This is a genomic window from Noviherbaspirillum soli (genome assembly GCF_015352955.1).
GTDB lineage: Bacteria > Pseudomonadota > Gammaproteobacteria > Burkholderiales > Burkholderiaceae_D > Noviherbaspirillum_A > Noviherbaspirillum_A soli.
On the sequence record NZ_JACYOX010000005.1, the window covers coordinates 1 to 56,732 of the forward strand.

Genomic DNA, 56,732 nt, shown 5'->3' on the forward strand with positions numbered 1-56,732 from the left:
TGAAGCCGCGCTGTCTCATCGTGGCAATGGTAATTCGGTCCTCAGGCTGAAGCTGCTGATAAGTGGTCGGTTTCTGCATGTGCACACTTTACAAGAAATGGTGTTGCACTTCATATTTGAGGCCGCCGCTTGATACCTTTCCGGCCTGGCCTTGCGGGTTCTCAGCGAGCGGAAAAAATGCCAATTCAATGGCAGCAAGAGCTTTATTCTGGATGTTTTCTATCTCCTGCGGAGTCAGGATCAATTTTTCCAGAAAGAATTCGCCCCAGGTACGTTCACGCAGGTATAAGACCTCTTCATTTTTCCTACTGCGCACCTCGCTCAACCTTAACGGCGCCTTAGCCTTGTTAATAAGTCTTTGTGCGTTACGCAAAAAATCTTGGCATTGGGAGCTACTGACACCGCTGATCTTGAGTTTCATCTTTTCCTTTCTTACACAAAATAATTGGCACCGGCGATGTTGACCAAAGCCAACTTTCGGCACATCTTCGTACGCTTGAATAAAGGCAAAGTTCCTTAGGCAATAAAAAACGGTGAAAGCGCCTACGCGCTTCCACCGTTTCATTTGACCGCCTTGCTAACTTACTTCTTCTTCGGCACGTACAGATCCGTAATCACCCCCAGTCCCATCTCCGCCGCGAACATCGGCGTCTCCGACAGCGTCGGATGCGCATGCACTGTCAGCGCCAGGTCTTCCAGGTCCGCGCCCATCTCCATCGCCAGCACAGTCTCGGCCAGCAGTTCACCCGCATTCACGCCGACGATGCCAGCGCCAATAATGCGCCTGGTTTCCGGGTCCCACAGCAGCTTGGTCATGCCGTCGTCGCGGCCCATGGCCAGCGCGCGGCCGGAGGCGGCCCAGGGGAAATTGGCCTTCTCATAGGGGATGCCCTGCGACTTGGCGTCGTTCTCGGTCAGGCCCATCCATGCCACTTCGGGGTCGGTGTAGGCCACCGACGGGATGGTCATCGGGTCGAACTCGACCTTGTGGCCGCCGATCACTTCCGCCGCCACCTTGGCCTCGTTGGTGGCCTTATGGGCCAGCATCGGGTCGCCGCAAATGTCGCCGATCGCATAGATGTGGCCGACGTTGGTGCGCTGCTGGCGGTCCACCGGGATGAAGCCGCGCTCGTTGACGATCACGCCCGCCTTCTCGGCGCCGATGTCGCGGCCGTTCGGGCGGCGGCCCACTGCCATCAGCACCATGTCGTAGAGCTGCGACTCTGCCGGCGCGCTGTCGCCCTCGAAGGTGGCCAGCAGGCCGTCCTCGCGCGCTTCCAGCCTGGTGACCTTGGTCTTCAGGTAGATGCCCTCGTAGCGCTTCTCGATGCGCTTCTGCAGCGGCTTGACGATGTCGCGGTCGGCGGCCGGGATCAGGCCGTCGGCGAATTCCACCACGGTGATTTTCGTGCCCAGCGCGTCATAGACGCAGGCCATTTCCAGGCCGATGATGCCGCCGCCGATCACCAGCATGCGCTTCGGGATCTGGCGCAGTTCCAGCGCGCCGGTGGAGTCGATCACGCGCGGATCGTCATACGGGAAGCCGGGAATGCGCGCCACCGACGAGCCGGCCGCGATGATCGCATTCTTGAAGGCGATGGTCTTGCTGCCCTCGGCGGTGTCCACGGTCAGGGTGTTGGCCGACGAGAACGCCGCCTTGCCATGCACCACCTGCACCTTGCGCGCGCGCGCGAGACCCGACAGGCCGCCGGTCAGTTTCTTGACCACGCTGTCCTTCCAGCCGCGCAGGCCGTCGAGATCGATCTCGGGCGCGGACATCTTCACGCCGAAGTGCGACATCTCCTCGGCTTCGGTGATCACCTTGGCTGCATGCAGCAGCGCCTTGGATGGGATGCAGCCCACGTTCAGGCAGACGCCGCCCAGCGAGGCATAGCGCTCCACCAGCACCACTTTCTGGCCCAGGTCGGCGGCGCGGAAGGCGGCGGTGTAGCCGCCAGGGCCGGCGCCCAGCACCAGGGTTTCGCATTCGATGTCGGCCTGGCCGCTGAAGCTGGCGGCAGTCGGCGCCTGCACCGGCGCGGCGGCGGGGGCAGCAGAAGCTGCGGGGGCTGCGGCCGGAGCCGGAGCCGCGGCGGCGCCCTGCCCTTCCAGCACCAGCAATGGCGAACCCTTGGACACCTTGTCGCCCAGCTTGACCTTCAGCTCCTTGACCACGCCGGCATGGCTGGACGGAATCTCCATGCTGGCCTTGTCGGACTCCACCGTGATCAGCGACTGGTCGACGCTGACGCTGTCGCCCGGCTTGACCAGCACCTCGATCACTTCCACTTCCTTGAAGTCGCCGATGTCGGGCACCTCGACATTGATGATGCCGCCGGCAGCGGCCGGGGCGGCTGCAGCCGGTGCAGGTGCGGGTGCAGCGGCAGGCGCCGGCGCAGCAGCAGGCGCCGGCGCAGCAGCGGGCGCGGCTGCGGCAGGCGCCGCCTGCTGCGCTTCGCCTTCCGTTTCCAGCATCAGCAGCAGCGAGCCTTCGGCCACCTTGTCGCCGAGCTTGACCTTCATTTCCCTGACCACGCCGGCCTGGCTGGACGGAATCTCCATGCTTGCCTTGTCCGACTCCACCGTGATCAGCGACTGGTCCACCGCAATCCGGTCGCCCGGCTTGACCAGCACCTCGATCACTTCCACTTCCTTGAAATCCCCGATGTCGGGAACCTTGATTTCAACCAGGCTCATCACATAGCTCCATGTTCTGCCCGGGCCGCCCATCTGGCGCGCGCCGGGGAATTGTTATTGCTCCCTGCAGGGACAAAGCGGGAGGATGGGTGTTTCATTGCATCGCGATACTGTGGATCTGCATGGGTCCGGCCGAATTCTTGTCGAACTCGATGCCGGCCGCCACGCCCACCTCGGCGATCCGGCGCGCCGAGTCCAGGCTGTCGTAGACCGCATGCATCGCGCCCAGCGCAAAGTTGCGGCCGCTGCCTATGCCCCAGAAACGGTCGAAGGCAAATACCTCGCGGTACGAATAGACGCCGAAGATGCCATGGGGATTGGCGATCAGCGAGATCAGCTGCGACGACTCGTACGGATCGTCCTCGTCTTCCCGGGTGTTGAGGAAATACTTTTCCTTCAGGATGTTGTGCACCCGGGTATAGGTCTCGAAGACCTCGTCCTTGCTGCCCAGCCGGCAGTCGTCGCCCATCTCGGTCAGCACCTTGCGCATGACCGGAAAATGGGCGGTGGTGCCGGCCAGCGTGACCCAGGACGCGCCAACCTGGAAGATCTTGCTGTTGGCCTCGTAATTGCCGGGCAACCGGGTGTCGCCGAACGTCACCAGCGAATCGGCGGCGATCGCAACCTCTCCATTCTTTCTGACGACGACACAGGTAGTCATGGCGGATCTCCAAACGACGGGCGGCCGCGCAGGCTCCTCGGGCCGCCCTGCCCATTACAGCAGCGTCTTGCGCATGTCGCCCAGCACTTCGGACAGGTAGACCGTGAAGCGGGCCGCCATCGCGCCATCGATCACGCGGTGGTCATAGGACAGCGAGGTCGGCATCATCAGGCGCGGCACGAACTGCTTGCCGTCCCAGACCGGCTTGAACTCGGACTTGGACAAGCCCAGGATCGCCACTTCCGGCGCATTGATGATGGGCGTGAACGCCGTGCCGCCGATGCCGCCCAGCGACGAGATGGTGAAGCTTGCGCCCTGCATGTCGGCTGGTTTCAGCTTGCCATCGCGGGCCTGGGCCGACAGTTCGCCCATTTCCTGGGCGATCTGGGCAACGCCCTTCTTGTCGGCGTCCTTCACCACCGGCACCACCAGGCCGTTGGGCGTGTCGGCGGCGAAGCCGATGTGGTAGTACTGCTTCAGGATCAGGTTCTCGCCCTTGGCATCCAGCGAGGAATTGAAGACCGGGAATTTCTTCAGCGCGGCCACCGATGCCTTGATCACGAAGGCCAGCATGGTCAGCTTCACGCCCGACTTGGCCATCGCGGCATTGGCCGACTTGCGGAATTCCTCCAGCTCGGTGATGTCGGCCTGGTCATACTGGGTCACGTGCGGAATCATCACCCAGTTGCGGTGCAGGTTCGGTCCGCTGATCTTCTTGATGCGCGACAGCGGCTGCAGTTCGGTCGCGCCGAACTTGGAGAAATCCAGCGACGGCCATGGCAGCAGGTCCAGGCCCACGCCGCTGCCCTTGGCAGCCGAGGCAGGCGCCGCGGCTGCGGCAGCGCCGCCGGCGATCACGCCCTTCACATAGCCCTGCACGTCCTGCTGGGTGATGCGGCCTTTCGGGCCGCTGCCCTTGACCTGGGTCAGGTCGACGCCCAGTTCGCGGGCGAACTTGCGGATCGAAGGCGACGCGTGCGGCTTGATGCCGTTGGCCGAGGCCACCGGCGCGGCCGGTGCGGCAGCGGGTGCCGGCGCAGGCGCGGCGGCGGGCGCAGGCGCTGCCGCCGGTGCCGGTGCTGCCGGCGCGGCTGCTGCGGGCGCGGGCGCCGGTGCGGCTGCTGCAGGCGCCGGAGCAGCCGGCGCTGCCGCCGCGCCCTCGGTTTCCAGCATCAGCACCAGCGTGCCTTCGGCCACCTTGTCGCCCAGCTTGACCTTCAGTTCCTTGACCACGCCGGCCTGGCTGGACGGGATCTCCATGCTGGCCTTGTCCGACTCGACCGTGATCAGCGACTGGTCCACCGCCACCGTGTCGCCCGGCTTGACCAGCACCTCAATGACTTCGACTTCCTTGAAATCGCCGATATCCGGGACTTTGACTTCCACCATGCTCATTGTTCTAGCTCCGTTTTATGTCCGCCGCATTCCAAAAAAAGTCCGGGAAAGGAAGCGCCGCGGCATGGCTGCCGTGATGCTTGCGGTTCCCGGACCCGTTTGGGCATGACAGGGGATTCGTTAGTCTTGTTTACACTGTGACCGGATTCGGCTTGTTCGGATTGATGCCGTACTTCTCGATGGCCTGGGTGACGACACCCGAAGACAATACGCCTTCATCAGCCAGCGACTTCAGCGCGGCAACCACGACAAAGTAGCGGTTGACCTCGAAGAATTCACGCAGCTTGGCGCGGGAGTCCGAGCGGCCGAAGCCGTCGGTGCCCAGCACCTTGTAGCTGCGGCCTTTCGGCACGTAGGCGCGGACCTGCTCGGCGAACACCTTCATGTAGTCGGTCGACACCACGATCGGGCCGGACGTCGGCGCCAGGCACTGCGCCACGTGCGACAGGCGCGCCGGCTCGGACGGATGCAGCATGTTCCAGCGCTCGACATCGGCGCCATCGCGGGCCAGCAGGTTGAACGACGGCGCAGACCAGACGTCGGACTCGATGCCCCAGTCATTGCGCAGCAGTTCGCTGGCGGCGATGACTTCGCGCAGGATGGTGCCGGAGCCCATCAGCTGCACGCGGTGCTTCGATTCCCTGCCGCCTTCCTGCAGCAGGTACAGACCCTTCAGGATGCCCTGTTCCTGGCCCGGCTTGATGCCCGGATGCGCGTAGTTCTCGTTCATCAGGGTGATGTAATAGAACACGTCTTCCTGGTTTTCCACCATGCGGCGCAGGCCGTCATGCATGATCACCGCGACTTCATGGGCGAAGGTCGGGTCGTAGGACATGCAGTTCGGGATGGTCGACGCCAGCACCTGGCTGTGGCCGTCCTCGTGCTGCAGGCCTTCGCCGTTCAACGTGGTGCGGCCGGCGGTGCCGCCCAGCAGGAAGCCACGGGCGCGCATGTCGCCGGCGGCCCATGCCAGGTCGCCGATGCGCTGCAGGCCAAACATCGAGTAGAAGGTGTAGAACGGGATCATCACCGTGTTGTTGGTGGAGTACGACGTCGCCGCCGCGATCCACGAACTCATCGCGCCCGCCTCGTTGATGCCTTCCTGCAGGATCTGGCCGGCCTTGTCCTCGCGGTAGTAGCTGACCTGGTCCTTGTCGACCGGCTCGTACAGCTGGCCGCGCTGGTTGAAGATGCCGATCTGGCGGAACAGGCCTTCCATGCCGAAGGTGCGCGCCTCGTCCACCAGGATGGGCACCACGCGCTTGCCGAGGTTGGCGTCGCGCAGCAGCACGGTCAGCACCCGCACATAGGCCTGGGTGGTGGAGATCTCGCGGCCTTCCGCGGTCGGATCGAGCACGGCCTTGAAGGCTTCCAGCGGCGGCACCGGCAGGGTCTCGTCGGCCTTCACGCGGCGCTGCGGCAGGTAACCGCCCAGGGCCTTGCGGCGCTCGTGCAGGTAGACCATTTCCGGCGCGTCGTCGGCCGGCTTGAAGAACGGCACCTCGGCCAGCTTGTCGTCCGGGATGGGGATGTTGAAGCGGTCGCGCATCTCGCGGATCGCCTGGTCGTCGAGCTTCTTGGTCTGGTGCGCGGTGTTGCGCGCCTCGCCCGACTTGCCCATGCCAAAGCCCTTAACGGTCTTGACCAGCAGCACGGTCGGCGTGCCCTTGTTCTCGACGGCGGCCTTGAAGCCGGCATAGATCTTGTGCGGGTCATGGCCGCCGCGGGTCAGGCGCCAGATGTCGTCGTCGCTCATGTTGGCGACCATCTCCAAGAGCTTCGGATGCTTGCCGAAGAAATGCTTGCGCACGTAGGCGCCGTCCTTGGCCTTGTAGTTCTGGTACTCGCCGTCGACGGTTTCCATCATCACCTTCTGCAGGATGCCGTCCTTGTCGCGCCGCAGCAGGTCGTCCCAGCCCGGACCCCAGATCACCTTGATCACGTTCCAGCCGGCGCCGCGGAAGTCGGCTTCCAGTTCCTGGATGATCTTGCCGTTGCCGCGCACCGGACCGTCCAGGCGCTGCAGGTTGCAGTTGACCACCATGATCAGGTTGTCCAGCATCTCGCGGCCGGCCATGCCGATGGCGCCCATCGATTCCGGCTCGTCCATCTCGCCGTCGCCGCAGAAGACCCAGACCTTGCGGTTCTCGGTGTTGGCCAGGCCGCGGGCATGCAGGTACTTCAGGAAACGCGCCTGGTAGATGGCCATCAGCGGGCCCAGGCCCATGGACACGGTCGGGAACTGCCAGTAGTCCGGCATCAGCTTCGGATGCGGATAGGAAGACAGGCCGCCGCCGTCGACTTCGCGGCGGAAGTTCAGCAGCTGCTCATCCGACAGCCGGCCTTCCAGGTAGGAACGGGCATAGATGCCGGGCGAGGAATGGCCCTGCAGGTACAGCAGGTCGCCGCCATGGTCCGCGGTCGGCGCATGCCAGAAATGGTTGAAGCCGATGCCCAGCATGTTGGCCAGCGAGGCGAAGCTGGAGATGTGGCCGCCGAGGTCGCCGTCGGCGCGGTTGGCCTTGACCACCATGGCCATGGCGTTCCAGCGCATCCAGGAACGCAGCCGCTCTTCATACTCGAGATTGCCGGGGCAGTGCACCGTCAGGTGCGCGGGGATGGTGTTGACGTAGGCAGTGTTGCTGGAAAACGGGATGTGGGCGCCGCGCCTGCGCGCCAGGTCGACCATGCGCTCCATCAGGTAGTGGGCGCGCTCCGGGCCTTCGTTTTCGATAACGGCTTCGAGCGCGTCGAGCCATTCCTTGGTTTCCATTACATCGGGATCGTTGGCGGCTTGCGCCATTACCTGGTCGAGCTGGGCAGACATCGTGCGTCTCCTATCTTTGCCGGATTGGTTTAGACATCGCGGGCGTGGGTTTGTTACAGGCGTGACTTATGGGAAGAACAACCCGCGCATTTTATCAGCGAAATTTAAAATTTCAAACTACGATATACGTTTTCATAATGTGGAATTTAGTGTGCAGCGCAACATCGGCTGCGCCGTGTTCCCGGAGCGGCAAGCGCCCAAGCCCCCTTATAATCCGGTTTTCCAACCGCAACCTCCCTTCATCATGTCTGCACAAATCATCAATGGCACCCTGCTCTCCCAACAACTGCGCACCGACGTCGCGCGCCGCGCCGCCGCGCTGAGCGCGCAAGGACGCCAGCCGGGCCTGGCCGTGGTGCTGGTGGGCGACAATCCCGCCTCCCAGGTATATGTGCGCAACAAGGTGAAAGCATGCGAGGACAATGGCCTCCATTCCGTGCTGGAGAAATACGACGCCACGCTGTCGGAGGCGCAGCTGCTGGAACGCATCGCCGCGCTGAATGCCGACCCGAAGATCAACGGCATCCTGGTGCAACTGCCGCTGCCGGCCCATATCGACTCGCACAAGGTGCTGGAAGCGATCGCACCGGAAAAGGACGTCGACGGCTTTCATATCAGCAATGCCGGCCTGCTGATGACGGGCCAGCCGCTGTTTCGTCCCTGCACGCCCTACGGCGTGATGAAGATGCTGGAATCGATCGAGTACCCGGTGCGCGGCGCCCATGCGGTGGTGGTCGGCGCCTCCAACATCGTCGGCAAGCCGCAGGCCATGCTGCTCTTGCAGGCGGGCGCCACGGTCACCATCTGCAACTCCAAGACCCGCGACCTGGGCCACCATACCCGCCAGGCCGACATCCTGGTGGTGGCCACCGGCAAGCGCAACATCGTCACCGCCGACATGATCAAACCGGGCGCGGTCGTCATCGACGTTGGCATGAACCGGGACGACAACGGTAAATTGTGCGGAGACGTCGATTTTGAAAACGCCAAGGAAGTCGCCGGCTGGATCACGCCCGTGCCGGGCGGGGTCGGCCCGATGACCATCACCATGCTGCTGGTAAACACCATAGAAGCCGCCGAGAGAACCTGAACCCATGAATGCACAGACCAATCCCCTGCTCGACTTTTCCGACCTGCCGCGCTTCGACACTTTCGCGCCCGGGTTCGTCACCCCCGCCATCGACAGCCTGCTGAGTGAATGCCGCGAGGTGGTGGCGCGGCTGGAAGCCTCCACCGACCCGGCCAGCTGGACCAGTTTCGTGGAGCCGCTGGAACAGGCAACCGAGAAGCTGGGCCGGGCATGGGGCGTGGTCGGGCATCTGAACGCGGTGGTGGACACGCCGGAACTGCGCGCGGTATACAACGAGAATCAGCCCAGGGTCACCGAGTTCTGGACCGCGCTGGCGCAGAATCCGGCGCTGTTCGAGAAATACAAGGCATTGAAGAACAGTGCCGACTTCGCCACGCTGACGCCGGCGCGCAAGAAGATCATCGAGAATGCGCTGCGCGACTTCCATCTCGGCGGCGCCGACCTGCCGGACGACAAGAAGGCGCGCTTTGCAACAATCCAGGAACGCCAGGCGGAACTGGCCACCAAATTCTCGGAAAACGTGCTCGACGCGACCAATGCCTACGAATTGATCGTCGAGGATGAGGCACGCCTGTCCGGCCTGCCCGACGACGTACGCCAGGCCGCCCGCGCCTCCGCTGAAAAGGCCGGCAAGCCGGGCTACCGCTTCACCCTGCATTTCCCCTCCTATTTCCCGGTGCTGCAGTATGCAAACGACCGCGCGCTGCGCGAGACCATCTACCGCGACAACGCCACCAAGGCATCCGAACTGGGCGCCAAGCCGGAGTGGGACAACACCGCCCTCATCAGCGAGATGCTGCAGCTGCGGCAGGAGGAAGCCCAGCTGCTGGGCTACAGCAACTATGCCGAAGTGTCGCTGGTGCCCAAGATGGCCGAGACGCCGCAGCAGGTGATCGGCTTTCTGGAAGACCTGGCGCAGCGCGCCCGCCCCTTCGCCGAAAAGGACCTGGAGGAAGTGCGCGCCTTCGCCAGGGCGGAACTGGGCATAGACCAGCTCGAAGCCTGGGACCTGGCCTATGCCTCGGAAAAGCTGCGTCAGAAGCGGTATGCGTTTTCGGAGCAGGAGGTCAAGCAGTACTTCCCGGAGCACAAGGTGGTGGACGGCCTGTTCCGCCTGATCGAAAAGCTGTTTTCGGTGAAGATCGCGCCGGACAGCGCGCCGGTCTGGCACAAGGATGTGAGCTTCTTCCGCATCGAACGCGACGGCCGCCTGCTGGGCCAGTTCTACCTCGACCTGTATGCCCGCACCTACAAGCGCGGCGGCGCCTGGATGAACGACGCCCGCGGCCGCCGTCTCGCCGGCGAAGCGGTGCAGACGCCGGTTGCCTACCTGACCTGCAACTTCACCGAGCCGGCAGTGGTCGACGGCAAGGCGCGGCCGGCGCTGTTCACCCACGATGAAGTCAACACTCTGTTCCATGAATTCGGCCATGGCCTGCATCACATGCTGACCCAGGTCGACGAGCTGGGGGTGTCCGGCATTTCCGGCGTGGAGTGGGATGCGGTCGAGCTGCCCTCCCAGTTCATGGAAAACTTCTGCTGGGAATGGGACGTGCTGCAGAACATGAGCGCCCATATCGACACCGGAGCACCGCTGCCACGCGCGTTGTTCGACAAGATGACCGCGGCCAAGAACTTCCAGTCCGGCCTGCAGATGCTGCGCCAGGTCGAGTTCTCGCTGTTCGACATGCACCTGCACTACGACTACGACCCACGCGGCCAGCGCAGCGTGCAGGACGTGCTGGACGACGTGCGCCGCCGCTTCGCGGTGATGATCCCGCCATCCTTCAATCGCTTCCAGAATTCCTTCGGCCATATCTTCGCCGGCGGTTACGCGGCCGGCTACTACAGCTACAAATGGGCCGAGGTGCTGTCCGCCGATGCCTACAGCGCCTTCGAGGAAGCCAGCGGCAGCGGCGACGAGGAACATCTGGCCGAAGCCGGCCGCCGCTTCCTGGCGGAGATCCTGTCGGTTGGCGGCTCGCGCCCGGCGCTGGAATCGTTCAAGGCCTTCCGCGGCCGCGAACCCGAAATCGATGCGCTGCTGCGGCACAGCGGCATGACGGCCTGATGCCAAGGCTGGGAGCCAGGAAAATCACGATGACCAGGAACATCTCACTGCTGCCGATCGCCCTGCTGGCCTGCGCCACGCTGGCCCAGGCCGAGCTTTACAAGTCGGTCGGTCCGGACGGACGCGTCACCTACAGCGACACGCCCACCGCCAAGGCCCAGCCGGTCGATACCCGCAAGGCGCCGGCCGCTTCCGTCAGCGGCACCGCTCTGCCCTATGAACTGGCGCTGGTGGCCAAGGCGCACCCGGTGACGCTGTACACCTCAGACAAGTGCCCGCCCTGCTTCTCCGCGCGCAACCTGCTGGCCAGGCGCGGCATTCCCCATGTCGAGAAAACCGTCAGCAGCAATGAGGACATTGCGGCTCTTGCCGCCGTTGCCGGCGAGGCGCGCCTGCCATTGCTGACCATAGGCGCAGTCAAGGAACAGGGCTTCGAGGAAGGTGTCTGGAACCGGGCATTGTCGGCGGCAGGGTATCCGCAAACCAGCCAGTTGCCGGCCAGCTGGCGCAATCCGCCGCCCCAGGCCGCGGCGCCGGCCCAGGCCGAACCGGCGCCGCCTCCCTCGGCGCCGGTTGCCCAGCGTCGTGAGCCGGCCGGTCTTCCAGCCGAAGCGCCGCCGCCGGCCGGCAAGGCGCCGCCGGGATTCCGGTTTTGAGCCAGGCAACGGCAATGACCCGGATCGACTTTCACAGCAATGTGCCGGACAAGGTCGCCTATGCCTGCCGGCTGGTGCGCAAGGCGCGGTCGCAGAACCTGCGGGTGGTGATGCTGGCCGCCGATGCCGACCAGCTGCGCCAGCTCGATGAAAGCCTGTGGACCTTTTCCGACCTCGACTTCCTGCCGCATGTGACCGCCGACAGCGCGCTGGCGGCGCAGACGCCGATCCTGCTGATGGAAGCCGGCGCCGAGACGGACGACCTGCCGCATCACCAGGTCCTGGTGAATCTGTCGCAGCAGCCGCCGGCCCACTTCGCCCGCTTCGAGCGCATGTTCGAGATCGTTTCCGCGGACGAGGCCGACCGCTTGGCTGGCCGCGAACGCTATCGCCATTACCAGCAGCGCGGCTATCCCTTAACCCATTACGACGCCGATAAAGCATGAGCACACCCCCGCGCGACGCCGGCATCCCGATGCTGACCGAGGTGATCAACGATGCGGACATGGAGCTGACCGACCCGCCTGAACTGGTCGAGCCTCTTTCCGAGGCGGAGCAGCAGGCGGCCGGCCTGCTCGATCAGGAGGCGGCGCAGGCGGCTGCACCGCATGGCCTGCCGGCGGAAGAGCCGGCACCGGCGTCGCCGGCCGCTGCCGCGCCGGAGCCGAAGCCCGACCTGGCCTTGCCGCAAGCGCAAGCGCAACCGCAACCGCAACCGCAACCGCAATTTGCGCCGGCGTATCCGCTTCCGCTCAAGCCTGCCGCCGCGGCAGCGCCTGCAGCGGCCGCCCCGCGGGCTGTTCCCTCATCCTTCCCGCCGGCCGCCGAGCCGACGAGGCCTGAGACCCAGCCGGCGGCCATGAATGACGAGGAATGGCAGCGCATGGAACGCCGGGTGCGGGAACGCATCCTGGGGCAGCTGCTGTCGCGCACAGACGCCATGCTGGAGGAACGAATTCGCTCCAGCCTGACCGGCGTGGTCGAGCAGGCCGTGGAAGGCCTGGCGGCCAGCCTGCGGCTGAGTCTGCACAAGACGCTGGAAGATGTTGTGTCGCGCGCGGTGGCGCAGGAAATTACCCGTCTGCAATCTTCTAAAAAATAAAATTTCCTGGCGAATTTTTGTTTTTATAAACAAAAATCCCAGAACAACGCGGGAATCACAAAAATTTCCGTCTTGTTTTGTTCGCTCAAAAAAACTGGAATTTCTTACAATTCCGGCTATCGGATTGCATCGCATCGGGGAGAGCGAAATGAAGGTCATGGTTTTGGGTTCGGGCATTATCGGGACGGCATCGGCGTGGTTTCTGCGCCAGGCCGGTCATGACGTCACCGTGATCGAGCGCCAGCCCGGCGCCGCGCAGGAGACCAGCTTCGCCAACGGCTGCCAGATCTCGGTATCGCATGCCGAACCCTGGGCCAATCCAGCCGCGCCGATGAAAGTGCTGAAATGGCTGGGCCGGGAAGATGCGCCGCTGCTGTTCCGCCTGCGTCCCGAATGGCTGCAATGGCGCTGGGGCCTGCAATTCCTGCGCGAATGCACGGCCGCCCGCACCGACCACAACATCCGCCAGATCGTCGCCCTCTGCGAATACAGCCGCCAGACGCTGCAGGCAGTACGCGCCGAGACCGGCATCGAGTATGACCACCTGACCCGCGGCATCCTGCATTTCTACACCGAGCAGCGCGACTTCGACGAGTCGCTGCGCGCCGCCAAGCTGATGCGCGACCTCGGCTGCCCGCGCCAGTCGATCGATGCCGACGAGGTGGTGCGCATCGAGCCCGCGCTGGCCGCCTCGCGCGACCGCATCGTCGGCGGCGACTACACCGCCACCGATGAATCGGGCGACGTGTACAAGTTCACCACCGGCCTGGCTGACCGCGCCGAGCAGGCGGGGGTGGCATTCCGCTTCAACACCACGGTGACGCGGCTGCTGACCGAAGGCGCCGGCGCTTCGGCCCGCATCACCGGCGTGGAAGTGATCGACGAGCATGGCGTGCACCGCACCCTGCGCGCCGACGCCTATGTGATGGCGATGGGCAGCTTCAGCGAGCAGCTGTTGAAGCCGCTGGGCATCGACCTGATGATCTATCCGGGCAAGGGCTACTCGGCCACCTACAAGGTGACCAATCCCGACGCCGCGCCCACGGTTTCGTTGACCGACGACGGCTACAAACTGGTGGTGTCGCGCCTGGGCGACCGCCTGCGGGTGGCCGGCACCTGCGAACTCAACGGCTACACCCGCGAACTCAACACCACCCGCTGCGAAGCCATCACCCGCCGCACCCGCGAGCTGTTTCCGGACGCCTGCGACTACGACAACCCGGCCTACTGGACCGGCCTGCGTCCGCTGACGCCGTCCAACGTGCCTTACGTGGGCAAGAGCCGCTATGGCAACCTGTTCCTCAACACCGGCCATGGCACGCTGGGCTGGACCATGGGCTGCGGCTCCGGACGGGCCATCGCCGAGATCGTGTCGGGCCGCCAGCCCGAGGTGGACTTCGCCTTCACCGGCATGGAACGCCCGCGCGGCGCCGCCTTCCCCGGCAAGCAGGTGGCAAGCGCGTGACGCATTGACTTCCGCATCAGGGGCGCCGACAGGGCGCCCTTTTTTATTTCTGGCGTTCCGCCCTCACCTGCAGTTCCGCCGCCTTCTCATCGAATGCAATCCGGGTGACGAACTTGGCGCGCTTCATCGGGAAGCGCGACTGGAAATGCCGCACATTGCCCGACCCCGAAATGGCGCGGCGCACGAACTGGTAATACGCATCCATGTCCAGCACATGCACCACCAGGAAATAGTCGTAATCCCCGGACACGAAATAGCATTGCAGCACCTCGGCCTCGCGGTTCATGCGGGCCTCGAACTCCTTCATCTGTTCGTCCGACTGGTTGTTCAGCGACACTTCCAGGAAAGCCATCATGCCGTAGCCGAGGGCGAACGGGTCCACCAGCGCGACATCGGCGCTGATGATGCCGGCCTCGCGCAGTTCCCGCATCCGGCGCAGGCAGGTCGGCTGCGACACATGCACCTTGTCGGCCAGTTCCCTGGTCGGAATCTGGTTGTCCTTCTGCAGCAGGTTGAGGATCTTGCGGTCGACCTTGTCTAGCGGGCGAAATATGGGCATGGCGATGTGTGGTTGGGCTGACGGATGCAGGCGCTGCCGCGGTGACGGAAGAAAGAGGCGCGTGCAAGTCTAATGCCTGCGCGCCGGTTGCAGCAACCGTGCGCGACTGCAGTCGTCCTGCCGGCATCTTCCCGCAGATGCAAGGACACACGGCTACGCGACCCCACCGGCGCTTCCGCTTGCGCATCGTTATCGAACAAGGCGCGACCGAAGGTGACGAACCGGGGGCATTGCCACGCAACTGAACGCCAAGGCGAGGTCAGGCCATGCCGGCAGACGATTCATTGCAGCCCGGCGCCAGGCTGCAGCGCAGTGGCAAGGACGGTCATCTCAATCCCCAGGAGCCAATCCATGCTGTTCATCCCGAAAAAAGGTCCGGTCGTGGCCGCGATCGCACTCCTCTGCAGCGCTGCCATTGCGCAGGAAACCGTGGTCCGCCTGGGCCACGTGGCGCCCATGTCCGGCGAGCAGGCCCATTACGGCAGGGACAATGCCAACGGCGCCCTCCTCGCTGTCGAGGACCTCAATGCCAGGGGCATCACCATAGGCGGCAAGAAGGTCAGGTTTGAACTGCTCAATGAAGACGATGCCGCCGATCCCAGGCAGGCCACGGCGGTGGCCTACAAGCTGGTCGACGCCCGGGTCAATGGCGTGATCGGCCACCTCAACTCCGGCACCTCCATCCCCGCTTCCCGCATCTATCACGACGCCGGCGTCCCGCAGATAACGGGTTCGGCCACCAATCCGAAATACACCCCCCAGGGGTATGACACCGCATTCCGTCTCATGGCCAATGATGGCCAGCTCGGCAGCAGGCTGGGCAGATATGCAATCGACACGCTGCACGCGAAGAGCATCGCGGTCATTGACGACCGCACCGCCTACGGCCAGGGCGTGGCCAGCGAGTTCATCAGGAGTGCCAGGGCAGCCCTGCCCGGCGTGCGGATCAGCCAGGAGTACACCTCCGACAAGGCCACCGACTTCACCGCCCTTCTCACCACCATCAAGGGCAAGCACCCGGACATCATCTTCTTTGGCGGCACCGACAACGTCGGCGGCCCCATGCTGCGCCAGATGAAGCAGCTGCGCATCAACGCCAGATTCATGGGCAGCGACGCCATCTGCACCGCCGGCCTGCCCGAACTGGCGGGCGACGCGCTGATCGACAACCAGGTCGTCTGCCTGGAAGCCGGCGTCAGCGACACCAGTGAAAAGCGCATGGCGCAGTTCACCGAACGCTACAGGCAGCGCTTCCATATGGACGTGCGGCAGTATGCGCCCTATGTCTACGACGCCGTGATGACCATGGCGGCCGCGATGCAAAAAGCCGATTCAGCCGAGCCGGCCAAGTACCTGCCTGAACTGGCCGGGATCAGCTACGACGGCATCACTGGCCCGATCGCCTTTGATGCCAACGGCGACATCAGGGACCGGGCGCTGGTCCTGTTCACCTACAAGGGCGGCAGGAAGGAAAAGATCGCCGTCCTCAGGTGAGGCCCGCTGCGGCACATGCACCTCGTCCAGCCAGTTTCCCGGTTCACGGTCCACGTATCCCGTTTCCGTGCTGACTGGAGCGCTTTTAGCCCGGCTGGCTCAACGGGCCGGGATGGCAAGGACAGCGCAGCGCCGGACCTGGATACAGCGGCAATCATCATTGAATAGCTCACAAACCAAGGGAAAAAATCGATGCAATCCATTTCAAGAATGTTTACCGTCGCAGCCGCTATTGCCCTGCTCGCCGGTTCAACATTTGCACAGGAGGCGGTCATCCGGCTTGGCCATGCAGGGCCGCTGTCCGGGGGAGAGGCGCACCTCGGCCGGGACACTGCCAACGGCGCCATCCTGGCTGTGGAAGACCTCAATGCCCGTGGCATCGTCATCGGCGGCAGGAAGGCCCGGTTCGTACTGTTGAATGAAGACGACGCCGCCGATCCAAGGCAGGGCACCGCGGTGGCGCAGAAGCTGGCCGACGCCAGGGTCAACGGCGTGATCGGCCATATGGACTCCGGCACCACCATCCCCGCCTCGCGCATCTATCACGACGCCGGCATCCCGCAGATCTCGCCCTCGGCCACCAATCCCAAGTACACCCGCCAGGGTTACAAGACCGCTTTCGTCATGGTCGCCAACGATGCGCATCTTGGCGGCACGCTGGGCAGGTATGCGGTCGAGACCATGAAGGCCAGGAACATTGCCGTCATCGACGACCGTACGGCCTACGGCCAGGGCCTGGCCAGCGAGTTCGTCAAGGCCGCCAGGGTGGCGCTGCCGGGCGTGCAGATCACCCAGCAGTACACCACCGACAAGGCCACCGACTTCCAGGCCATCCTGACTGCCATCAAGGGCAAGAAGCCGGACATCGTCTTCTTCGGCGGTTCGGACAATGTCGGCGGCCCGATGCTGCGGCAGATGAAGCAGCTGGGCATCGATGCCAGGTTCATGGGCGGCGACGGCATCTGCACCACCGAGCTGCCCAGGCTGGCCGGCGATGGCCTCAGCGACAACCAGATGGTCTGCGCAGCAAATGGCGGCATCACCGACGACAGGGAAAAGGACATGGCCCGGTTCATCGAACGCTACAGGAAGCGCTTCAGCATGGATGTTCTGGCCTATGCGCCCTTTGCCTACGATGCGGTGATGACCATGGCGGCAGCAATGCAAAAGGCCGATTCGGCCGAGCCGGCGAAGTACCTGCCCGAACTGGCCAGCATCCGCCACGAGGGCGTGACTGGTCCGATCGCCTTCGACGCCAGGGGCGATATCAAGGACGGCATGGTGACCCTGTTCACTTTCAGGGGCGGCAGGAAGGAAAGGATCGCCGTCGTCAAATAGCCGTTCTGCAGACGAACAAAACGCCGGCTCGCAGCCGGCGTTTTCGCACGTGGCAAGCCATTCTTGCCGGAAAGGCATCCGTTTCGCTGCAGCATCTTCGGCAACCTCCCATGACTTCGTTTCCGGCGCGGCCCGGCCGACAATTCAATCATTCAGAAAATCAGCAGAAACCTGCATAATGACGCGGCACCAGGATCCCGCCGGAGACACTCACGACCGCCGAACTCCGGCATTGCGGCAACCATTGAAGACTTCAATCCTCAGGAGGAAATGTATGCAGTTCATTCCAAAAATGCTTCCCGTCGCAGCCGCCATCGCCCTGCTCTCCGGCTCAGCGCTTGCACAGGAAACCGTGGTTCGCCTGGGCCATGTGGCGCCCATGTCGGGCGGACAGGCGCACTATGGCCGCGACAATGCGAACGGCGCCATCCTGGCTGTCGAGGATCTGAATGCGAAGGGCGTGACCATCGGCGGCAAGAAGGTCAAGTTTGAACTGGTCAATGAAGACGACGCCGCCGATCCCAAGCAGGGCACCGCGGTGGCGCAGAAGCTGGTCGATGCCAAGGTCAATGGCGTAATCGGCCACCTGAACTCCGGCACCACCATACCCGCTTCGCGCATCTATCACGATGCCGGCATCCCACAGATCTCGCCCTCCGCCACCAACCCGCAGTACACCAAGCAGGGATACAAGACGGCCTTCCGCGTTGTGGCCAACGACGGCCAGCTTGGCGGCACGCTGGGCAAGTACGCGATCGAAACGCTGAAGGCCAAGAACATTGCGGTCATCGACGACCGTACCGCTTACGGCCAGGGCGTGGCCAGCGAGTTCGTCAAGGGCGCCAAGGCAGCCCTGCCCGGCGTGCAGATCACCCAGCAATACACCACCGACAAGGCCACCGACTTCAATGCCATCCTGACAGCCATCAAGGGCAAGAACCCGGACATCGTCTTCTTCGGCGGCATGGACAACGTCGGCGGCCCGATGCTGCGTCAGATGAAGCAGTTGGGCATCAACGCCAAGTTCATGGGCGGCGACGGCATCTGCACCACCGAGCTGCCCAAGCTGGCCGGCGATGGCCTCAGCGACAACCAGGTGGTCTGCGCCGAAGCCGGCGGCGTTACCGGCCCCAAGGAAAAGGACATGGCGCAGTTCATCGAACGCTACAAGAAGCGCTTCAACATCGATGTGCAGCTGTATGCACCATATGTGTACGATGCGGTGATGACCATGGCGACGGCGATGCAGAAGGCCAATTCGGCCGAGCCGGCGAAGTATTTGCCTGAACTGGCCAAGATCAGCTACGACGGCGTCACCGGTCCGATCACCTTCGACAGCAAGGGCGACATCAAGGAAGGCACGCTGACCCTGTTCACCTTCAAGGGCGGCAAGAAGGAGAAGATCGCCGTCGTCAAGTAAGGAGCATGCGGCAACGCTTCCCCGAATGAAAAACGCCGGCTGCAAGCCGGCGTTTTTCATGATTCCCCGACGCTTACTTCTGCGCCAGGATCCACTTCACCAGGGTATGCGCCTCAGCCTCGGTCACCTGGGTGTTGGCCGGCATCGGCACCGGACCCCAGACGCCGCCGCCGCCCTTCAGGACCTTCTGAACCAGCTTGTCCTCAGCATCCTTCTGGCCGGCATATTTGGCGGCCACGTCCTTGAAGGCCGGACCAACCACCTTGTTAGCCACCGCATGGCAGGCCATGCAATTCTTTGCTTTCGCCAGGTCGGCATTTGCCATGGCGGCATTCGATGCCAGTGCGCTGGCGGCAAGGCCGATGAACAACAGAGCTTTCATTCGATTCTCCTGGGTTTCCAAATGGGTTATTGTTGCGGGGCTACATTATCACACGGCCAATACCGACTTGTTGACCGTTACAGGGTTTAACAATATCCTGCCGCAAAGGAGTTTCCATGCTGTTGATCGTTCTCATTGCAGCCCTCGGCCTGCTGCGGTTTTTTGAAATCGGCCCGCTTGCCGATTTGTCATGGTGGTGGATCGTTGCCCTGTTCGTCGTCGCCTTTCTCTGGTTTGAATACCTCGAAAAGATGCTGGGCCTGGACAAGCGCCGCGCCCATGACCAGTCGGATGAAGCCAGGCGCAAGCGGGTCGATTCCACCTTCAGGAAAAAATGAGGTTCCTGAGGATAGACGTCCATTGGCTTTCCGGCATCTCCGCAGGCTGTCGCAGTTGTCGCTGAAGTCCGTACTAGGCTTTAAAAGCCGTAAGGTGCAATACCCCGAAGGGGCATTGCACCAAATCGTCAGCCCGAAAGTGCAATCAGATTGCATCATCCGGCATCGGACGACGGCAGGCTTGCCCTGCTTCCCGATTTCATTGTGCACAAGCCTGGTTGCTGCTTCGCAGCGACCTGTGACGGGTGCTGGCTTAACGCGATTGCACTACCGTCGCGACGGTTTGGTGCAATGCCCCGAAGGGGTATTGCACCCTACGACTGACGCCCACAAAAAAACCGCTTCCCGCGCCTGAGGCCAGACGCATGGAAAGCGGTTGTCGTTGATGCCGGAAACACACCCGGCAACGCGGCAATCAGCCCGTGATGGCGCCCTTGCTCGCCGGCGCGGCCAGTGCTGAAAATTTCGCCAGCACGCCACGGGTATAGCGCGGCGCAGGCTGTTTCCACTCGGCGCGGCGACGGGCAATCTCTTCTTCCGGCACGTTGAGCTGTATCAGCAGCGCATGCGCGTCGATGGTCACCGAATCGCCTTCCTGCACCAGCGCAATGGTGCCGCCCACGAAGGCTTCCGGCGCCACATGGCCAACCACCATGCCCCAGGTGCCGCCCGAGAAGCGGCCGTCGGTGATCAGGCCGACCGACTCGCCCAGGCCCTTGCCGATCAGCGCCGACGTCGGCGCCAGCATCTCCGGCATGCCCGGCCCGCCCTTCGGACCGAGATAGCGCAGGATCAGCACGTCGCCCGCCTTGATCCTGTCGCCCAGGATCGCATCCATCGCCGAAGGCTCGTCGTCGAATACCCGAGCCGGGCCGGTGATGACCGGATTCTTCAGGCCGGTGATCTTGGCCACGGCGCCTTCAATGGCCAGATTGCCTTTCAGGATGGCCAGATGGCCTTCGTCGTACAGCGCGCGGTCGATGGTGCGGATCACGTCCTGGTCGGCGCGCGGCACGTCGGGCACGTCAGCCAGTTCCTCGGCCAGCGTGCGGCCGGTAATGGTCATGCAGTCGCCATGCAGCAGGCCGGCCTTCAGCAGCACCTTCATCACCTGCGGGATGCCGCCGGCCTTGTGCAGGTCGGTCGCAACGTATTTGCCCGACGGCTTCAGGTCGCAGATCACCGGCACCTTCTTGCGCATGCGCTCGAAGTCGTCCAGCGACCATTCGACGCCGGCCACATCGGCAATGGCCAGGTAATGCAGCACCGCATTGGTGGAGCCGCCGGTCGCCATGATCACGGCAACCGCGTTCTCGATCGCCTTCTTGGTCACGATGTCGCGCGGCTTCAGGTCGCGCTTGACCGCCTCGACCAGCACCCGCGCCGACTCGGCGGCCGAGCCGACCTTCTCGTCGTCCGGATTGGCCATGGTGGAGGAATACATCAGCGCCATGCCAAGCGCCTCGAACGAGGACGACATGGTGTTGGCGGTGTACATGCCGCCGCAGGAACCGGAGGACGGGCAGGCATTGCGCTCGATGCCGTCGAAGTCTTCCTGCGACATGCGGCCGGCGGTGAACTCGCCCACGGCCTCGAAGGCGGAGACGATGGTCAGGTCCTTGCCCTTCCAGTTGCCCGGCTTGATGGTGCCGCCATACACATAGATGCTGGGCACATTGGTGCGCAGCATGCCTATCATGCCGCCCGGCATGTTCTTGTCGCAGCCGCCGATGACCACGCAGCCATCCATCCACTGGCCGTTGACCACGGTTTCAATGCAGTCGGCAATGACTTCGCGCGAGATCAGCGAATACTTCATGCCTTCGGTGCCCATCGACATGCCGTCCGAGATGGTCGGCGTGCCGAATACCTGGGGGTTGGCGCCTGAATCCTTGACTGCCTTGATCGCAATGTCAGCCAGCTTCTGCAGCCCGGAATTGCAGGGGGTGATGGTGGAGTGGCCATTCGCAATGCCGATCATGGGCTTGTCGAAGTCAGCCTTTTCATAGCCCATCGCGTAGTACATCGAGCGGTTGGGACTGCGGGCGACGCCCTGGGTAACGTTTTTTGAGCGGCGATTGAATGCCATAGTGCCTCCGGAAAGTGAGCCGCTACCTTGCCTTGCCTGGGGTGCGCTGTCAAATATATCATTCAGCCTTAATCAATCTTTTTTTCATATCGATGAACCTGGAGCTTCGCCAGTTGCGTCATTTCCTTGCGGTCGCCGAGGAAATGCATTTCGGTCGCGCGGCGCAACGCCTGCACATGACGCAGCCGCCGCTGTCGCAGAGCATCCAGGCGCTGGAAGCGCTGCTGGGCACGCCGCTGTTTTCCCGCACCAGCCGCAGCGTGACGCTGACCCCGGCCGGCGCGGCGCTGCTGCCGCATGTGCGCCAGCTGCTGCAGGATGCGCAGGCCCTGCCCGACCTCGCCCGCCGCGCCGCCGCCGGCGAATCCGGCCGCCTGTCGCTTGCCTTCGTCTCGACCGCCGACTACAGCGTGCTGCCGCCCTTCCTGCACCGCTTCAGGACTGCCTATCCGCAAGTGCAGATCGAACTGCGCGAGGCCACCAGCGACCTGCAGCTCGATGCGCTGGAACAGGGCGCCATCGATGTCGGCCTGCTGATTCCACCGCTGCCGGACCGGATGAAGGACATGCTGTCGTACCGGCCCGTGTTCTCCGAGCCGCTGGTGCTGGCGGTGCCGCAGGATGTCGGTGCGCCCGACAGCGCGGCGCCGCTGCCGCTGCATGCCGTGGCCGACATGCCGCTGATCATTTTCCCGCGCCGCATTGCGCCGGCATTCCACGACGCCATCCTCGATTGCTACCGCGAGGCGGGGCTGCCGCCACGCATCGGCCAGGAAGCGATACAGATGCAAACCATCGTCGGTCTCGTTTCGGCCGGCATGGGCATCGCTCTTGTGCCACAATCTGTGTCCAATTTAAAACGGCCGGGCGTGGCCTACCGCCAGCTGGCTGGCAAGACGGCCGTGATCGAGACCGGACTGGCCTGGCGCCGCGACAATGCGTCGCCGGTGCTGCACGCTTTTTTAGAACTGCTCGGAAAGACTCCCTTATGCTGATACACCCGATGCCCGACCCGGTCGCCATTGCGATCGGCCCGCTTGCGATCCGCTGGTATGGCCTGATGTACCTGCTGGCCTTTGCACTGTTCATTGGCCTGGGCCGGCTGCGCATCAGGCAGCCGCATATTGCCGCGGCCGGATGGAAGGCCGAGCATCTGGACGACATGCTGTTTTACGGCGTGCTGGGCGTGGTGATCGGCGGCCGGCTCGGCGAGGTGCTGTTCTATAACCCGGCCTACTACTTCAGCCATCCGCTGGAAATCTTCGCGGTCTGGAAAGGCGGCATGTCCTTTCACGGCGGCTTTCTGGGCGTGATGGCGGCAATGGCGATCTGGGGCCGGCGTCATGGCCGGCGCCTGATGGACATCATGGACTTCATCGCGCCGCTGGTGCCGCTGGGTTATGCAGCCGGCCGCATCGGCAACTTCATCAATGCCGAACTGCCCGGCCGGGTGGCCGACGCGACGCTGCCATGGGCCATGATCTGGCCCAATGTCGACCAGCTGCCGCGCCATCCGTCGCCGATCTACCAGGCGCTGGTCGACGGCGTATTGCTGTTCATCGTGCTGTGGCTGTATGCACGCAAGCCGCGGCCACGGCTGGCGGTGTCGGGCATGTTCGCGCTGGGTTACGGCTGCGCCCGCTTCTTCACCGAGTACTTCCGCATGCCGGACTATGAAGTGCATTTCGCCGGCTTCACGATCTCCGCTGGCCAGATGCTGTCGGTCCCCATGATCGTGCTGGGCCTGATCCTGCTTGTCATTGCCTATCGCCGCCAGGGCAGCACCGCGCCCTCGCCCGTCTGACCTCGTCCCATATCTCCGCATGAACGCCAACCTTTACGACCTGTTCCATTCCCGCTTTCCCGGGAACCGCGCATCCTGCTGCATCGAAACCGGCTGCGGCCGGCAGTACAGCTGGGACGAGATGGATCGCGCAAGCGCCCGCATCGCCAATCTGCTGGCCAGCCTCGACCTGCCGGCCGATGCACGGGTGGCGGTGCAAGTGGAAAAATCGCCGGAGGCGGTGATGCTGTACCTGGCGACGCTGCGCGCCGGCCTGATCTACCTGCCCTTGAATACCGCCTACCGGGCTTCCGAGATCGAGTACTTCCTGCAGGATGCCGCGCCATCGGTGGTGGTCTGCTCACCCTGCAATCTCGATTGGGTGCAGCCCCTGGCGCGCCAGGCCGGCACCATGCATGTGTTCACCCTCGATGAACTGCGCGACGGCCGCAACAGCGGCAGCCTGCTCGACAGCGCCGCCGCCTGCGCGGACCGCTTCGACACCGTGCCACGCGATGCCGACCAGCTGGCAGCCATTCTCTACACCTCGGGCACCACGGGCCGCAGCAAGGGCGCGATGCTCAGTCACGGCAACCTCGCATCCAATGCGCTGGTGCTGCGCGACTACTGGCGCTGGCAGGCCGATGACGTGCTGCTGCATGCGCTGCCGCTGTTCCATATCCATGGCCTGTTCGTGGCCTGCAATGGCGCGCTGGTCAATGGCAGCAAGATGATCTTCCTGCCCAGGTTCGACAGCGCCGAAGTCGTGCGCCAGCTGCCGCGCGCGACCGTGTTCATGGGCGTGCCGACCTACTACACCCGCCTCCTGGACGATGCCGCTTTCGATCGCGCGGCATCGGCAAACATCCGCCTGTTCATCTCCGGCTCGGCGCCGCTGCTGCCGGCCACCTTCGATGCATTCCGCGAACGCACCGGCCACACGATCCTGGAGCGCTATGGCATGAGCGAAACCGCGATGCTGAGTTCGAATCCCTATGACGGCAAGCGCATTCCCGGCTCGGTCGGCATGCCGCTCCCCGGCGTGACGATACGCACGGTCGGCAAGGATGGAGAGATTTGCGCCGTCGACGAGATCGGCGACATCCAGGTGCGCGGCCCGAACGTCTTCAAGGGCTACTGGCGCATGCCGGAAAAGACCGCGGAAGAGTTTACCGCCGACGGTTACTTCAAGACAGGCGACGTCGGCAGGTTCGATGCGAACGGCTATCTGTGGATCGTCGGACGCAGCAAGGACCTGATCATTTCGGGTGGCTACAACGTCTATCCAAAAGAGGTCGAAGCCGTCATCGATGCGATGGATGGCGTGCTGGAATCGGCAGTGATCGGCGTGCCGCATCCGGACTTTGGCGAAGCGGTGGTGGCAGTGGTCGTGCCTGATCCTGCTTCCGGCGTCGTCCTCCATGAGGCCGGCATCATTGCCAGCCTGAAGCAGACGATTGCCAACTTCAAGGTGCCCAAGCAGGTGCATGTCATCGACGAACTGCCGCGCAACACCATGGGCAAGGTGCAGAAGAACCTGCTGCGCAGCCGCTTTGCATGAGGGCTGCGCCAAGCCTTGCCGGCCTGTCGTGATCGTCGCAGTGCCGGGCAACCCGGCGCGCGGCGGGAGATCGGCTCACCGCACGCCGTCATGGGTGAAGCCATCGCTGAGCGCCACGATGCTGCTGTCATGGCAGAACATTGATTGAGTATCCGACAGCGCGCCGGTGGGATGATTGGCGCTCATGGGACGACGAGCGCCTGCAAGCCTCTAGCCCAGCAGGGTCAGTATGTGACGCCAGTCGGATGAGGTGACCGGCGTAATGGAAAGGCGGCTGCCGCGCCGGAGCATCATCAGCTCGGCCAGTGCGGGATCAACCCGCATTTCCGCCAACGTCAGCAGCCTCGTCTTGCGCAGCACGCGCACATCCACCATCTGCCAGCGCGGCTCCTGCGGCGTGGCCTTGGGGTCGTAGTAATGGCTGGCGGGATCGAACTGGGTCGGGTCGGGATAGGCGCTGCTTGCCACTTCGGCAATGCCGACGATGCCCGGTTGCGCGCAGCCGGAATGATAGAACAGCACGCCGTCGCCAACCTTCATTGCATCGCGCATGAAGTTGCGCGCCTGGTAATTGCGCACGCCGGTCCAGGGCACGACGCCGCCCGGCGCGGCGAGTGCGTCGTCGATGCTGACTTCATTAGGTTCGGACTTCATCAACCAGTAGCGCATCGTTGCCTGTTCCTGGGCGGCGTTGAAAGAAAAGAAGAAAAAACAAGGATAAAAAAAACGGCTGCATTTTCATGCAGCCGTTTCCGGTATTAAGCCCCGCCTGTGCCGCTTTGCCGGCATCCCGAACCAAGAGGTTCAAGGTGGTCACAGTCAGTTCAACTTCGGGTTCATCGGACTAGCGACGCTCACACCCGTCAAACAATTTTCCGCAACCTATGCACATAAATGGTTCAAGGATTTTATGGCAATCGCGAACACGGCAGGAGTGGCTAAGTCTACGCGAATCGGGCCGCATGTCAAACCTTTTGGGCCGAAATCCGGAAGTGTTTATTTGGACGCAAGGGCAGCATCCAGCACGGCATGCATGGCGCCCAGTTTCTGTTTCACTTCTGCCATGCTCTGGCCCGCAAGCGGTCCCTGCGGCGCCCGCGTGGCCAGCAATTCGGCTGCCATGCCAAGCGCGGCGATCACGGCGATTCTGTCATTGCCCTTGATCCGGCCCGCGTCGCGTATGGCCGACATGCGCTGGTCGAGGTAGCGCACCGCCTGCAGCAGCGCGCCCTCCTCGCCTTCCTTGCAGGTCAGCGCAAAGGACTGGCCCATGATCATCACGTTTAACTGGCTCATGCGGCTTTCTCGCCCTCGGGCTGGTCGGGCGCTTGCGGCTGCTCGGCCTCTGGCGCGGGCAACTGCTCGAGCACGGCGACGACGCGGTCATGCGCTTCGTTCATGCGCGCGGCGAGGGCGGCGTTGCTGGCGTTGAGCGCGTCGATCTGCTGATGCAATGTGGCATTCTGCTGACGCAGCGACTGCACCAGTTGCACCAGCTGGTTGATCTTGTCGGAAAGTTGGTCGAATTCTGAAGTCATCCCGCAACTATAGTTGCGGCGCCAAAGCAACGTCAATACATTCCGTTACAGCGCATCAGACAGCGACCTCGCCTGCGGTGGGCCTGGCCAGGCTGTCGAGCCAGTAGCGCGCAAAGGCTGCCTTGGTTGCGGGGACGCGGGATGCCAGCAGGCTCGCCAGCAGGCGCTGGAAATGGCGCACGGTGCTCGGCTCGAGCGCATCGCGCGGATGCAGGGAAAGTCGCGCCAGCGGCGCGTTGCGCTGGCCGATGGCGGCCCACCAGACCGCCTGCCGCGACAGCGCCCTGCCCCAGGCATTGCGGCTGCTGTAGACCAGGCTGGGCGCTTCCAACGGCGCTGCGTGTTGCAGGAAATGAAAGTGCCGCCAGGTGGTGGTGTAGAGCAGGCCCGATGCGCGCAATGCGCGCCAGCCGCCATCGCCGAGCAGCCATGCCGGCGGCACGAAGCCCCGCAGCGGCCAGCCGCGGCAGGCGAACCATTGCATGCCCAGCGCCAGCCGGCGCGCCGCCTCCGGCTCGGTCAGCGCCGCGAATTCCCCCTCGCCTCTGGTATAGACGTGGCGCGCATAACGCTCGCGCAAGCCGCGTGGCGGCGGGCCCTGGTCGAGATGCAGATAGCCGTGCAGCGCCAGTTCGTCGCCAAGCGCCAGCCGATGCTCCAGCTTGCGGTCATACCATGGCATGTCCCGGCTGTCGCCATGGTAGGCGGGCACCACCAGCAGGGTCAGCGGGACGGTGGCCACCGCATCCACCGCGGCGAGCAGTCTTTCGCACAGCTGCCAGGTCGCCGGCGCGACATCATGGATGGAGACGCACAGATGCTTGCGGAACTCAGCGGATGGCATAACCGTTTTCGAGCGCATGCCGACCGCGCCGCTCATCCGCCACCAGCTTGCTGTAATGCTGGACCAGCTGAGGCATCACGACATCCCAGTCATACTGCCGCAGCATGCGGCTGCGGCCGCACTGCCCCATGGCGCGCAGGTCGCGCCGCGCCATGTCGGCAATGCCCTGCGTCAGCGCTTCGACGCTTCGCGGCGCGACCAGCATCCCGCAGTCACTGTCAACCAGTTCGGGCACGGCGCCGGCTGCCACTCCCAGCACCGGCACGCCGCAGGCCAATGTCTCCAGCAGCACCATGCCGAAAGTTTCCTGGTCGCCGGGATGCACCAGCATGTCGCAGGCGCCGATCAGGCTGGCCAGCACGCCCGGCTCGCTCTGGAACGGCAGCTGGGTCACCCGCTCCATCGGGGCCAGGCGCGGCCCGCTGCCGATGAGCAGCAGATGAAATGGCGCGCCGAGGCGGCGCACCGCTTCCAGCAGCAGCGGCAAATGTTTTTCGCGGGTGAAGCGCCCGGCATAGACCAGAAGGCGCGCGTTGCCCGGCAGCCCCAGATGCTCACGCAGGTTCGGCGCGGCGCGGCGCGGTGCAAACACATCCGTGTCCACGCCCAGGGGCTGGCGCATGACGCGCTGTATGCCCAGGTCGCGCAGGCGCTCCACCATGACATTGCTGGGCGCGAGCACCAGGTCGAACTGGCGGTACAGCCGCGCGACATAGCGCGTGGCGAGCCGGCGCGCCGAAGCGCCGAAGCGCTGACCCACCAGCGACGGCAGATCGGAATGATAGAAGCCCACCACCGGCACGCCCAGATGGCGGCCGGCCCGCAGGCTGCTCCATGCGCACTGATAAGGGTCGCTGCATTCGACCAGGTCCGGATGCAGCCGCTCCACCACCAGCCGCGCCTGGCGCATCGACAGGGGCAGCCGGTAGCCGTGACTGCCCGGCAGGGGGAAACCGGCGATCGGCGTCACATTGGCAGCACGCGGCTCGCGCGGCGACATCGGTGCGACGATGGTGTGGCGGATCGGCGTATGGCGCGCCAGCCAGCGCGCCTTCGCCCCCAGGTAAGTGCCGACTCCGCCCGTGATCGCGGGATAGAACATGGTGAGATCGAGCAAGTGCATGGCCAGGCCCGCGCGATGGAGGAAGTGTCCTTAAATTAAGGGCAAATCCCGGCCTGCCGCTTGAGATCAGTCAACGCCGGGAAAGCCCTGAAAGCCTGCGCGGCAGAAGGCGGCCCTTCTGCCGCGCAGGCTCTCAGCCAAGCTCCCACAGCCGGCCATCGACCGTGATCAGCGCCGAGCGCAGACGCATGGCGGGAAAGACCGCATTCAGCGCCGCCCGGTACTGCGCAAGTTGCTGCGCATACTTTTCGCGCTCGACTTCGAGGAAGGCGCGCTTGTAGTCGAGTATCCAGACCTCGTCGTCGAACAGCACCACCCGGTCCAGCCGCAGCAGGCGGCCGCCGACGATGACTTCCATTTCATTGCGTCCCTGCCGATGCATGCCGGGGTCGAAGAAGCGCTGCAAGGCAGGCTGCGACAGGATGGTTTCGGCATGCCGGCGCGCCACATCGGCCAGCGCGGCGCTGCAGCCCAGCCAGCGCGCCACCATGTCCACCGGCGGCAAGGCGAGCGGCCAGGCGCGGCATTCCGTCAGCCGTTCCAGCAGGCCGTGCAAGGCCACGCCCTCGTCGATTGCGGCGCTGGAAAACTCGGCCGGCGCTTCGGCCGGCGGCACGCCAGGCATCGCGGCAGGCGCAAACAGGTCAAGGCAGAATTCCTGTTCGCCGCCCGGCACGCCGGCAACCGTGCCGGTGCCTGGCTCGACCAGCGGCGCCGCGCCCAGGCGCTGGTACCAGCTGCCATCCACGACGCCATCCGCGCCGGCGCCGCGGCGGCCGGCCACGCCGCTGACGACCAGCAGGTCCTTGGCGCGGGTCGCCGCGACATACAGCAGATTCCAGTCTTCCTGCTCGCGGAAGCCCTGCTCCTCCTGGAACAGGTGGTCGCGGGCGGCGCCGCGCTCGTCGGCGCGGGCGAACGCGGAGAAATGGCGCGGCGTATCCGCATCCTGCGGCCAGTCGCACAGGATGCCGACGTCGTCGCGCGCCGGCTCGCTGTGATTGGCGTCGAGCATCACCACGATGCGCGCCTCCAGTCCCTTGGCGCTGTGTATGGTCATGATGCGCACCGCGTCCACCGCGGCATCGACGCTGGCCTCGTCGGGCGCCTCGTTGTCCAGGCCGTTCTGCAGCACCCGCAGCGCATCGATGAAGCGCGGCAGGCTCGGATAGCGGCCCGCATCCAGGTTCAGCGCCAGCGCGGTGAAAGCCTCGATATTGCCCAGCACCTTGCCGCGCGTCAGCGGCTGCGCCGCTTGCGCGTAGCGCGCCACCAGCTCGCCTTCATGCAGGATGCGGTCGAGCAGGTCATGCACCGGCAAGCGCGGCGCGATCTCCAGCCAGCGCGACAGCAGATGCGCGGCGCGCGTCAGTGCGTCGGATGCGCCCTCGCATGCCAGGGCCTGCAGCCGGCGCCACCAGTTGCCTTCCCCGCGCTGCGCCAAGGCGATCAAATCATTGTCCCCTGCTCCGATGATGGGGCTCTTCAGCACATGCGCCAGCGCACGGTTGTCGCCGGGCGTGATCAGGAAGCCCAGCAGCGCGATCAGGTCGGCCACTTCCAGCGATTGCAGCAGGCCGCCGCGCCGGTCGGACAGGAAGGGAATGCCGGCTTCGCGCAAGGCGCTTTCATAGGCCGCCAGGTTGGTGCGCTTCTTCACCAGCAGCATCACGTCCGACCAGCTGGTGCTGTCGATGGACTGCATGCCTTCGATGATGGCGCGCGCCACCATGCGGCCCTCTTCCAGACGGCGCGCATCCTCTTCCTCGGCGCGCGGCATGGTCAGCGGGTCGCGCAGCGCCATGCCGTCGGGCTCGGTGGCTGTTGTGGCCGGTGCGGCGGCGGGCGCCTCCACCAACGGCAGCCGCCATGCCATGCCGGCGCGGCCCGACAGCGTGGTCTGCGGCGCATAGATCGGATTGGGGCCGAGGCTTTCATTGAGCAGCGCGACGATGGCCTCGCCATTGCGCCGCGTCTGGTTGGTGCGCAGCACATCGGCGCCATTCGCCGCCAGCAGCGCGGTGGCGGCCGCAAACACGCGCGGTTCGGCGCGGCGAAAGCGGTAGATCGACTGCTTGGGGTCGCCGACGATGAAGACGCTGGGCTGCGCCGCATCGCCGCCATAGGCCGCCAGCCAGGCCCGCACGATGCTCCATTGCAGCGGGTTGGTGTCCTGGAATTCATCCAGCAGGATATGGCTGTAGCGGGCGTCGAGCCGGCTCTGCAGGTAGGCCGCATGCTCTTCATTGTTCAGGAGCCGCCAGGCCTGCCACTCCAGGTCGGAGAAATCCAGCACGCGGCGCTCGGCCTTCAATGCCTGGTAACGCTCGAGGTAGGCGGCGCCGACGGTAAACAGCGCCTCGTTCATCGCCAGCACCAGCGCCTCGCAGCTGCGTCGCTGCAGCGTCCACAGCGCTGACGACAGCGCGCCCAGCACCGCTTCGAACAATGCCACGCCATGTTCGCCAAGGTCGCTCTGGATGGCGGCCAGCAGCTTGCCGCGCTTGTGGTCATTGCCCTTGGGCCCGCCCTTGTCGTCGCAGAACTGGGCCAGCAGCTGCTCGAAGGCGGCAACCGACGGGCCGCTGCTCATCGCTTCCTCGATCAGCATGGCGCGCTCCTGGTTGCGCTTGGCGCCCTGTCCCAGCAAGGCGGCAATCTGCCAGATGCCCTGCTGCAGCGCGTCGTCTTCCCATACCGACAGGCGCGCATCGGGCTGGCCGGCGCAGCACAGCGTGTGCAGCCATTGCAGCGGCTGGCCGGCCTGGTTGGCGGCCCACCATTCGGCGCGCTTGTCGATGAAGGCATCGAGCAGGCGCTTCGTGGTCCAGTCGCCGAGCTGCTCGTACAGCGCCAGCAGCGCCTGCCGCACCGGGGCCAGTTCCGGTTCGTCGAGCGACTGCATCAGGCCGTTATAGGCCTCGGTCATCAGTTCGCCGCTGTTGTCGGCCAGCGCATAGCCATGCGGCACGCCGGAGCTCAGTGGCGCCAGTTGCAGCAGCCGCGCGAACCAGCTGTGGAAGGTGTCGATCGACAGCGACTGGGGACTGGCCAGCACCCGCTCGTAAAGGCTGCGCGCCAGCGGCATGGCCTGCGGCAGCGCATGCTCCGGCACGCCGCGCTCAAGCAGCAGCGCGCGCACCGCGGCCTCGGGCAGGAGCGCAAGGTCGCGCAGCAGCAGCATCAGGCGTTCGCGCATTTCCTGCGCCGCCTTGCGGGTAAAGGTAATGGCCAGCAGGCCGGACGGCTCGGCGCCCGCCAGCAGCAGGCGCAGCATGCGCGCCACCAGCAGCCAGGTCTTGCCGCTGCCGGCGCAGGCTTCCACCGCCACCGAGCGCGCCGGGTCGCAGGCAACCGCGATGAAGCGCGCGGCATCGACCGCATCGCCATTGACTTCATAAGCGCGGGCCGCCATCACCATGCTCCCTTGCGGCACAGGCCGCGCACGTCGCAGTACTGGCAGATGGTTTCAACGCCGTTGGCAGGCAGCGGCGCGCCGCCGGCGATGGCCTGCATGCTGGCCACGATGTGCGCCATCAGCGCTTCCTGCGACTCGGCATAGCGTGGCGCCTCGGCGTCGCCGGCACGGTCGCGGCTGGGCTCCAGCGCCACATAGCTGGCGCTGGCGATCGGCGCATCCGACAGCAGGCCATAGAAGGCCAGCTGATGATCCTCGCCCAGTTTTATCTTGGCGCGCAGGCTGGCGGCGTCGCGGGTCTTGTAATCGAGCACGGCCCGTTCGCCATCGGCATTGCCGTCGATGCGGTCGACGCGGCCATGCAGCGTGACGCTGCCGCCCGGCCAGGCCAGCGTGCGCTCGAAGCGCTGCTCGCCAAACAGGAATTGCCAGCCCTGCGCCTCGCGCTCGCCGGCCCAGGCCAGGTAGGCCGGCAGCGCCCTCTGCCAGCGCGCGTAATAGGCAATGGCCGCGCTGTTGCGCGCCAGGACCTCGCCGAACACCTGCTCGGAGCAGGACCGGAGCAAGGCCTCGCGCTGCTCGGGCGGCACGGCGCCGGCCGCCACGGCGCTGTGATAGGCATGCAGCACCTGGTGCAGCCAGTCGCCGTAGTCGCGTTTTTCGGGCATGTCGGAAAACTCGTCCAGGCCCGACAGGTTCAGCATGCGGGTGGCGAAGAACTGGTAGGGACAGGCGACGAAGGCGTTGTAGCCGCTGGCGGACAGGCGCTGCGGCAGCAATTGCGGCGCCGACGGCATTGGCCGCGCCGGCGGCGCGGCGCGCAGCCGGCGCGGCGGCGTATCGACCTGGTGCTGGCGCAGCGGCGCGCAGCCGGCGCGCGCCAGGCACAGCTGCAGCCGCTCGATCCAGGCGCTCACCGGATTCGGTTCGCCGTCATGCTGCGCCTGCCAGGACAGCACGACGTCCGGGTTGGCATGCAGCAGGCCGGCGAAGTCGCGCATCTGCTGGCGCTGCCGGCTCTCGCGGGTCGGCAGGCCCAGCTCGCGCCGCACCGCGCTGGCGAAGAACAGGGTTTCATTGTGGGCCGAAGGCAGGTGGCGGGCGTCGGCGCCCACCATCAGCACCGCATCGAAGCTGCGCAGGCGGGCCGCGGCCAACGGCAGCATCAGCACCCGGTCATCCACCGCGGGCGCGAGGAAGTCGGTGGCTTCCATCTGCAGGCCGACCAGCGCGCGCCACTCGCCAAAGGAAAACGCCGGCGCCACCCGCGTCGATTCCGACGCCAGCTGGTCCAGCATCGCAACCACCTGGGCGCCGGCGGCGTCGGCTTCCAGCGCGGCGCGCATGCCGAGCTCCCGCAGGATCGCTTCGGTGCAGGCGACCCAGTCCGCCAGGCTCTTGCGTCCGGCGAAGCGTTGCGCCAGCTGCTGCCATTGCTGCACCAGCGCCAGCCCTTGCGGCACCGCGCGCAACGCGCCGCGCACGGCTTCCCAGCCGCCGGCGACATTGGCCGCGCGCAGCGCCAGCTCGATGTCCAGCACCAGGCCCGGCTTGTCTTCCAGGTCGGCCAGCATGAAGGGCGACTTCAGCAGGTCCAGCAGGGCCGCGGTTTCCGCGCGGCCGGCAACCACGTCGAACCATGCCGCCAGCGACGCGGCGGCGCGGGTGGTGGAAAGCTTCCAGCCGGTCTCGTCGGTCACCATCACCTCCGCCCGTTCCAGCAGTGCGCGGATGCGGCGCGCCACTACCCGGTCCTGGGCAATGATGGCGATATGGCGGCGCCCTTGCGCCAGCCAGTCAAGCACGGTGCGCGCCCCGCTGACGGCTTCCTGCTCCATGCTGGCGGCGGCAAGCAGCGACACGCCCGGCAGCGACTGCGGCACGGGCGCGCGGTCGCCCGCGGCGCCGTCGTTCCCGTTGCCGCCGGACTCCAGCATCTCCGGCCAGGCGGCGGCGCAGGCCGGCAGCACCGCGCCGGCGCGCCAGTCGGGCTGCAGGCGCAGCACCGGCTGCCGCTCGGCATAGGCTTCGAGGAAGGCCAGCTCGTAGGCATCCGGCTCGCAGGAAGCAATCCATACCAGCGGCTCGCGGGCCTGCGCGGCGATCTGCAGCATGCGCGCGAAGCGTTCCGCGCAGGCGTCGTTGCCGTCGAGCTGCGACTTCCACAGCGTCCACACCATCTGCCCTTCGTCCGACAGCAGGGTGCGCGCTGACGGCGGCAGCTGCGCCAGCGCCGCGTGCCAGAGATTGTCGGCGGCTTCCACGCTGTGCCGCACCGAAGGCAGCAGGGTGCGGCTCAGTTCATCGAACAGGGTCAGCAGGGTTTCGGCCAGCGGCAGCAGGTCGGTGTTGCGGCGCGTGCTGAAAAGCTTCTTGAGCCAGGCATGCTGGCGCAACTCGCCATACAGCGCCATCAGGCGCTCGCTGCCGCCGCCGGGCGCCGGCCGCGCCGGGTCCGGCGGCAGCAGGTCGACCCAGGCCGCCAGCGTGCCGGTGCGCGGCGGAATGCAGGCATCGCCAAGCTGTTCCGCCAGCGCCCGCTGCAGCAGCCGCGCGTGCGCAAAGCCCGGCGTGAGCACCCTTAATCCGGACAGGTCCAGCGGGCTGACCCTGTCCTGCAACACTGTTTGCGAATGCGCAATGAGCGCTTGGGCAACATGCGGCCAGAATGCGGCATCAGCGGGAATCAACAGGGGAGCCAGGGACATTGGATGGGCAGCGGGGGATAGCGGACGGGAAAGCATTTTATGCGAGCCCCGGGCAAAACCAGTAGCATTGCCACACTTTTCTTGAAAATCGGTTATGATTCCCCGAAATCCCGCCGCAGCACCTCTTGCCATCCCGCTTTGAACTTGAATTTGCATACCTTGTCCGCAACTGCTTAAGGCATACCGGCAGCATGCAGCACAGGCCCGGAGCAGACTCGGCATCCATACTGCAGCGTTAACCCCTTACATCCCCTCACCTTGAGGAAACCATGAGCGAAAACATTAAACATATCTCTGACTCGTCCTTTGACGCCGACGTGCTCAAGTCCGACAAGCCGGTTCTGGTCGACTTCTGGGCCGAATGGTGCGGCCCCTGCAAGATGATCGCCCCGATCCTGGAAGAAGTCGCCAAGGAATACGACGGCAAGATCCAGATCGCCAAGATGGACGTCGACGCCAACCAGGCAGTGCCGGCCCAGTTCGGCATCCGCGGCATCCCGACCCTGATCCTGTTCAAGAACGGCGTGGTCGCCGCACAGAAGGTCGGCGCGCTCGGCAAGGGCCAGCTGATGTCCTTCATCGATAACAACATCTGAGACAAGCACTAGCCGCAGCGGCGCCCTCGCGCCGCTGTGTTTAACGACTATCCCACGCTGTTCCCTCCCCCACCTTTTACCTTCCCATCCCGGGACACATACACATGCATTTATCTGAACTCAAGGCGTTGCACGTCTCTGCCCTGCTCGAAATGGCAATCGGCCTGGACATCGACAATGCCGCCCGCCTGCGCAAGCAGGAACTGATGTTCGCGATCCTGAAGAAGCGCGCCAAATCCGGCGAACAGATCTTCGGCGACGGCGCCCTCGAGGTGCTGCCCGACGGCTTCGGCTTCCTGCGCTCGCCCGACGCCAGCTACATGGCCTCGACCGACGACATCTATATCTCGCCGTCGCAGATCCGCCGCTTCAACCTGCATACCGGCGACTCGATCGAAGGCGAAGTGCGCACGCCCAAGGATGGCGAGCGCTACTTCGCGCTGGTCAAGGTCGACAAGGTCAACGGCGAATCGCCGGAAGCGTCCAAGCACAAGATCCTGTTCGAGAACCTGACGCCGCTGCATCCGAACAAGCCGCTGATGCTGGAGCGCGAGATGCGCGGCGAGGAAAACACCACCGGTCGCATCATCGACATGATCGCGCCGATCGGCAAGGGCCAGCGCGGCCTGCTGGTGGCGTCGCCAAAGTCGGGCAAGTCGGTGATGCTGCAGCACATCGCGCATGCGATCACGGCCAACCATCCCGACATCGTGCTGATCGTGCTGCTGATCGACGAGCGGCCCGAGGAAGTGACGGAAATGCAGCGCTCGGTGCGCGGCGAAGTGGTGGCCTCCACCTTCGACGAACCGGCCACGCGCCATGTGCAGGTCGCCGAGATGGTGCTGGAAAAGGCCAAGCGCCTGGTCGAGATGAAGAAGGACGTGGTGATCCTGCTCGACTCCATCACCCGCCTGGCGCGCGCCTACAACACCGTGATCCCGGCATCGGGCAAGGTGCTGACCGGCGGCGTGGACGCCAATGCATTGCAGCGCCCCAAGCGTTTCTTCGGCGCGGCCCGCAATATCGAGGAAGGCGGCTCGCTGACCATCATCGCCACCGCGCTGATCGAGACCGGCAGCCGCATGGACGACGTGATCTACGAGGAATTCAAGGGCACCGGCAACATGGAAGTGCACCTGGAGCGCCGCCTGGCCGAGAAGCGCGTCTACCCGGCGATCAACCTCAACAAGTCCGGCACCCGCCGCGAGGAACTGCTGATCAAGCCCGACCAGCTCCAGAAGATCTGGGTGCTGCGCAAGCTGCTCTACAGCATGGACGAGATCGAGGCGATGGAGTTCATCCTCGACAAGATGAAGGGCACGAAGAACAATGCCGAGTTCTTCGACATGATGCGCCGCGGCGGTTCCTGACGCATCCCATGCAGCACAACGAAGGCGCGCCGCCGGGCGGCGCCCTTTCGCCATGCCGGCCTATCCGAATTGGCGGCCTGCAAGACATGCCGCCGAATTAGGGTATAATCCGGCCTCCATTTTCCGGCAAGTGATCGACAATCGGGTCAAGAAGCAGGCAGACCGACGAAGTGACGATTGGCTACCCAACCTACCGAGGCAAACATGAAAGAAGGCATTCACCCGAATTATCGCGAAGTCGTGTTCCACGACGTTTCCGCCGACACCAAATTCATTACCCGTTCCACGATGTCCAGCCGTGAAACGATCAATCACGAAGGCAAGGATTACCCGCTGATCAAGATCGAGGTGTCCTCCGAGTCGCATCCCTTCTTCACCGGCAAGCACAAGATCGTCGACACCGCAGGCCGCGTCGAGAAATTCCGTCAGAAATTCGGCAAGGTCGGTTCCAAGACCGCAGTGGCAGAGTAATCACGCTGCCCAGGCCACAAAGGCAGCTTCGGCTGCCTTTTTTGTTAGCGGCGTTCATTTCCATTTGACCGTCCGATTGACCGCCGAACAGACCAGGAATCCATGAAGCCTGTCCGCCTACCCGCTTCCGCCACGCTTGCCCTGCCGCGCTGGGGTCTGATCGCCCTGTGCCTGCTCTACATCCTGCCCGGCCTGATCCGGCGCGATCCGTGGAAGAGCGACGACGCCGCCGGCTTCGGCATCATGTGGACCATGGCGCGCGGCACCTGGCAGGACTGGCTGTGGCCGCATGTGGCCGGACTGCCGTCGCCAGGCGAAGGACCGCTGGCATTCTGGCTGGGCGCCCTGTTCATCCGCCTGTTCGGCTGGCTGCTGGGCGATGCGCTGGCGGCCCGCATTTCCACCATCGGCTTTTTCCTGATCGGCGCGCTGTCGGTCTGGTATTCGACTTACCTGCTTGGCCGGCGCAGCGAGACCCAGCCGCTGCGCCTGGCCTTTGGCGGCCAGCCGGAAGCGCGCGACTACGGCCGTACGCTGGCCGATGGCGCGCTGCTGATCTATCTCGCCTGCCTTGGCCTGCTGCTGCGCAGCCATGAAACCACCGCCGAGGCGCTGCAGGTTTCCATGATCGGCTTTGCCATCTATTCCGCGGTGCGGCTGTTCGAGTCGCAGTCACTGCGCTCGGCCATGGTGCTGGGCGTGACGCTGGGCCTGCTGGTCCTGACGCGCGGCTGGCTGGTGCCGATGGCGTTCTGGAGCGCGCTGGTGCTGGTGTCGCCACGGCATGGCGACCGGCTGCTGCAGCGGCTGGCGCTGGTGACGCTGCCGCTGGGCCTTGCCACCGCCAGCATCTGGCCCCTTCTCAATGCGCTGATGCAGCCTTTCGGCGGCAATCCCACGCCGGCCTGGCTGCAGTGGAACGCGGCGCAGCTGGCGCCGCCGTCGCTTCAGAGCGTCGTTTATTTTTTCAAGTACATTCCCTGGTTCGCCTGGCCCGCCTGGCCTTTCGCGGCCTGGGCCGTGTATGCATGGCGCAAGCAGCGCGGCGCGCTGCATATCACGCTGCCGCTCGGCCTGATCATTGCCTTCATCCTGCTGGTGCTGCTGCATCCGCATGGCGAGGAAAGCTTCCTGCTGCCGCTGCTGCCGCCGCTGTCCATCCTGGCCGCATTCGGCCTGCCGACCATGAAGCGCGGCGCCATCAATGCGGTCGACTGGTTCGCGATGATGACGCTGTCCACCTGCGCCGCATTCATCTGGATAGGCTGGATCGCCAAGCAGACCGGCTGGCCGCCGCGCCTGGCCCACAATGCGCTGAAACTGGCGCCCGGCTTCAAGCCCGAGTTCAACCTGCTGGCCTTCCTGATCGCCGCCGCCGCCACCATTGCCTGGATTCTGGTGATCCGCTGGCGCATTGCGCGCCACCCATCGGTGCTGTGGCGCGCCGTGGTGCTGTCGTCCGGCGGCGTGATCCTGTGCTGGCTGCTGCTGATGACACTGTGGCTGCCATGGCTGAACTACGGCAAGAGCTATGCCGGCGTAGCCAAGCAGATCGGCGCCAAGCTGCCGTCCGCCGACTACTGCGTCGATACCAATGTCGGCGCCGCCCAGCGCGCCTCCTTCGCCTATTTCGGCGGCGTCGAGTTCGCCCGTTTCGACCGGCACGACTGCGCCTACCTGCTGCTGCAGGACCGCGGCAGCGACCGGCTGATGACAAAGGACGAGGATGGCCGCCTGGTGCTGATGTGGGAAGGACGCCGCCCCTCCGACCGCGATGAACGGTTCCGCCTGTACCGGCGCGTGAAGCAATGATCGCCGTGCCCGCAGGCCGCACGCGCCGCATCGGCGCGCTGGCCTGGCCGCTGCTGATCGGGCAACTGGCGGTCATTGCCAACGGCGTGATCGACACCGCGATGACGTCGCGCTTTTCGTCCGCCGACCTGGCCGCGCTGGCGGTCGGCGCCTCGATCTATGTCAGCTCCTTCGTCGGCCTGTCGGGCGTGCTGCAGGCGGTGTCGCCCATCATCGGCCAGCTGTATGGCGCCGGAAAACATGAGCGCATCGGCTTCGAGATCCGGCAGAGCCTGTGGCTGGCGCTGTTCCTGTGCCTGGCCGGACTGGCGCTGCTGCTGTTCCCGCAGCCGCTGCTGGCCCTGGCCCATGCGTCGCCCGAAGTGGCAGACAAGGTCAGTCTCTATCTGCGCATCCTGGCGCTCGCCCTGCCGGCCACGCTGGCCTTTCGCATCTACAGTTCGCTCAACACCGCGCTGGCCCGGCCAAGGATGGTGATGGCGATCCAGGTCGGCACCCTGCTGATGAAGATTCCGCTGAACCTGCTGTTCATCTTCGGCGGCCTCGGCCTGCCGGCCATGGGCGGGCCGGGCTGCGCGGTCGCCACCGCGATCGCCGCCTGGATCGCGGTGCTGGCCGGCCTGTTCCTGCTGCGGCGCGACCGCTTCTACGACACGTTCCGGCTGTTCGGCGCCGGCTTCGAGCGTCCGCACTGGGCGGCGCAGCGCGCCTTCCTGAAGCTGGGCATACCGATGGGCCTGTCCTACCTGATCGAAGTCACCGCCTACACCTTCATGGCACTGTTCATCGCCCGCATCGGCACCAACGCGGTGGCCAGCCATCAGGTCACGGCCAACTTCGGCACCGTGCTCTACATGCTGCCGCTGTCGATCGCCAATGCCACCGGCACGCTGGTGGCGCAGGCGCTGGGCGCCAGGCAGCTGGACGAGGCCAGGCGCATCGGCCATGCCGGCATCCGGCTGGCCGCCCTGGCCTCGGTCACCGTGGGCGTGCTGGTCTGGCTGTTCCGGGGCTTGATCATCCGGGCCTACACGCCGGATGAGGCGGTGATCGCGGCCGCGATGCCGCTGTTCCTGTTCATCGCGTTCTACCAGTTGTTCGACTCGGTGCAGGTGACCACCGCCTTCGTGCTGCGCGCCTACAAGGTGGCCGTGGTGCCGACCGTGATCTATGCCGTCGCGCTATGGGGCGTGGGCCTGTGCGGCGGCTATCTGATGGGCCTGGACCCGCTCGGCATCGCGCCAGCCGCGGTGCGCGGCGCGGCCGGCTTCTGGCTTGGCAACAGCGCCAGTCTCGGCCTGGTGGCCATCGGCCTGCTGTGGTACCTGCGGGTAATAGAACGCCGCGCGACAGCCGCGGCTTAGCGGCTTGGCGGCTTGGCGGCCCGGCAGTTCATGGGCCTGCCGGCTCAGCCGCCGCCCACATCGGCCAGCAGGCGGTGCGCCAGCGCCTTGGCCTCCTCCAGCGCTTCTTCCGGCGTCTCCGACACACTATTGACAGTCTGGGGCGCGCTGTCGGATCCCGGGCTGCCCATCCGGGTCAACAGCACGACGCCTTGGTAGGTGCCGTCCGGCAGACGCTGTATATCGGCTTCGGCTTTCCAGTCCTGCTTGGTATAGGTCACTGCTGCCATGGTGTTTCCTTTAAGGTTTCGAGAAGGAAAATGCCTGCATCCGGCAAGCGTCGATTGCGACCGCTCAAGGGCCGCTGACGGGATTTGCGGATGATGATCAGGCGTGTCGGGAAGCGCTAACCATCCGGACGGAAGAAACGGCGGGATGCCGGAGCCGCAGGCCCTCGCCAGTCCTTTCGGACGGGCACTCAGAATTCATGCTCGTCCAGAGCCCGCTGCGCGCGTGCCTGGGCCGCCTGCAATGCCGACGACTCGTCGGGATGGATCCCGGCCGGGATGAAGGTCTCGGCGCTTTCCGGCTCACGGCTCAGTCGCACGAACACCTGGGCTTCATAGGTGCCGTCAGGCATCTGCTTGGTATCGGTGCGGGCGATATGGGTGCCGCTTTGCAGGGTGCTTCCTGTCATCAGTCCTCCTGGGCGATCGCGCACGACTGGGGATTATGGTCAGGCACCGGCTCCTCGTCGGGAGCGGGAACCCCCGGAACCGGAATGGAATCATCCTCTTCCATCGGTTCATGGTCCGGATGCGGCACAGGGGCTCGATGCATGACAGTCTCCGCGCTGAAATGGAACAAAAATGCTATCACGCATGCCTGGTGCGGCATTGCGTCTGATCACGCGGGCGAGCATCCCGCTTCCCGCTTCGTCAGGCGTGTACTGGCCTGCGCAAGCGCTACGGCGCGCCCGGCATGGTGAAGGTGAGGTTGCCCCAGAAGCTGTCCCAGTCGGCATCCGCCGTGCCCTGCGCCGGCTGCATGTGAACCGCGCTGACCATCCAGTCGCCGGCGTAAGGCAGGCCGAGGCCTACCTCCCCCGCGGCATCGGTGCGGGCACGGATGATCAGCAGCTGCGACTGGTCCCGGTGCCGGTGCCATCCCTTGACCAGCACACCGGATAGCGGCTTGCCGTCGAAGGTCAGCTTCAGGCGCAGCGTGGCGCCCGGAGCGGCCGCGAATGGGTCCGACAGCGGCGTGATCTCCATGCGCTGCCCGGTGCGCAGCGCATAGGTGCCGTCCGACATCTCGCCTGCCCGCAGCAGGGTCTTCACATGGCGCCGGTAGCGTTCGCGGCCGGGCGTGGCGTCCTTGCCGGCTGCCTTGCGCTGCTCGATGACGTGGTCCAGCCCTTCGTCATGCAGATAGGCGTGGAATTTGTCGGCGGACAGGGAAAACGTGATCGGCTGGCTGTCGAACGCGATCAGGCTGGTGCCGGCCGCAAGCGGCACGGCCAGCATGGGCACGGCGGTGCGGCGCGGCAGGCGGGCGGCGAGATCCGTCACCTTGCCGGCGGCGTAATGCCGCAGGGCGACCGTGCGCTCGTCGACGAAAGGCGTGAGTTCGCCATCGAAGTTCTCGCCGACCCGCAGCGTCAGTTCGCTGACGCCGCCGGCGGGAAGCAGCGACGGGCGGGCCTGCAGCCAGAATTCGTGGGCGGCGGCAGGCGGGGCCGCCAGGCAGCACAGTCCGGCAAACAGCAGGGAAGGCAGGCGGAGGCGCATGGGCTGTGCGAAAGGCATTGGCATTGGGATTGGGATTGGCATGGGATTGCCTGCCACTATCGCACAGGTGCCGTTAGTTATCTTGCCTGAGGACAAAAGCCGGTAAGCAACGATCAGCCACGTGGCCGCAAACAAGAACGCCCCGCAGCGCGGGGCGTTCCTTCACCGGAAAGGCCGGAGATTACTTCGCGTTCATCAGTGCAACCGTGGTATCGAGCATGCGGTTGGAGAAGCCCCACTCGTTGTCATACCAGGAAGACACCTTCACCAGGCGGCCGGATACCTTGGTCAGGGTGGCGTCGAAGTTGGACGATGCCGGATTGTGGTTGAAGTCGACCGACACCAGCGGCTCGGTGTTGTAGGTCAGGATGCCCTTCAACGCGCCTTCCGAGGCTTCCTTCATGATGCTGTTGATTTCATCGACAGTGGTGTCGCGCTTGGCGATGAAGGACAGATCGACGATGGAGACGTTGATGGTCGGGACGCGGATTGCGTAGCCGTCCAGCTTGCCGTTCAGTTCCGGCAGCACCAGGCCGACCGCGGCGGCGGCGCCGGTCTTGGTCGGGATCATGCTCTGGGTGGCGGAACGGGCGCGGCGCAGGTCTTCATGCATCACGTCGGTCAGCACCTGGTCGTTGGTATAGGCATGGACGGTGGTCATCAGGCCGTTTTCCAGGCCGATCTTGTCGTTCAGCGGCTGGACCAGCGGCGCCAGGCAGTTGGTGGTGCAGGAAGCGTTGGAGATCACGGTGTCCGAAGCCTTCAGCACCGAGTGGTTCACGCCATACACGATGGTGGCGTCGACGTCCTTGCCGCCCGGCGCGGAGATGATCACCTTCTTGGCGCCGCCCTTCAGGTGGGCCGATGCCTTTTCCTTGGTGGTGAAGAAGCCGGTGCACTCCAGCACCACGTCCACGCCCAGCTCGCCCCATGGGATCTCGGCCGGATTGCGCTGCGCGAACACGCGGATGCGGTCGCCATTGACCACCATGAAATCGCCATCGACTTCCACGGTGCCGGGGAACTTGCCGTGCGCGGTGTCGTAACGGGTCAGGTGCGCGTTCGACTTGGCATCGCCCAGGTCGTTGATGGCGACGATCTGGATGTCGTTCTTCTTACCGCCTTCATAGTGAGCGCGCAGCACATTGCGGCCGATACGGCCATAGCCGTTGATTGCAACCTTGATCGTCATTTCTACTCTCCAAACATAGTTAAGCAAACCGAATTCGCGACCTGGCGTCGTTAGGTCGTCCCATGGCGTCCTGAAGTCGCCAAGCAGGCCAGCCGCACAGGCGGCTGGCGCGGGACTCAGGCCAGCACCATCTTCACTGCGTCCGCCACCTTTTCCGGGGTAAAGCCGAAGTGCTTGAACAGCACGCCGGCCGGGGCGGATTCGCCAAATGTGTCAATTCCGATAACAGCGCCTTCGAGGCCGACATACTTGTACCAGAAGTCGGACACGCCGGCTTCGACAGCAACACGAGGTATGCCTTTGGTCAACACGCTGGCCTTGTAGGAAGCGTCCTGGCGGTCGAACACGTCGGTGCAGGGCATGGAGACCACGCGCACCGCGATGCCCTGCTGGGCCAGCGCATCGGCGGCCTTGATCGCCAGCTCGACCTCGGAGCCGGTGGCGATGATGATGGCCTTCGCGTCAGGCGCGTCGCGCAGCACGTAGCCGCCGCGGGCGATGTCCGCGATCTGGGCTTCATTGCGCGGCATGAACGGCAGGTTCTGGCGCGAGAAGATCAGGGTCGACGGGCCATTCCTGCGGCGCACCGACTCGGCCCATGCCACCGCCGATTCCACGGTGTCGCACGGACGCCAGTTGTCCAGGTTGGGGATCAGGCGCAGGCTGGAGATATGCTCGACCGACTGGTGGGTCGGGCCGTCCTCGCCCAGGCCGATGGAATCGTGGGTGAAGACGAACAGCGTGCGGATCTTCATCAGCGCGGCCATGCGCAATGCATTGCGGCTGTAATCCGAGAAGGTCAGGAAGGTCGCGCCGAACGGGATGAAGCCGCCATGCAGCGTGATGCCGTTCATGATGGCGCTCATGCCGAACTCGCGCACGCCATAGTTGATATGATTGCCCGGCTGGTTGTAGCGCACCGGCACCGATTCCTTCCAGTTGGTCAGGTTCGAGCCGGTCAGGTCGGCCGAGCCGCCCAGGAATTCCGGCAGCACCTGCGCCAGCGCCTGGATCGCGTTCTGGCTGGCCTTGCGGGTGGCGATGGTTTCCTGCTTCTCGACGCAGCTGGCGATGTAGCTGCGCACGGTCTCGTCGAAGCCGGCCGGCAGTTCGCCCTTCATGCGGCGCTGCAGTTCGGCCGCTTCCTGCGGATACTTTTCCTGGTACAGGCCGAACAGGTTGTTCCAGTCGCCCTCGACGCGGGCGCCGCTTTCGCGGGCATCCCAGTCGGCATACACGTCGGCCGGGATCTCGAACGGCTGATCGGACCAGCCCAGCGCCTCGCGGGTCAGCGCGATTTCCTTGTCGCCCAGCGCGGCGCCGTGCACCTTGTCGCTGCCCTGCAGCGTCGGCGCGCCCTTGCCGATCACGGTGCGGCAGCAGATCAGGGTCGGCTTGCCGGCGTCGCGCGCCTGGCGGATCGCCGCGTCGATCGCGTCCACGTCATGGCCGTCGACGGCGCGGATCACGTTCCAGCCATAGGCTTCGAAGCGCTTCGGCGTATCGTCGGTGAACCAGCCTTCCACCTTGCCGTCGATCGAGATGCCGTTGTCGTCATACAGCACCACCAGCTTGGACAGGCCTAGGGTGCCGGCCAGCGAGCAGGCTTCGTGGGAAATGCCTTCCATCAGGCAGCCGTCGCCGGCGAACACATAGGTGTGGTGGTCGATGACGTCCAGGCCCGGGCGGTTGAAGTGCGCCGCCAGCAGCTTCTCGGCCAGCGCCATGCCGACCGCATTGGTGATGCCCTGGCCCAGCGGGCCGGTGCTGGTTTCCACGCCCGGCGTGATCTCGTATTCCGGATGGCCCGGCGTCTTCGAATGCAACTGGCGGAAGTTGCGGATCTCGTCCATAGCCAGTTCATGGCCGGTCAGGTGCAGCAGCGCATACAGCAGCATCGAACCGTGGCCGTTGGAGAGCACGAAACGGTCGCGGTTGATCCAGCGCGGATTGGCCGGATTGTGGCGATAGTGCCGCGCCCACAATGCAACGGCGATCTCGGCCATGCCCATCGGCATGCCAGGATGGCCGGAGTTGGCTTTTTGAACGGCATCCATTGCCAGCGCACGAATTGCATTGGCCATTCTGTTGGTGGAAGGGGTGGAAGTCATGATGGATTCGGGTAGTGGACGAGACGCGGGGGCGGTTTGGGACATTGCTGCAAAGCCGCACATTTTAGCAGACTGGCGGGCGTTGATCGTAGTTCCCGGCTATTGCCAGCAAGACAAGCGCCAATGGCGCGCAATGCCGAACCGGGCAACGCAGGTCGCCTCCCGGCTTGATGACAGGACACCCGGCCTGGCCTAAAATCAGCCGCCCACCCTAACGGATCGACCATGCCCCGCTTCTACTTTCCCGATGCCCTGGCCGAAGGCGCCATCGTCGCCCTGCCCGATCATGTCGCGCATCATTTGCATGTGCTGCGGCTGGCCCCGGGCGACCGGATCACCCTGTTCAACGGCCAGGGCGGCGAATACCACGCCACGCTGGAACACCTGGACCGCAAGCGGGCGCAGGCTGAAATCAAGCTGTTTTCGCCGCAGGAAGCGGAATTGCCCTACGCGGTGACCCTGGCCCAGGCGCTGCCCGAGGGCAGCAAGATGGACTGGATCATCGAAAAGGCGGTGGAACTGGGCGCCACCGCGCTGCAGCCGTTGGCCGCGCAGCGCTGCGTGGTGCGGCTTTCCGCCGACCGCGCGGCCAGGAAAACGGCGCACTGGCAAGGCGTCATCACCGCCGCCGCAGAACAGTGCGGCCGCAACCGGCTGCCGCACCTGGCCGAGGTCGTCGACTTCGGCGCCTGGATCAGCCAGCACGACCTGCACAAGCGCATCTTGCTGTCGCCGCGCGCCGAAGAGTCGCTGTCGGACTGGGCGCGCCATCATCCGCCGCAGGCGGTGACGCTAATGGTCGGCCCGGAAGGCGGCTTTTCCGACGCCGAGGAAAAGGCCGCGCTGGAACACGGCGCGCTGGCGCTGGGCATGGGGCCGCGGGTGCTGCGCACCGAGACCGCCGGACTGGCCGCATTGGCGGCGCTGAACGCGGTCTGGGGCGCGATGTAGGGCGGCAACGATCGTGAAACTGTTCAACCGCCTGTTTCGCCGCGCCGCGCCGGCCATCGATGACGCGCAATGGCAACAGGCGGTGCAGGGCATGCCCTTCCTGCACCGCCTCGACGCCGACGAACTGGCGCGCCTGAAATCCCTGGCGGCGCGCTTCCTCGACAGCCATGCCGTCAGCGGCGCCGGCGGCTTTGAGGTCGGCAATGACGTGGCGCTGTGCATCGCCGCCCAGGCCTGCCTGCCGGTGCTCAACCTGACCCTGGAGCTCTATGACGACATGGCCGGCGTGATCGTCTATCCCGCCGCCTTCGTGGTGCGCCACAGCGAGGTCGACGAAGCCGGCGTGGTGCATGAATGGGAAGCGGCCATGGCAGGCGAAGCGCTGGATGCCGGCGGCGCGGTGGTGCTGTCCTGGGAAGACGCGCAGGAAGACCATCTTTGGGATGACGGCGGCAACCTTGTCATCCATGAATTCGTGCACAAGATCGACATGGGCAGCGGTGGCGCCAACGGCTGCCCGCCGTTCCTGGCGGCATTTCATGCCGGCATCGACCCGGCGCGCTGGAAAGCCGCATTCTCCACAGCCTACGACGACTTCTGCACCCGGGTCGACGCGCTGGAACGCCGGCTGCCGCCCGATTTCGATGAGGAAAACGAACATCACCTCGACCTGTATGCCGAACTGGCCCAGGCGCTGCCGATGGACCCCTACGGCGCCGAGGCGCCAGCGGAATTCTTCGCGGTTGCGTCGGAGGCATTCTTCGCAAGACCCGCCCCGCTGCGCGCCACTTACCCGCAAGTCTTTGAATTGCTTGAAAAATATTACCGTCAGCGCGTTCGTTGACCGGCCTTGTCCCGGCGCCTGATACGGAAAGGCAAAGGTTTGCCCGTATAATCCAAGGTTTTTCGACCGACTCCCGACCCGGCTTCTCCCAATGAAGGTATTTCGCGGACTTCCCAATGCCGAATCGCGCGCGCCCTGCGCGCTCACCATCGGCAACTTCGACGGCGTGCATCGCGGCCATCAGGCCCTGCTGGCGCGGCTGCGCGAGGCGGCGGACCTGCGCAACCTGGAAACCGCGGTGATGACCTTCGAGCCGCATCCACGGGAGTATTTCGCCCAGCGCGCCGGCGACCTGTCCAGGGCGCCGACCCGTATCGCCAGCCTGCGCGACAAGCTGCAGTCGCTGGCCAATGCCGGCATTGACCGGGTCATCGTCGAACACTTCAACGCCCATTTCGCGGCGCTGTCGCCGGATGAATTCGTCAGCCGCGTGCTGGTCGAAGGCCTGCATGTGAAATGGCTGATCGTCGGCGAAGACTTCTGCTACGGATCGCGTCGCGCCGGCAACATGGCCACGCTGATGGAAGCCGGCCGCCGCCATGGCTTCGAGGTCGAGGCGCTGCCGACGGTGAACAATGGCGGAAGCCGCATCTCCTCCTCCGCCATCCGCGCCGCACTGGCCGCCGCCGACTTCGACCATGCGCGCCAGCTGCTCGGCCATGGCTACACCGTCTCCGGCCACGTGATCCACGGCCAGAAATTGGGCCGCACCCTGGGCTTTCCGACGCTGAACCTGCGCATCGCCCATCGCCGGCCCGCCCTGTCGGGCATCTTCGTGGTGCAGGTGCACGGTCTGGCGCCGCAGCCGCTGCCGGCGGTGGCCAGCCTGGGCGTGCGCCCGACCGTGGACGACAGCGGCCGGGTGCTGCTGGAAACCCATCTGTTCGACTACAACGAACAGTGCTACGGCAAGCTGATCCGGGTCGAATTCCTGGCCAAGCTGCGCGACGAAGAGAAATACGACGGCCTGGCGGCGCTGACCGCCGCCATCCGCAACGACGAAGAGCAGGCCCGCGCCTGGTTCCGCCAGCACAACAGCGGCGCCGTGTCCGCCACCGACCGAATTTGACGCTGCCCAAGAGCGCCGTATCCGATTGCGCCCGGCGGATTTTCTTCGCCGGGCATACCGACAAGTCACCGATTCCAGCAAAGCCATTCCATGTCAGACAACAAGCCCAGCAAACCAGCCAGCAAGCCGCAAAGCCGTTATCCGGTCAACATGCCCGAGACGCCCTTCCCGATGCGCGGCGATCTCGCCAAGCGCGAACCCCAGTGGGTCAAGCAGTGGCAGGAGCGCAAGGTCTACCAGAAGATCCGGGAAGCATCGGCGCAGCGCGAGAAGTTCATCCTGCATGACGGCCCGCCGTATGCCAATGGCGACATCCACATCGGCCACGCGGTCAACAAAATCCTGAAGGACATGATCGTCAAGTCGCGCCAGCTGGCCGGCTTCGACGCGCAGTACGTGCCGGGCTGGGACTGCCACGGCATGCCGATCGAGATCCAGATCGAGAAGCAGTATGGCAAGGGCCTGCCGACCGCCGAGGTGCTGGCCAAGTCGCGCGCCTATGCGGCCGAGCAGATCGAGCGCCAGAAGAAGGATTTCATCCGGCTGGGCGTGCTGGGCGAATGGGACAATCCGTACAAGACCATGAACTTCAGCAATGAAGCCGACGAGATCCGCGCGCTCGGCGCCATCCTGGAAAAGGGCTATGTGTACCGCGGCCTGAAGCCGGTGAACTGGTGCTTCGACTGCGGCTCGGCGCTGGCCGAGGCGGAAGTCGAATACCAGGACAAGCGCGACCCGGCCATCGATGTCGGCTTCGCCTTCGCCCAGCACGACCGCCTTGCCACTGCCTTCAACCTGTCGGGCTTGCCCACCGACAAGGGCTATGCGGTGATCTGGACCACCACGCCCTGGACCATCCCGGCCAACCAGGCGCTGAACGTGCATCCCGAATTCAGCTACGCGCTGGTGCAGACCGAGCGCAACGGCGAGCCGCTGCTGCTGCTGCTGGCCGCCGACCTGGTCGACGACTGCCTGGCGCGCTATGGCCTGTCCGGCCGCGTGATCGCCACCTGCGCCGGCGCGGCGCTGTCGGGCATCGCCTTCCGCCATCCGCTGGCCACGGCCGACGCCGGCTACGACCGGCTCTCGCCCATCTATCTCGGCGACTATGTGACCCTGGACGCCGGCACCGGCATCGTCCACTCCTCGCCGGCCTATGGCGTCGACGACTTCCTTTCCTGCAAGGCGCACGGCATGAAGGACGACGACATCATCAACCCGGTGATGGGCGACGGCCGCTACGCTTCCTGGCTGCCGCTGTTCGGCGGCATGACGATCTGGGAAGCGTCCAAGCCGATCTGCGGCGCGCTGGAAGCGGCCGGCTCGCTGTTCAAGCTGGTGATGTTCGACCACAGCTACATGCACTGCTGGCGCCACAAGACGCCCATCATCTACCGCGCAACCTCGCAATGGTTCGCCGGCATGGACGTGGCGCCCAAGGCAGGCGGCGAGACCCTGCGCGAGGCCGCGCTGCGCGGCATCGAGGAAACCGCCTTCTTCCCGAGCTGGGGCAAGGCCCGCCTGCACGGCATGATAGCCAACCGGCCCGACTGGACCCTGTCGCGCCAGCGCCAGTGGGGCGTGCCGATGGCCTTCTTCGTCCACAAGGAAAGCGGCCAGCTGCATCCGCGCACGCCCGAGCTGCTGGAAGCGGTGGCCAAACTGGTCGAGCAGCAAGGCATCGAAGCCTGGCATGCGCTCGATCCGCGCGAGCTGCTGGGCGACGAGGCCGACATGTACGTGAAGAACCGCGACACCCTGGACGTCTGGTTCGACTCCGGCACCACCCACCAGACCGTGCTGCGCGGCTCGCACCGCCAGCAACTGGACTTCCCGGCCGACCTCTACCTGGAAGGCTCGGACCAGCACCGCGGCTGGTTCCACTCCTCGCTGCTGACCTCGTCCATGCTCAATGGCCGCGCCCCCTACAAGGCGCTGCTGACCCACGGCTTCGTGGTCGATGGCGAAGGCAAGAAGATGTCCAAGTCCAAGGGCAACGTGGTGGCGCCGCAAAAGGTGTCGGACTCGCTCGGCGCGGAAATCCTGCGCCTGTGGGTGGCCGCCACCGACTACTCGGGCGAGCTGTCGATCTCCGACGAGATCCTGAAGCGCGTGGTGGAAAGCTATCGCCGCATCCGCAACACGCTGCGCTTCCTCCTGGCCAACACCGCCGACTTCAACCCGGCCGAGCATGCGGTGCCGGTGGCCGACATGCTGGAAGTGGACCGCTATGCGATCGCCCGCATGCAGCAGCTGCAGGACGAGATCCTGGCCCATTTGCAGGCGTACGAATTCCACCCGGTGACCGGCAAGCTGCAGATGTACTGCTCGGAGGACCTGGGCGGCTTCTATCTCGACATCCTGAAGGACCGGCTCTACACCGCCGGCGCAGACTCGACGATCCGCCGCTCGGCGCAGACCGCGATCTGGCACATCACCCACGCGCTGCTGCGGCTGATGGCGCCCATCCTGTCCTTCACCGCCGAGGAAGCCTGGTCCTACTTTGCCGGCGAACAGGCCTATGCCGCCAGCGGCGAGACCATCTTCACCCAGACCTTCTACCTGCTGCCGCACGTGGAAGACGGCGCTGCGCTGCTGGACAAGTACAGCCGCATCCGCGAAGTGCGGGCCGAAGTGACCAAGGAACTGGAAGAAGTGCGGGTATCCGGCGCGATCGGCTCCTCGCTCCAGGCCGAGGTCGAGATCGCCGCCGACGACGAGCGGCGGGCCTTGCTGGAAAGCCTGGGCGACGACCTGAAGTTCGTGCTGATCACCTCCGCCGCCCGGGTCGGCCCGGCCGCCGACGGCCAGGCCGGCGTCAAGGTCACGCCGTCGGATGCGGAAAAGTGCGAGCGCTGCTGGCACTACCGCCAGGATGTCAATGCAGACGCACGCTACCCCGGCATCTGCGGACGCTGCGTCTCCAATCTCTACGGCCCCGGCGAAGCGCGCCGCTGCGCCTAGACCGCGGCACCAGCACCGGCATCCGACAACGCGGGCGGCGCAATGCGCCGCCCGCCTCTCCAACCGCACCGATAGCGACCTTCCATGGCCACCATCAAGAAAACCGTCTTCACTCCCAAACCCGCCGCCGGCATCACGCCATGGCTGTGCATCGCCGCCCTGGTGGTGCTGGTCGACCAGCTGACCAAGATCATGATCACCCAGATGTTCAGCTACGGCCAGAGCAAGCCCGTGACCTCCTTTTTCAACCTGGTGCTGGCCTATAACAAGGGCGCCGCCTTCAGCTTCCTGGCAGCCGAGGGCGGCTGGCAGCGCTATCTGTTCTCCGGCATCGCGATTGCCGCCGCCGCCTTCATCATCTACCTGTTGAAGCGCCATGCCGGCCAGCGCCTGTTCTGCTGGGCCCTGGCACTGGTGCTGGGCGGCGCAATCGGCAACCTGATCGACCGCATCGCCTACGGCCATGTGATCGACTTCCTCGATGTCCATGTCGCCGGCTGGCACTGGCCCGCGTTCAACATTGCAGACAGCGCAATATGCATAGGCGCTGCGATGTTTATCATTGACGAACTGCGCCGCGTCAACCGCTAGGCGCCGCCCCCCACGGAGCATGTTCATGGAACTCGACGGCAAGAAAATCGTTCTCGGCCTGACCGGCGGCATCGCCTGCTACAAGTCGGCGGAGCTGACCCGCGCCCTGGTCAAGGCCGGCGCCTCGGTGCAGGTGGCAATGACACAGGCAGCCACCCAGTTCATCACGCCGGTGACGATGCAGGCGGTGTCGGGCAAGCCGGTCTTCTTCGACCAGTGGGACGCGCGCATTCCCAACAACATGGCCCACATCGACCTGACCCGCGATGCCGACGCCATCGTGATCGCGCCCTGCTCGACCGACTTCATGTTCAAGCTGGCGCATGGCGCCTGCGACGACCTGCTGTCGACGCTGTGCATCGCCCGCCCGGCCAGCGTGCCGCTGCTGGTGGCGCCGGCGATGAATGTCGAGATGTGGCAGAACCCGGCCACCCGCCGCAATGCCGCGCAGCTGAAGGCCGACGGCATCGCCGTACTCGGCCCGGCCGCCGGCGAACAGGCCTGCGGCGAGGTCGGCATGGGCCGCATGCTGGAGCCGGAACAGCTGCTGGAAGAGATCATCGCGTCCTTCATTCCCAAGGCGATGGCCGGCAGGCGGGTGCTGATCACCGCCGGCCCGACCTTCGAGCCGATCGACCCGGTGCGCGGCATCACCAACCTGTCCTCGGGCAAGATGGGCTACGCCATCGCCCGCGCCGCCCGCGAAGCTGGCGCCGAAGTGCTGCTGGTGTCCGGGCCTACCGGCCTGCCCGCGCCCTACGGCGTCAGGCGCATCGACGTTCTGACCGCGCAGCAGATGCATGACGCCGTGATGGCGCAGGTGCCCGGCCAGGATGTGTTCATCGCCGTGGCCGCGGTGGCCGACTGGCGGGTGGCCAATGCCAGCGCGCAGAAACTGAAAAAGGACAACAGCGGCGCCATGCCGGCGCTGGTGTTCGAGCAGAATCCCGACATCCTTGCCTCGGTTGCCGCTTTGGCAAATAAGCCGTATTGTGTCGGCTTCGCCGCCGAATCAGACAACCTGCTGGAGTACGGCCGCGCCAAGCGCGAGAGGAAAGGCATTCCGCTCCTGGTCGGCAATATCGGTCCCAGCACCTTCGGCAGCGACCGCAATGAACTGGTGCTGTTCGACCAGCACGGACACACCGCAATGCCCGCGGCAGACAAGCTGCATCTCGCACGACAGTTAATCAGTGAAATCGCCAGTCGACTGCGCGCCTGACCCGGCGCATCATGCAGCGGGCTGCCGGTTTCCCCATCACCGAAAGCCATGAAAAAACTCGACGTCAAAATTCTCGATCCGCGCATGAAGGAAGTGCTGCCCGCCTACGCCACCGGCGGCAGCGCCGGCCTGGACCTGCGTGCCGCCCTGCGCGAGCCGCTGACCATCGCGCCCGGCAGCACCCATCTGGTTCCCACAGGCCTGGCCATCCATATCGGCGACCCGGCTTATGCCGCGATGATCCTTCCGCGCAGCGGCCTGGGCCACAAGCACGGCATCGTGCTGGGCAACCTGGTCGGCCTGATCGACTCCGATTACCAGGGCGAGCTGATGGTCTCCACCTGGAACCGCGGCCAGACCGAATTCGTGCTGCAACCGATGGAACGCCTGGCGCAGCTGGTCATCGTGCCGGTGCTGCAGGTCGAACTGAACGTGGTCGAGTCCTTCGACCTGAGCGAACGCGGCGCCGGCGGTTTCGGCAGCACCGGGAAACACTGAGGAGACATTCATGCCGATGAAACCCATTTCTCTGCGAAACCGCATCGGCCGTCAGGCCCGCCTGGCGGCGCTGCCCATGATCTTCCTGGCCGGCTGCGCCAGCCAGGTGCCGCTGAACATGCCCGCACCCGGCATGCCGCGCCTGCCCCAGCAGGACATGCCGCCGGCACCCACGGCCGTCGTGCCCGCCGCACCCACCCCGCAGCAGGCCATGCTGCGCGATATCGTCAGCCAGCAGGACCGGCTGTACCGGGTCGCCGCACCGCTCCTGGTCAACAATACCGAACTGTGCAAGGGCAATGCCCGCAACCTGCTCGGCTTCACCGCCAAGAACCGCTATTCCTTTTCCGATGAACTGAGCGAAGCCGCGCAGCAGCTGTACGGCATGGATGACAGGCTGCAGGTAATGGGCGTGCTCAACGGCAGTGGCGCGGCACGGGCCGGCATCCGCATCGGCGACAAGCTCGACATGGTGGAAGGCAAGCCGGTGCCGCCCGGCCCCGGCGCGGAGCGCCAGGCCGCCACCATGCTGGCGCCGCTGATCACCCGCAACGCATCGGCGAAGCTGACCATGCTGCGCAATGGCCAGCCAGTCCAGGTCACGGTGCCCTTCACTCGTGCCTGCGCCTACAGCATCGAGTTGGGCAATGCGGATAACGTCAATGCCTATAACGACGGCCGGCGCGTGCTGATCACCCGCGGCATGATGAACTTCGCCGCCAGCGACAATGAACTGGCCTATGTGCTGGCCAAGGAAATGGCGCACAACTCGCTCAATCATGCACGCGTACAGCGCACCACGGCGACCGCAGGCGCCATCATCGACAACCTGGTCCGGATCCGTCCCGACATGGCAAGCATGGCCGGCCTTTCCGGCATGAAGCCGATGCCGCAGACCATGGATGCCGCGTCCGACACCCTGGCGCTCTACATGCTGGCGCGGGCCGGCTACAACATCGACCAGGCGCCGCGTTTCTGGGAGCGGCTTGCGTCCCAGTATCCGCCCAGCGTCCTCAACGGCTACACCGCGCTGCATCCCGCCACATCCTACCGGCTGTCCGTGATGGACAAGATCCTTCAGGACGTGAAGACCAAGCAGGCTCAGCGCCAGCCGCTGCTGCCCTGAACTGTCGGGGCGCGGCGCTCCTTTGCGCTGCGCCTTTCCGGTCACCTGCTTTCGCATGGCGAGCGGCCAAATAAAAAGCCCGGACTGTTGCCAGTCCGGGCTTTTCTGATGCTGCTCCCTGAAGGCTTACTCGACTTCCACCGCTTCCGGCGTCGATGCTGCCGGCGGCACATCGCCCTCGACGAATTCGAGCTTGATCTGCTCGTTCTCGTCCAGATCCACCGTCACGCGCCCGCCTTCCACCAGCCTGCCGAACAGCAGTTCGTCGGCCAGCGCCTTGCGTATCATGTCCTGGATCAGGCGTGACATCGGCCGCGCGCCCATCAGCGGATCGAAGCCCTTGCGCCCCAGGAACTTGCGCAGGCTGTCCGAGAACACGGCTTCCACCTTCTTCTCGTGCAGTTGCTCTTCCAGCTGCATCAGGAACTTGTCGACCACGCGCAGGATGATTTCCTCGTCCAGCGCACGGAAGCTGATGATGGAATCGAGACGGTTGCGGAATTCCGGCGTAAACATTCGCTTGATATCCGCCATCTCGTCGCCGGCTTCCTTCTTCTCGGTAAAGCCGATGGTCCGCTTCTGCAGGCTTTCCGCGCCAGCATTGGTGGTCATGATGATGATCACGTTGCGGAAGTCAGCCTTGCGGCCGTTGTTGTCCGTCAGCGTGCCATGGTCCATCACCTGCAGCAGGATATTGAAGATATCCGGATGCGCCTTCTCGATCTCGTCCAGCAGCAGAACCGCATGCGGCTTCTTGGTGATCGCCTCGGTCAGCAGACCGCCCTGGTCAAAGCCCACATAGCCCGGAGGCGCGCCGATCAGGCGGCTCACCGCATGCCGCTCCATGTACTCCGACATGTCGAAGCGGATCAGCTCGATGCCCAGGATGAACGCCAGCTGCTTGGCCACCTCGGTCTTGCCGACACCGGTCGGGCCGGAGAACAGGAAGGAACCGATAGGCTTGTCGGTCTTGCCCAGGCCGGCACGCGCCATCTTGATGGCCGATGCCAGCGCCTCGATCGCCGGGTCCTGGCCGAAGACCACGTTCTTCAGGTCGCGATCGATGGTCTGCAGCTTGGTGCGGTCATCCTGGTTGACCGACTGCGGTGGAATCCGCGCGATCTTCGAGATGATGTCCTCGATGTCAGACTTGCCTATCGTTTTCTTTTGCTTGGACTTCGGCAGGATGCGCTGCGCCGCGCCCGCTTCGTCGATCACGTCGATTGCCTTGTCGGGCAGATGACGGTCATTGATGAAGCGTGCCGCCAGTTCCGCCGCCGAGGTCAGCGCCGAAGCCGAATACTTCACGCCGTGATGCTCCTCGAAGCGCGACTTCAGGCCACGCAGGATCTGGATGGTCTGCTCGACCGTCGGCTCGTTCACGTCGATCTTCTGGAAACGACGCGACAGCGCATGATCCTTTTCGAACACCCCACGGAACTCGGTGTAGGTGGTCGCGCCGATGCACTTCAACTGTCCGCTCGACAATGCCGGCTTCAGCAGATTCGACGCATCCAGCGTGCCGCCCGATGCCGAACCCGCACCGATGATGGTGTGGATCTCGTCAACGAAAAGGATGCCGTTCGGGTTGTCCTTCAATTGCTTGAGGACGGACTTCAGGCGCTGCTCGAAGTCGCCGCGATACTTGGTGCCAGCCAGCAGCGCGCCCATGTCCAGTGAATAGACCACGGCATTCTGCAGGATTTCCGGCACTTCGCCCTGCACCACGCGCCATGCCAGGCCTTCCGCGATGGCAGTCTTGCCAACGCCAGCCTCGCCTACCAGCAGCGGATTGTTCTTGCGCCTGCGGCAGAGGGTCTGGATCACGCGTTCCACTTCGGACTCGCGACCAATCAGCGGATCGATCTTGCCTTCGGCAGCCAGCTTGTTCAGGTTCTGCGTGAACTGATCCAGCGGGCTTTCCTTTTGCTGGGCTTCGGTCTGCGCTTCTTCCGAACCCTCGGGCGCCTTCTGCGATTCCGCCTGGCTGTCCTTGCGCACGCCATGCGAAATGAAGTTCACCACGTCCAGGCGGGTTACGCCCTGCTGGTGCAGGTAATAAACGGCATGCGAATCCTTTTCGCCGAAGATCGCCACCAGCACATTGGCGCCGGTCACTTCCTTCTTGCCGTTCGATGCCGACTGCACGTGCATGATGGCGCGCTGAATCACGCGCTGGAAACCGAGCGTAGGCTGGGTATCAACCTCGCTCGAACCAGGCAC

48 protein-coding genes and 1 other RNA gene (1 of these 49 running past the window's edge) are annotated in these 56,732 nt (G+C 64.9%); 26 read left to right on the forward strand and 23 right to left on the reverse strand.

Annotation, left to right across the window (positions count from 1 at the left end; genetic code table 11):
* Nucleotides 1-88: 88 nt before the first annotated feature.
* The 5 genes from IGW04_RS06425 to aceE all read right to left on the reverse strand — a co-directional run bounded on the left by IGW04_RS06425 (nucleotide 89) and on the right by aceE (nucleotide 7,580).
* Complete coding sequence (locus IGW04_RS06425; protein WP_194712232.1) at nucleotides 89-421, reverse strand: hypothetical protein; 333 nt, start codon at nucleotides 419-421, stop codon at nucleotides 89-91.
* Between the two features lie 161 nt (nucleotides 422-582).
* Nucleotides 583-2,697 carry a dihydrolipoyl dehydrogenase gene (lpdA, locus tag IGW04_RS06430; RefSeq protein WP_194712233.1) on the reverse strand — a complete coding sequence of 705 codons (2,115 nt, stop codon included), beginning with the start codon at nucleotides 2,695-2,697 and terminating at the stop codon, nucleotides 583-585.
* Nucleotides 2,698-2,791: 94 nt separating this feature from the next.
* Nucleotides 2,792-3,358 carry an Ntn hydrolase family protein gene (locus tag IGW04_RS06435; RefSeq protein WP_194712234.1) on the reverse strand — a complete coding sequence of 189 codons (567 nt, stop codon included), beginning with the start codon at nucleotides 3,356-3,358 and terminating at the stop codon, nucleotides 2,792-2,794.
* Nucleotides 3,359-3,412: 54 nt separating this feature from the next.
* The gene (aceF, locus tag IGW04_RS06440) at nucleotides 3,413-4,753 is read right to left on the reverse strand and encodes a dihydrolipoyllysine-residue acetyltransferase (protein WP_194712235.1); all 1,341 of its coding nucleotides are present in this window, start codon (nucleotides 4,751-4,753) and stop codon (nucleotides 3,413-3,415) included.
* A 130-nt stretch (nucleotides 4,754-4,883) separates the two neighbouring features.
* Nucleotides 4,884-7,580, reverse strand: coding sequence for a pyruvate dehydrogenase (acetyl-transferring), homodimeric type (aceE, locus tag IGW04_RS06445; RefSeq protein WP_194712236.1), 2,697 nt, complete (start codon nucleotides 7,578-7,580; stop codon nucleotides 4,884-4,886).
* A 244-nt stretch (nucleotides 7,581-7,824) separates the two neighbouring features.
* Between aceE and folD the strand changes: the two genes are divergently transcribed.
* From folD to IGW04_RS06475, 6 genes are all read left to right on the forward strand, one after another.
* Nucleotides 7,825-8,670, forward strand: a complete 846-nt coding sequence (gene folD, locus IGW04_RS06450) for a bifunctional methylenetetrahydrofolate dehydrogenase/methenyltetrahydrofolate cyclohydrolase FolD (protein WP_194712237.1) — start codon at nucleotides 7,825-7,827, stop codon at nucleotides 8,668-8,670.
* 4 nt (nucleotides 8,671-8,674) lie between these two features.
* Nucleotides 8,675-10,741 carry a M3 family metallopeptidase gene (locus IGW04_RS06455; RefSeq protein ID WP_194712238.1) on the forward strand — a complete coding sequence of 689 codons (2,067 nt, stop codon included), beginning with the start codon at nucleotides 8,675-8,677 and terminating at the stop codon, nucleotides 10,739-10,741.
* A gap of 29 nt (nucleotides 10,742-10,770) precedes the next feature.
* Entirely contained in the window at nucleotides 10,771-11,397 is a 627-nt protein-coding gene (locus IGW04_RS06460; protein ID WP_194712239.1) for a glutaredoxin family protein, read from the forward strand.
* A gap of 14 nt (nucleotides 11,398-11,411) precedes the next feature.
* A complete protein-coding gene (locus tag IGW04_RS06465) occupies nucleotides 11,412-11,843 on the forward strand; it encodes a DNA polymerase III subunit chi (RefSeq protein WP_194712240.1) in 432 nt (143 codons plus the stop codon).
* The gene (locus IGW04_RS06470) at nucleotides 11,840-12,499 is read left to right on the forward strand and encodes a hypothetical protein (RefSeq protein WP_194712241.1); all 660 of its coding nucleotides are present in this window, start codon (nucleotides 11,840-11,842) and stop codon (nucleotides 12,497-12,499) included. The genes IGW04_RS06465 and IGW04_RS06470 overlap by 4 nt, the downstream gene beginning before the upstream one ends.
* 148 nt (nucleotides 12,500-12,647) lie before the next feature.
* Entirely contained in the window at nucleotides 12,648-13,964 is a 1,317-nt protein-coding gene (locus tag IGW04_RS06475; RefSeq protein ID WP_194712242.1) for a D-amino acid dehydrogenase, read from the forward strand.
* Between the two features lie 43 nt (nucleotides 13,965-14,007).
* Here IGW04_RS06475 and IGW04_RS06480 read toward each other — a convergent pair whose 3' ends face one another.
* Nucleotides 14,008-14,523, reverse strand: coding sequence for an Lrp/AsnC family transcriptional regulator (locus IGW04_RS06480; protein WP_194712243.1), 516 nt, complete (start codon nucleotides 14,521-14,523; stop codon nucleotides 14,008-14,010).
* A gap of 351 nt (nucleotides 14,524-14,874) precedes the next feature.
* On the opposite strand from IGW04_RS06480, the gene IGW04_RS06485 reads away from it, so the two are divergent.
* The 3 genes from IGW04_RS06485 to IGW04_RS06495 all read left to right on the forward strand — a co-directional run bounded on the left by IGW04_RS06485 (nucleotide 14,875) and on the right by IGW04_RS06495 (nucleotide 18,775).
* On the forward strand, nucleotides 14,875-16,017 hold the full coding sequence (locus tag IGW04_RS06485) for a branched-chain amino acid ABC transporter substrate-binding protein (RefSeq protein WP_194712244.1): 1,143 nt from the start codon (nucleotides 14,875-14,877) through the stop codon (nucleotides 16,015-16,017).
* A 192-nt stretch (nucleotides 16,018-16,209) separates the two neighbouring features.
* Nucleotides 16,210-17,355 carry a branched-chain amino acid ABC transporter substrate-binding protein gene (locus IGW04_RS06490; RefSeq protein WP_194712245.1) on the forward strand — a complete coding sequence of 382 codons (1,146 nt, stop codon included), beginning with the start codon at nucleotides 16,210-16,212 and terminating at the stop codon, nucleotides 17,353-17,355.
* A 274-nt stretch (nucleotides 17,356-17,629) separates the two neighbouring features.
* The gene (locus IGW04_RS06495) at nucleotides 17,630-18,775 is read left to right on the forward strand and encodes a branched-chain amino acid ABC transporter substrate-binding protein (protein ID WP_194712246.1); all 1,146 of its coding nucleotides are present in this window, start codon (nucleotides 17,630-17,632) and stop codon (nucleotides 18,773-18,775) included.
* A 73-nt stretch (nucleotides 18,776-18,848) separates the two neighbouring features.
* On the opposite strand, the gene IGW04_RS06500 is transcribed toward IGW04_RS06495, so the two are convergent.
* Entirely contained in the window at nucleotides 18,849-19,157 is a 309-nt protein-coding gene (locus IGW04_RS06500; RefSeq protein ID WP_194712247.1) for a c-type cytochrome, read from the reverse strand.
* 116 nt (nucleotides 19,158-19,273) lie between these two features.
* Between IGW04_RS06500 and IGW04_RS06505 the strand changes: the two genes are divergently transcribed.
* Nucleotides 19,274-19,495 carry a TIGR04438 family Trp-rich protein gene (locus IGW04_RS06505; protein ID WP_194712248.1) on the forward strand — a complete coding sequence of 74 codons (222 nt, stop codon included), beginning with the start codon at nucleotides 19,274-19,276 and terminating at the stop codon, nucleotides 19,493-19,495.
* Nucleotides 19,496-19,910: 415 nt separating this feature from the next.
* On the opposite strand, the gene ilvD is transcribed toward IGW04_RS06505, so the two are convergent.
* Nucleotides 19,911-21,584 (reverse strand): dihydroxy-acid dehydratase, encoded by a 1,674-nt coding sequence (gene ilvD / locus IGW04_RS06510; RefSeq protein WP_194712249.1) that lies wholly within the window; start codon nucleotides 21,582-21,584, stop codon nucleotides 19,911-19,913.
* A gap of 92 nt (nucleotides 21,585-21,676) precedes the next feature.
* Here ilvD and IGW04_RS06515 point away from each other — a divergent pair, with 92 nt between their 5' ends.
* From IGW04_RS06515 to IGW04_RS06525, 3 genes are read left to right on the forward strand one after another with little or no spacing between them, the layout of a single operon-like run.
* On the forward strand, nucleotides 21,677-22,579 hold the full coding sequence (locus IGW04_RS06515) for a LysR substrate-binding domain-containing protein (protein ID WP_194712250.1): 903 nt from the start codon (nucleotides 21,677-21,679) through the stop codon (nucleotides 22,577-22,579).
* Complete coding sequence (gene lgt, locus IGW04_RS06520) at nucleotides 22,573-23,388, forward strand: prolipoprotein diacylglyceryl transferase (RefSeq protein WP_194712251.1); 816 nt, start codon at nucleotides 22,573-22,575, stop codon at nucleotides 23,386-23,388. Before IGW04_RS06515 ends, lgt begins: the two co-directional genes overlap by 7 nt.
* 19 nt (nucleotides 23,389-23,407) lie before the next feature.
* Complete coding sequence (locus tag IGW04_RS06525) at nucleotides 23,408-24,928, forward strand: malonate--CoA ligase (protein WP_194712252.1); 1,521 nt, start codon at nucleotides 23,408-23,410, stop codon at nucleotides 24,926-24,928.
* A gap of 210 nt (nucleotides 24,929-25,138) precedes the next feature.
* Here the strand turns inward: IGW04_RS06525 and IGW04_RS06530 are convergent, their stop codons facing one another.
* The 8 genes from IGW04_RS06530 to IGW04_RS06565 form a co-directional block, all read right to left on the reverse strand.
* The gene (locus tag IGW04_RS06530) at nucleotides 25,139-25,597 is read right to left on the reverse strand and encodes an EVE domain-containing protein (RefSeq protein WP_194712253.1); all 459 of its coding nucleotides are present in this window, start codon (nucleotides 25,595-25,597) and stop codon (nucleotides 25,139-25,141) included.
* 89 nt (nucleotides 25,598-25,686) lie between these two features.
* A non-coding RNA gene (ssrS, locus tag IGW04_RS06535) (6S RNA) lies at nucleotides 25,687-25,866 on the reverse strand.
* A 58-nt stretch (nucleotides 25,867-25,924) separates the two neighbouring features.
* Nucleotides 25,925-26,224 (reverse strand): cell division protein ZapA, encoded by a 300-nt coding sequence (locus IGW04_RS06540; protein WP_194712254.1) that lies wholly within the window; start codon nucleotides 26,222-26,224, stop codon nucleotides 25,925-25,927.
* Nucleotides 26,221-26,466, reverse strand: coding sequence for a DUF904 domain-containing protein (locus IGW04_RS06545; RefSeq protein WP_194712255.1), 246 nt, complete (start codon nucleotides 26,464-26,466; stop codon nucleotides 26,221-26,223). The genes IGW04_RS06540 and IGW04_RS06545 overlap by 4 nt, the downstream gene beginning before the upstream one ends.
* 55 nt (nucleotides 26,467-26,521) lie before the next feature.
* Nucleotides 26,522-27,310: a DUF2334 domain-containing protein gene (locus IGW04_RS06550; protein ID WP_194712256.1), complete on the reverse strand. Its 789-nt coding sequence runs from the start codon at nucleotides 27,308-27,310 to the stop codon at nucleotides 26,522-26,524.
* Nucleotides 27,297-28,433 (reverse strand): glycosyltransferase family 4 protein, encoded by a 1,137-nt coding sequence (locus IGW04_RS06555; RefSeq protein ID WP_194712257.1) that lies wholly within the window; start codon nucleotides 28,431-28,433, stop codon nucleotides 27,297-27,299. Before IGW04_RS06555 ends, IGW04_RS06550 begins: the two co-directional genes overlap by 14 nt.
* Before the next feature lie 133 nt (nucleotides 28,434-28,566).
* The gene (locus IGW04_RS06560; RefSeq protein WP_194712258.1) at nucleotides 28,567-31,848 is read right to left on the reverse strand and encodes a UvrD-helicase domain-containing protein; all 3,282 of its coding nucleotides are present in this window, start codon (nucleotides 31,846-31,848) and stop codon (nucleotides 28,567-28,569) included.
* Nucleotides 31,848-34,559 (reverse strand): PD-(D/E)XK nuclease family protein, encoded by a 2,712-nt coding sequence (locus IGW04_RS06565; protein ID WP_194712259.1) that lies wholly within the window; start codon nucleotides 34,557-34,559, stop codon nucleotides 31,848-31,850. The genes IGW04_RS06560 and IGW04_RS06565 overlap by 1 nt, the downstream gene beginning before the upstream one ends.
* 269 nt (nucleotides 34,560-34,828) lie before the next feature.
* Between IGW04_RS06565 and trxA the strand changes: the two genes are divergently transcribed.
* The 5 genes from trxA (at nucleotide 34,829) to IGW04_RS06590 (ending at nucleotide 40,172) form a co-directional block, all read left to right on the forward strand.
* Complete coding sequence (trxA, locus tag IGW04_RS06570) at nucleotides 34,829-35,155, forward strand: thioredoxin TrxA (RefSeq protein WP_194712260.1); 327 nt, start codon at nucleotides 34,829-34,831, stop codon at nucleotides 35,153-35,155.
* Between the two features lie 104 nt (nucleotides 35,156-35,259).
* Nucleotides 35,260-36,525, forward strand: coding sequence for a transcription termination factor Rho (gene rho / locus IGW04_RS06575; protein WP_194712261.1), 1,266 nt, complete (start codon nucleotides 35,260-35,262; stop codon nucleotides 36,523-36,525).
* Nucleotides 36,526-36,729: 204 nt separating this feature from the next.
* Nucleotides 36,730-36,996 (forward strand): type B 50S ribosomal protein L31, encoded by a 267-nt coding sequence (locus IGW04_RS06580; protein ID WP_194712262.1) that lies wholly within the window; start codon nucleotides 36,730-36,732, stop codon nucleotides 36,994-36,996.
* A 102-nt stretch (nucleotides 36,997-37,098) separates the two neighbouring features.
* The gene (locus IGW04_RS06585) at nucleotides 37,099-38,808 is read left to right on the forward strand and encodes an ArnT family glycosyltransferase (RefSeq protein WP_194712263.1); all 1,710 of its coding nucleotides are present in this window, start codon (nucleotides 37,099-37,101) and stop codon (nucleotides 38,806-38,808) included.
* Entirely contained in the window at nucleotides 38,805-40,172 is a 1,368-nt protein-coding gene (locus tag IGW04_RS06590) for an MATE family efflux transporter (protein WP_194712264.1), read from the forward strand. The genes IGW04_RS06585 and IGW04_RS06590 overlap by 4 nt, the downstream gene beginning before the upstream one ends.
* A gap of 44 nt (nucleotides 40,173-40,216) precedes the next feature.
* Here IGW04_RS06590 and IGW04_RS06595 read toward each other — a convergent pair whose 3' ends face one another.
* The 6 genes from IGW04_RS06595 to tkt form a co-directional block, all read right to left on the reverse strand.
* Complete coding sequence (locus tag IGW04_RS06595) at nucleotides 40,217-40,441, reverse strand: hypothetical protein (RefSeq protein WP_194712265.1); 225 nt, start codon at nucleotides 40,439-40,441, stop codon at nucleotides 40,217-40,219.
* Nucleotides 40,442-40,629: 188 nt separating this feature from the next.
* Nucleotides 40,630-40,848 (reverse strand): hypothetical protein, encoded by a 219-nt coding sequence (locus IGW04_RS06600; RefSeq protein ID WP_194712266.1) that lies wholly within the window; start codon nucleotides 40,846-40,848, stop codon nucleotides 40,630-40,632.
* Complete coding sequence (locus IGW04_RS06605) at nucleotides 40,848-40,991, reverse strand: hypothetical protein (RefSeq protein WP_194712267.1); 144 nt, start codon at nucleotides 40,989-40,991, stop codon at nucleotides 40,848-40,850. The genes IGW04_RS06600 and IGW04_RS06605 overlap by 1 nt, the downstream gene beginning before the upstream one ends.
* A gap of 125 nt (nucleotides 40,992-41,116) precedes the next feature.
* Nucleotides 41,117-41,941, reverse strand: coding sequence for a DUF4198 domain-containing protein (locus IGW04_RS06610; protein ID WP_194712268.1), 825 nt, complete (start codon nucleotides 41,939-41,941; stop codon nucleotides 41,117-41,119).
* 181 nt (nucleotides 41,942-42,122) lie between these two features.
* Entirely contained in the window at nucleotides 42,123-43,133 is a 1,011-nt protein-coding gene (gene gap, locus IGW04_RS06615) for a type I glyceraldehyde-3-phosphate dehydrogenase (protein WP_194712269.1), read from the reverse strand.
* 116 nt (nucleotides 43,134-43,249) lie between these two features.
* Nucleotides 43,250-45,244, reverse strand: a complete 1,995-nt coding sequence (tkt, locus tag IGW04_RS06620) for a transketolase (RefSeq protein ID WP_194712270.1) — start codon at nucleotides 45,242-45,244, stop codon at nucleotides 43,250-43,252.
* 225 nt (nucleotides 45,245-45,469) lie between these two features.
* Between tkt and IGW04_RS06625 the strand changes: the two genes are divergently transcribed.
* The 8 genes from IGW04_RS06625 (at nucleotide 45,470) to IGW04_RS06660 (ending at nucleotide 54,509) form a co-directional block, all read left to right on the forward strand.
* Nucleotides 45,470-46,195 (forward strand): 16S rRNA (uracil(1498)-N(3))-methyltransferase, encoded by a 726-nt coding sequence (locus IGW04_RS06625; protein WP_194712271.1) that lies wholly within the window; start codon nucleotides 45,470-45,472, stop codon nucleotides 46,193-46,195.
* A gap of 13 nt (nucleotides 46,196-46,208) precedes the next feature.
* Entirely contained in the window at nucleotides 46,209-47,039 is an 831-nt protein-coding gene (locus IGW04_RS06630) for a M90 family metallopeptidase (RefSeq protein ID WP_323744824.1), read from the forward strand.
* A gap of 91 nt (nucleotides 47,040-47,130) precedes the next feature.
* Entirely contained in the window at nucleotides 47,131-48,108 is a 978-nt protein-coding gene (locus IGW04_RS06635) for a bifunctional riboflavin kinase/FAD synthetase (RefSeq protein ID WP_194712272.1), read from the forward strand.
* Nucleotides 48,109-48,198: 90 nt separating this feature from the next.
* Nucleotides 48,199-51,072 (forward strand): isoleucine--tRNA ligase, encoded by a 2,874-nt coding sequence (gene ileS / locus IGW04_RS06640; protein WP_194712273.1) that lies wholly within the window; start codon nucleotides 48,199-48,201, stop codon nucleotides 51,070-51,072.
* A gap of 84 nt (nucleotides 51,073-51,156) precedes the next feature.
* A complete protein-coding gene (lspA, locus tag IGW04_RS06645) occupies nucleotides 51,157-51,663 on the forward strand; it encodes a signal peptidase II (RefSeq protein ID WP_194712274.1) in 507 nt (168 codons plus the stop codon).
* Between the two features lie 25 nt (nucleotides 51,664-51,688).
* Entirely contained in the window at nucleotides 51,689-52,885 is a 1,197-nt protein-coding gene (gene coaBC, locus IGW04_RS06650; RefSeq protein ID WP_194712275.1) for a bifunctional phosphopantothenoylcysteine decarboxylase/phosphopantothenate--cysteine ligase CoaBC, read from the forward strand.
* A 48-nt stretch (nucleotides 52,886-52,933) separates the two neighbouring features.
* Nucleotides 52,934-53,383 (forward strand): dUTP diphosphatase, encoded by a 450-nt coding sequence (gene dut, locus IGW04_RS06655; protein ID WP_194712276.1) that lies wholly within the window; start codon nucleotides 52,934-52,936, stop codon nucleotides 53,381-53,383.
* 16 nt (nucleotides 53,384-53,399) lie between these two features.
* Nucleotides 53,400-54,509: a M48 family metallopeptidase gene (locus IGW04_RS06660; RefSeq protein WP_228526901.1), complete on the forward strand. Its 1,110-nt coding sequence runs from the start codon at nucleotides 53,400-53,402 to the stop codon at nucleotides 54,507-54,509.
* Nucleotides 54,510-54,635: 126 nt separating this feature from the next.
* Here the strand turns inward: IGW04_RS06660 and clpA are convergent, their stop codons facing one another.
* Nucleotides 54,636-56,732 carry the 3' portion of an ATP-dependent Clp protease ATP-binding subunit ClpA gene (gene clpA, locus IGW04_RS06665; protein WP_194712278.1) on the reverse strand. 204 nt of this gene lie beyond the right edge of the window, so 2,097 of the gene's 2,301 nt are visible here — the last part of the coding sequence; the start codon falls outside the window, past its right edge; its stop codon occupies nucleotides 54,636-54,638.

What these genes read in the sequence shown, in the direction of transcription:
- IGW04_RS06425 (WP_194712232.1), bottom strand. Translation starts at nt 421, where the DNA reads ATGAAACTCAAGATCAGCGGTGTCAGTAGCTCCCAATGCCAAGATTTT.
- lpdA (WP_194712233.1), bottom strand. Translation starts at nt 2,697, where the DNA reads ATGAGCCTGGTTGAAATCAAGGTTCCCGACATCGGGGATTTCAAGGAA.
- IGW04_RS06435 (WP_194712234.1), bottom strand. Translation starts at nt 3,358, where the DNA reads ATGACTACCTGTGTCGTCGTCAGAAAGAATGGAGAGGTTGCGATCGCC.
- aceF (WP_194712235.1), bottom strand. Translation starts at nt 4,753, where the DNA reads ATGAGCATGGTGGAAGTCAAAGTCCCGGATATCGGCGATTTCAAGGAA.
- aceE (WP_194712236.1), bottom strand. Translation starts at nt 7,580, where the DNA reads ATGTCTGCCCAGCTCGACCAGGTAATGGCGCAAGCCGCCAACGATCCC.
- folD (WP_194712237.1), top strand. Translation starts at nt 7,825, where the DNA reads ATGTCTGCACAAATCATCAATGGCACCCTGCTCTCCCAACAACTGCGC.
- IGW04_RS06455 (WP_194712238.1), top strand. Translation starts at nt 8,675, where the DNA reads ATGAATGCACAGACCAATCCCCTGCTCGACTTTTCCGACCTGCCGCGC.
- IGW04_RS06460 (WP_194712239.1), top strand. Translation starts at nt 10,771, where the DNA reads ATGACCAGGAACATCTCACTGCTGCCGATCGCCCTGCTGGCCTGCGCC.
- IGW04_RS06465 (WP_194712240.1), top strand. Translation starts at nt 11,412, where the DNA reads ATGACCCGGATCGACTTTCACAGCAATGTGCCGGACAAGGTCGCCTAT.
- IGW04_RS06470 (WP_194712241.1), top strand. Translation starts at nt 11,840, where the DNA reads ATGAGCACACCCCCGCGCGACGCCGGCATCCCGATGCTGACCGAGGTG.
- IGW04_RS06475 (WP_194712242.1), top strand. Translation starts at nt 12,648, where the DNA reads ATGAAGGTCATGGTTTTGGGTTCGGGCATTATCGGGACGGCATCGGCG.
- IGW04_RS06480 (WP_194712243.1), bottom strand. Translation starts at nt 14,523, where the DNA reads ATGCCCATATTTCGCCCGCTAGACAAGGTCGACCGCAAGATCCTCAAC.
- IGW04_RS06485 (WP_194712244.1), top strand. Translation starts at nt 14,875, where the DNA reads ATGCTGTTCATCCCGAAAAAAGGTCCGGTCGTGGCCGCGATCGCACTC.
- IGW04_RS06490 (WP_194712245.1), top strand. Translation starts at nt 16,210, where the DNA reads ATGCAATCCATTTCAAGAATGTTTACCGTCGCAGCCGCTATTGCCCTG.
- IGW04_RS06495 (WP_194712246.1), top strand. Translation starts at nt 17,630, where the DNA reads ATGCAGTTCATTCCAAAAATGCTTCCCGTCGCAGCCGCCATCGCCCTG.
- IGW04_RS06500 (WP_194712247.1), bottom strand. Translation starts at nt 19,157, where the DNA reads ATGAAAGCTCTGTTGTTCATCGGCCTTGCCGCCAGCGCACTGGCATCG.
- IGW04_RS06505 (WP_194712248.1), top strand. Translation starts at nt 19,274, where the DNA reads ATGCTGTTGATCGTTCTCATTGCAGCCCTCGGCCTGCTGCGGTTTTTT.
- ilvD (WP_194712249.1), bottom strand. Translation starts at nt 21,584, where the DNA reads ATGGCATTCAATCGCCGCTCAAAAAACGTTACCCAGGGCGTCGCCCGC.
- IGW04_RS06515 (WP_194712250.1), top strand. Translation starts at nt 21,677, where the DNA reads ATGAACCTGGAGCTTCGCCAGTTGCGTCATTTCCTTGCGGTCGCCGAG.
- lgt (WP_194712251.1), top strand. Translation starts at nt 22,573, where the DNA reads ATGCTGATACACCCGATGCCCGACCCGGTCGCCATTGCGATCGGCCCG.
- IGW04_RS06525 (WP_194712252.1), top strand. Translation starts at nt 23,408, where the DNA reads ATGAACGCCAACCTTTACGACCTGTTCCATTCCCGCTTTCCCGGGAAC.
- IGW04_RS06530 (WP_194712253.1), bottom strand. Translation starts at nt 25,597, where the DNA reads ATGCGCTACTGGTTGATGAAGTCCGAACCTAATGAAGTCAGCATCGAC.
- IGW04_RS06540 (WP_194712254.1), bottom strand. Translation starts at nt 26,224, where the DNA reads ATGAGCCAGTTAAACGTGATGATCATGGGCCAGTCCTTTGCGCTGACC.
- IGW04_RS06545 (WP_194712255.1), bottom strand. Translation starts at nt 26,466, where the DNA reads ATGACTTCAGAATTCGACCAACTTTCCGACAAGATCAACCAGCTGGTG.
- IGW04_RS06550 (WP_194712256.1), bottom strand. Translation starts at nt 27,310, where the DNA reads ATGCCATCCGCTGAGTTCCGCAAGCATCTGTGCGTCTCCATCCATGAT.
- IGW04_RS06555 (WP_194712257.1), bottom strand. Translation starts at nt 28,433, where the DNA reads ATGCACTTGCTCGATCTCACCATGTTCTATCCCGCGATCACGGGCGGA.
- IGW04_RS06560 (WP_194712258.1), bottom strand. Translation starts at nt 31,848, where the DNA reads ATGGCGGCCCGCGCTTATGAAGTCAATGGCGATGCGGTCGATGCCGCG.
- IGW04_RS06565 (WP_194712259.1), bottom strand. Translation starts at nt 34,559, where the DNA reads ATGTCCCTGGCTCCCCTGTTGATTCCCGCTGATGCCGCATTCTGGCCG.
- trxA (WP_194712260.1), top strand. Translation starts at nt 34,829, where the DNA reads ATGAGCGAAAACATTAAACATATCTCTGACTCGTCCTTTGACGCCGAC.
- rho (WP_194712261.1), top strand. Translation starts at nt 35,260, where the DNA reads ATGCATTTATCTGAACTCAAGGCGTTGCACGTCTCTGCCCTGCTCGAA.
- IGW04_RS06580 (WP_194712262.1), top strand. Translation starts at nt 36,730, where the DNA reads ATGAAAGAAGGCATTCACCCGAATTATCGCGAAGTCGTGTTCCACGAC.
- IGW04_RS06585 (WP_194712263.1), top strand. Translation starts at nt 37,099, where the DNA reads ATGAAGCCTGTCCGCCTACCCGCTTCCGCCACGCTTGCCCTGCCGCGC.
- IGW04_RS06590 (WP_194712264.1), top strand. Translation starts at nt 38,805, where the DNA reads ATGATCGCCGTGCCCGCAGGCCGCACGCGCCGCATCGGCGCGCTGGCC.
- IGW04_RS06595 (WP_194712265.1), bottom strand. Translation starts at nt 40,441, where the DNA reads ATGGCAGCAGTGACCTATACCAAGCAGGACTGGAAAGCCGAAGCCGAT.
- IGW04_RS06600 (WP_194712266.1), bottom strand. Translation starts at nt 40,848, where the DNA reads ATGACAGGAAGCACCCTGCAAAGCGGCACCCATATCGCCCGCACCGAT.
- IGW04_RS06605 (WP_194712267.1), bottom strand. Translation starts at nt 40,991, where the DNA reads ATGCATCGAGCCCCTGTGCCGCATCCGGACCATGAACCGATGGAAGAG.
- IGW04_RS06610 (WP_194712268.1), bottom strand. Translation starts at nt 41,941, where the DNA reads ATGCGCCTCCGCCTGCCTTCCCTGCTGTTTGCCGGACTGTGCTGCCTG.
- gap (WP_194712269.1), bottom strand. Translation starts at nt 43,133, where the DNA reads ATGACGATCAAGGTTGCAATCAACGGCTATGGCCGTATCGGCCGCAAT.
- tkt (WP_194712270.1), bottom strand. Translation starts at nt 45,244, where the DNA reads ATGACTTCCACCCCTTCCACCAACAGAATGGCCAATGCAATTCGTGCG.
- IGW04_RS06625 (WP_194712271.1), top strand. Translation starts at nt 45,470, where the DNA reads ATGCCCCGCTTCTACTTTCCCGATGCCCTGGCCGAAGGCGCCATCGTC.
- IGW04_RS06635 (WP_194712272.1), top strand. Translation starts at nt 47,131, where the DNA reads ATGAAGGTATTTCGCGGACTTCCCAATGCCGAATCGCGCGCGCCCTGC.
- ileS (WP_194712273.1), top strand. Translation starts at nt 48,199, where the DNA reads ATGTCAGACAACAAGCCCAGCAAACCAGCCAGCAAGCCGCAAAGCCGT.
- lspA (WP_194712274.1), top strand. Translation starts at nt 51,157, where the DNA reads ATGGCCACCATCAAGAAAACCGTCTTCACTCCCAAACCCGCCGCCGGC.
- coaBC (WP_194712275.1), top strand. Translation starts at nt 51,689, where the DNA reads ATGGAACTCGACGGCAAGAAAATCGTTCTCGGCCTGACCGGCGGCATC.
- dut (WP_194712276.1), top strand. Translation starts at nt 52,934, where the DNA reads ATGAAAAAACTCGACGTCAAAATTCTCGATCCGCGCATGAAGGAAGTG.
- IGW04_RS06660 (WP_228526901.1), top strand. Translation starts at nt 53,400, where the DNA reads ATGAAACCCATTTCTCTGCGAAACCGCATCGGCCGTCAGGCCCGCCTG.